We start from the raw sequence: 57671 nt of genomic DNA, 5'->3' as shown, positions 1-57671 counted from the left end.
AAAAACAGTGAATCGTATTATTATTGGGAAAGAGGAAGTGACGAAACTCACGATCACGGCCATGCTTGCTGGCGGACATATCCTTTTTGAAGATATCCCTGGTGTTGGTAAAACTTTGCTCGTAAGAACGATCGCAAAGTGTCTTGGGGCAGATTTTTCACGAATTCAGTTTACTCCTGACTTAGTTCCCAGTGATATCATTGGATTTTCAATGCCGCAACAAAATCAAAGTAACTTTATTTTTAGAAAAGGACCTATTTTTTCATCGATCATTCTAGCGGACGAAATCAACCGTACCTCGCCAAGAACACAAGCTGCCATGCTTGAAGCAATGGCAGAACAGCAAGTAACCAGTGATGGCGTCAGCTATGATCTACCCGAACCATTTTTCGTACTTGCTACCCAGAACCCAATCGAATATGAGGGTACTTATCCTTTACCGGAAGCACAGCTGGACCGTTTTTTAATGCAGCTGTCACTCGGGTATCCCAATGCCGAACAAGAAGTCGAGATGTTGGCTGCCCCTGATCAACGATCAATGGTTGATCAGATTGATGCTGTCCTTTCAGTGGATACTTTTTTAAAATTAAAAGAAACCGTTCCGATGATTCATGTCGAAAAAGCATTACTCGATTACCTTGTCTCGCTAGGCAATGAAACTCGGACAAACGAAAACATTCGGCTTGGAATCAGCCCTCGTGGCAATCAATTCTGCTTAAGCGCTGCTCGTGCATATGCATTACTAGAAGGACGATCTTATGTAATTCCTGATGATATTCAAGCAGTTCTTCCGGCCGTTTATCGTCACCGCCTGCTCTTCTTTGAAAATTTAACTGCTGTACAAAAAGATGAGGCCATTCGACAAATTATTCGACGCGTCAATCCCCCTGTAAGGAGGGCTTGACATGAAGCGGTTAGCGATTCGAAAAATCGCAAGTTATTTTCTTGCTATTATTTTTTGTCTAATGTTGTTCATTTACACAATGGCTTTCCCGGGAAATACTTCCTGGTTTATTTTCCTCTTTTTCTTGATTCTCTTTTTCATTTTGTTTTTTTCAACGCTCTTTTCTTGGGGAAAGGCAGAAGCAACGATCCACACACAGTTGGACCAAAGCAATAATTTCCTGATTCACTTGGTTACAAAAAGCAGATTCCCAGTCTTTATCCCGGAACTGACCATCCAGCTAAAAGTAAAAAATCAAGTTTTTGAAGTGGTTCAACCTATATTTTTTAAGAATAAAATAAATGCTGAATTTACTGATTTGCAAATACCAAGAGGACGTTATCAAGAGCTAGTGGTTCAAACCTACGGAAGAGATTACTTTGGCCTTTTCTTACATCAGAAACGAAAAAAAATCGCCTTGGATTTTGATATTTATCCAAAACTCATTTCCGTTCGCTACCGCCAACAATACTTACAGAAGCTAACTTCCAATGCCCAATTAAAACAATATTTAAAGTCGTCTCCTGCGCAATTCCACCAAATCAGAGAGTATATGCCACAGGATTCTTTAAAACAAATTGATTGGAAATCCAGCTATCGTCAGCAGAAATTGATGACAAAAGAATACGAAAAAGAAATACAACCACGAGTCTCATTAATTTTCTATGGAGTAGAGTCTCTTTATTTTGAAGAACTACTCAGCCTATTTTATACATTGTATGAAGAATTGAAGCTGACCAATACTACTCATATCCATTTAATCGGAAAAATTGAAGAAAAAATCATGAAGCGAACGGATGAATCTGCCCTTCTGTTTATTGAGCCGATAAAGCAATTAGAAGAATTGTTATCACTTTATCAAAATGCAATGGCTTCTCAAGATTACTTTATTGTCTTTGCACCACGAGAAGTCGTCCCTTCTTTGCAAAATATACGAAAAGAACAAGCCATTTATTTTAGCGAAACAGAACTCATCCATACGGAGGTGAGCAAGGACATATGATCAAGAAAAAAGAATTCTGGATTTCATTTCTAAAGAAAGCAGCTTTAACAGTCGCAAATATTTATTTGTTTTACCCCATTATTGAAATATTTGTTCCCTTAAACGAGTTCGAGTCTCCTTTAATGTTTCACTATTTTTTAATTGCCAGTTCTTTGATTGCTTTGCTGCTGCCTTTTTGGTTTATTTGGCTTCCCCTTCAAATTAGTGTCATCTTGTTTACTTTTCAACAATACTTCCCCCTATCTGAGTCAGGTTGGGATTGGGTTCGGACAAACTATACTCTGCTAAGTGAGACATTCAGTAATTTTATGGCAGGCGGATCAAACATTTTCCCTACGAATCTAGCATTATTGTTGATGCTTCTATTTATCTCGTTGGCAACCTATTTATTAATTAATCATCGCAAGCCTTCATGGGCGATTTTGACCAGCTTGGTATATTTAATGATTTTGCATGTCTTCACAGACTATGACTTTTTTGCTTATGTGGTGCAAATTCTTGGAGTCAGTTTAGTATTGTTAGGAGTAACTCAAATTCCGACCGATAAAGGTTGGCGAACAGCTGCAAAAGCTTTTTTTGTAGCAAGTATTTTTGGAGGACTTATTACTTGGTTTTCATTTTGGAGTACGGAAAATCTAACTGAGCAGCAACAATGGGTTGAAAATAATTCTCGCAAACTTCAAAAGAATCTAGATGATAGAGGAGTATTCGACTTTGTCGACTTTTACCGTTCCGGAGAAGGTCTTCAACAATTGGGTTATGGGGAAGATGACCGATCACTCGGTGGACCTGTTCAACAGAATTTTGATCCTGCCTTTGTTGCGTACAGTGATACTTCTCATTATTGGCGAATTTCAACGAAGACAACTTACAATGGGAGTGGATGGAATTTTGCAGATTTTTCATATTTAATATCAATTGATTATTTGACGAAAAGCACTTTGCCAAGTGAGACAAGTTCAGAAATTATAATCGAACGTGATGAGGATTTTCATTATTTTCCTTATACTTACCAACTAATTGATACTCAAATTGACAACGGCTACTTTGCTGTCAAAATACCTTCTTTAGATTTAGAATACCAAAACGATGATGAACAAACGATGATCCCAACGTCTTACACACTTACAATTGCAGACATTGGAATTGGGGAATCTTTATTGAGAAACGCTCCTGAAATAGAGGAAGAACTGCTTGAAGCCGAAGAGTTACAAGTCCCGAATTCCGTTCCTCTGCGCGTATGGGAACTGGCAGCTGAGATTACTGAAGGTTCTAATACGGTTTACGATCGAGTACTCGCTATTGAAAATTATTTGCGCTCTGAAGCGGGACTCCGTTACAGTATGCGGGAAGCTTCCTTTGTTCCGGAAGGCGAAGATTACGTTGATCACTTTTTATTTGAATCAAAGGTCGGCTACTGCGATAACTTCTCTACCGCTATGGTTATTTTGGCTCGTATGAATGGTATTCCTGCTCGTTGGGCGAAAGGTTTCAATGGTGGAACACAACAAACCAATGAAGAAGGAAACACTTTTTATGAAATAACGAATGCAAATGCCCATTCCTGGCCGGAGATTTATTTTCCTGAAGTTGGCTGGGTTCCATTTGAACCGACCCCTGCCTATCAGCAATCACTAGCTAATTTTGTGACACCAGACGATGGAACAGAAGAAGAAACGCCTGTTGCGGATGAAGAGTCTCTTTTGACTGCTGATGAAGAGGATGAAATCGTTCCTGATGCAGAGGCGGAATCCGCCCAAGTGCCAGAGACTCGCCCGGACACAGATGCAAGTCATGTGAATGATACAGCAGATACTGGCTGGCCAAAACGATTTGTCGGGATACTTCTTGGAATGGGAGTCATCATTGGCGTACTCACACACAGAAAATGGTATGCCTCAGTGATTGAGCTTTTTATACAGAATCCTTCTTTTTCCCTTAGGACAAAAACAAAGCTCGTCTTATCTTTGTTTGGAATAGGATATAAGAAACGAAAACAAGAAACACTGCGTCAATACTTTGAAGAAGTCACGAAAGCTATACCAATGCATAAAAATAATATCCTTGCCTTTGTACAAGTAATTGAGAAATTATTATATGCACCAGCTGATGAAAAAATAGTAGAGGATGCAGAAGTCAGGAAAATACTGTTGAATATGGTAACTGCTTTTAAAGATTTACAAGCAATACAAAAGAAAAGCAGCTTCTAATTCTCAAGTATCTAGCAAGAAATACAGCGCCTCTATCCTATTTGCTGTTGGTAGCAAAAAAATTTCGCTTGGAGACTTCAGTAAAAAAATTAGGGGAATTCGAGAGACTTATCAGGGAAAGTAGTGCCTTTAAATGTAGGCTTTCCTTGATATCGATTACTTATCAGGGAAAGATAGCTAGAAAAAGCGGAGCTTTCCTTGATAAGCTGCTTTTATTAAGAAAAGCGGACAAGTCCGCCTTGACCTATGAAAAAATAGGAAATTTGACCCTGAATGAGCAGCGAAGCGCGCAATGGGGCAAATTTATCTTTTTTTCACTAGGTCAGGACTTGGAAGCTAGACATTGATGGCTGAACTTATAATCCCCTAGTCTACAAGGAAAGCATACAAAATATTAGGCACTCTTACCTGATAAAACCGAGAATACTCATTTTAAAATAAGGAAAACAGCAACTGGATCATTTTTTACTAGGACAGAACTTCCCCCCTCTGCTCCACAACAAATAAAAACTTGCCAAATCACTATTCACAAGCGAAGTTGGCAAATTTTTTACTTTTCTTATTTTTTTAATTTGTCATTTTCATATACATGGCTTTTTTCCAGGTTCGGAAATCCCTGTTGTCGCAGTGCTTCATAGACAATCATGCATGCAGTATTTGATAAATTAAGCGAACGCACATGCTCATCATTCATCGGAATTCTCAGACAGTCATCTTCGCGCTCATGCATAAATTCTTCAGGCAAGCCCGTTGTTTCTTTACCAAAGATAAAGAAAACATCTTCTTCCGCGGTATAATCAACGTCTGAATAAACTTTTTCTGCAAACTTTGTAATCAGATATAACTTGCGACCGCCTACAAATTTTAGAAAAGCTTCCATATTTTCATGTTTATAAATCTCTACTTCATTCCAATAATCCAGGCCCGCTCTTTTCAAATGCTTATCATCAGTGGAAAAGCCAAGCGGTTCAATTAAATGCAACGGACTATTTGTTGCAGCACAGGTCCTTGCAATATTTCCTGTATTGGCCGGTATTTGTGGTTCAAATAAAACTACATGATTTGTCATTGCCTAAAAATTCTCCTTCAAAAAGCCTACTTATCAGCTAATTCTTCTAATTTTACCAGAGCCATTTCCATCTCAGCTCTTGCTTCTTCATCTTCTTCTGCTTCCATTCGTTCTTTGAAAAAATCAAGAATATCGGCATTTGCATCCCGTAAAATCTGCCCGATCGCCCAAGCTGCTGTTCCGCGGATAACAGGACGAGGATCTTGCTCCATCAACTGTAATAGCTGAGGCACAGCGCTGCGATCTCGATAATTCGCCAGGGCAATAATCGCATTTCGCTGCAAAGGCTTCTTCCCACGCCAAGAACCCGCTAATACACCAAAACGTGCTTTGAAATCACGATTCGATATGGTTAACATCGGCTGCAAGACCGGCGTTTCTCGATCTGGTTCAGGTTCCATCTCTGGATGAAAATGAGAATCAATTCCTCTGTTATATGGACAAGCTTGTTGACAAATGTCACAGCCATAAATGACATGACCCATTTTTTTACGGAATTCTTCCGGCATGCTGCCCTTTGTTTGTGTTTGGAATGAAAGACAAACTTTGGGATTCAATTGACCATTTCCTAAAAGAGCACCTGTTGGACATGCTGTTACACAACGCATGCAGTCGCCACAGCCAAAAACACCAGGTGCATCCGGTTCAAAAGGGATGTCGGTGATAATTTCGCCAAGGTAGACATATGTGCCGAATTCCTCTGTAATTAAAAGACCGTTCCTGCCGATAAAACCAAGACCAGCACGCTGGGCAACAACTGTATCAATTAATTCACCTGTATCTACCATAGGCTTAAAACGTGCGTCAGGTACCCTTTCTTGAATAAACGTGATCAATTGATCCATTTTATCACGCAAAATAAAATGATAATCGGTTCCCCAAGATGCCCGGGCAAACGAACCACGGCGCTCACCTTTTACCCGTTCTGGTTTTTCTAAAGGCTTGCTTGGATAAGCTAGCCCAATCGCTAAAATTGATTTGGGATTATCAAAAATCAATTCTGGATATAAACGCTCATCTAGTACTTGATGCTCGAAGCCAGAAGTATGTCCTTTTGCATGCTGCTCTAAAAGAGGTTCTTTCATATAATCAAATGGCTCTGCAGTAGTAAAACCAATCTTATCAATTCCAATTTCTTTACATGCTTCCAGTATTTCTCGTTTCAACACAGCATTTGTCATTATATGCCTCCTTTTTTCAAACAGTTGTTGTGAATAAGTATACCATTTTATTCTATAAAGAATAAAAAAATGCCCACAAAAAAACGTATAGATTCGGTGATAGACACGGCAAATCAATACGTTGGATGATTCATTTTGTATGACTGTATAATGGCAATGATACTCGAAACAAAATGATGATATCAGTATAACAAGATAACATTTGTTTGTAAACACCTTTTTGACGAATTCTACGAGACCTTACTGCCGCTTACTTTATACCTACAAGGACAGACATCGCAACTGTAATGGATGGTAGTGGCTCTGCCAAGAGTTCCAGTCGTTTCCCTTCATCTGCTCCCCACGTTAAAGGCGTCATTTCTAATAACCAGCGGTAAACTTCTGCTGTAAGAGACACTTCATATCTAACATGTTCATGTAAGTAATTTGGATATGCTTGTTCAAAACGTTTGATTACCGGTTCGTTCTCATAGCTCTGCTTTTCTTCCTCCAGCATAAACAATTTTTGACGAAGCTCAATTAAATAATCCGCATCGGGAACTACTTTGACAACTACACCACCTTTTTTCAAGAGACGACCAAACTCTTCATAATGAGATGGCGATAAAATATTCAAAATCGCATCAAACTGCTCTCCGGCAAATGGAGAATGAGCCAAATCAGCCACACACCAAAATGCATCGTCAAAATAATGAGAGGCTGCCAACTGAATAGCGTCTTTGGAAATATCAAAACCAATTTTAGTGCCAGATACTCCCTGATTTTGTAAATAATGTAGGTGAGAGCCTTCTCCACATCCCACATCTAGAAGTGCTGTTATATTTCTTCCCTCTAATTGTTTTTTTACGACGTCCAGCATTGGCTGAAAAAAGCCAGTCTCTGCCAGTTTTTTTCGGCTCGACAGCATTTTTTTATCATATTCATTCTGTCCACCTTTTAATAAAAGATGCAGCGTTCCTTTTTTAGACAAATCGAATTGATGATTCTCCACACAAACTACACTTGTCCCCACTACATCCGTAAAATTTTGCTTGCATACGGGGCATTGGAACAAGTGCAGATTTTCTTTCATAAATAAACCACTTCGCTCAATTTTTTTCACATAAAGACTCCTTCTTATTCTATTCATTCTATTTTACTATATTTCATCTTGATAAGGACTTGTTAGTTGAAAATTTTCATCAATCGGTTCCAAAAATGCGCTTTTCCATGTTAAAAGAAAGGCCACAAGAAAAGAAACAAGAATTACGATGCCTGTTTTCAGGAGGTTGTTTCCCTGGTCCTGAAAGGCAAATAGAGAAGCAACACTTGGATTGACGAGCAAATAGGTCTTCAATTTGAAAATCCCTGCAAGAAGACCTCCAACTCCTCCACCCAGCATGGCATATAAGAATGGTTTTTTAAGCATAATTTCAATACCAAAGATCGTTGGTTGCGACACACCAAACAATGTCATCACAAATGATGCGATAGAGTACGTACGGAAATTATGGTTTTTCGTTCTTAATATAACTGCCAAAGCTACTCCTGCATGTGCAAAATTAACTGCTATCATTGCTGGGCCAAGGATACTATCAAATCCGGCCGCTTCAATATTATCTATAACTAATGGAAACAACGAATAGTGTGCGCCGGTCACAACAATCGCTGGTCCGAATAAACCTAATAAAGTAGGCACGCTCCATGGCGCAACCGTATGCAACAGTTCGATTAGTGCAACAATCGCGTTCCCAAGTAATGTCATCAATGGGCGAAATAAAAATATTCCTAACGAAAGACCTGCTAATAGTAATAGAAATGGTTTCAAAATTAGCTTTAATGAGGAAGGGAGTTTAACTTTAAAATGATTCTCAATATATCCAAGAATCGGCACAATCATTAAAATAGGCAATATGCTGTTTGAATAAGTTTCGGATAAAAGTCGGAATCCTAAGAATTTTTCTAATATGATGTCTGAAATAAATGAAGTGATGAGAGGATGCATCAAGATGCTGGCTGTCGTAACAGCGATGTAAGGATTGGCTTTATGATATTTAGCGCTTGAAAAAGCGATCATAACAGGCAGATAGTTATAAACCATGCCAGATAGTGTTGATAGTGAGGTTTGCTCCATTGTAAAAGCTGAAAAAAAATCTAGGTTATAAACCAGGATGATAATCGCCTGCAGAATTCCTCCACCAATCAAAACCGGCAATAGGGGTATAAATATAGTTTGCACGTAATAGAATGTTTTCTCTAAATTGCTCTCAGGTATTTCATCGGGTTCCTCATTTACGATTACATTTTCGCCGTCGTAAAGTCTAATGGCTATTTCTACTTCACGAGCAGGAATATCTTCGATGTGAATGACAATTTCCTGATTAGTAAAAATAACTTCATCTATGAAAGTCATCTTTATGAAAGAGGGTTTATCGACATAACTCATATGTTTTACTGAAATAGACAAAAGTGAATGCCTGCCTGCTGAAATACCAATAATGTTCCCTGCGCCGCCAGCATATAAAACAATTCGTTCTGCGTTTCTTTCCAATTCACCAACGTCCTGTTTCATAGCATGTCCTCCTTCCTTTCCAGGATGAACAATGAACAACTTACTCAATATTATTATCTAAAATATATCAGAAAATAGGATTTTTTACCATTTTTAAGGAAAATGAAAGAACAGTTTTCGAATCTGATAAGAAAAGCGGACAAGTCCGCCTTGACCTATGAAAAAATAGGAAATTTGACCCTGAATGAGCAGCGAAGCGCGCAATGGGGCAAATTTATCTTTTTTTCACTAGGTCAGGACTTGGGAGCTAGACATTGATGGCTGAACTTATAATCCCCTAGTCTATAATAAAATGTGTAAGCTTCAGATGTATTTTATCACTTGAAGCTTACGTTTTTTTCAAAAGAGACACCTTCACGATGTTTTTTAAGCCTGAAGCTTGCACTTTCGTCCTAAGTGACACTTTCAGCTGCTCATACAGAGTTGAAGCTTGCACTTTTAAGATCCTGCTCTACAAAAAAAGACCAGGAATCAATCTCCCAGCCTTCTTTGCGTTTAGTGGGTTTCGCCACCGATTACTTTTAAATCATCTTTATCACGATACTCAACCATTGCTTCGAGAGCACCCGTTAATCCTTTTGCGATATCTTCAAGGCTCATAGCAGGTTGATTTGGCTTATCGACAACTTGTTCCGGAATATAAGGAACATGGATAAAGCCAGCACGAACTCCTGGTAATTCTTTTTCCGTTAAATATAAAGCTTGATACATAATGTGGTTGCAGACGAATGTACCTGCAGTGTTGGAAACGGCCGATGGAACTCCTGTTTCTTTTATTTTTTCAACCATCGCTTTAATTGGCAAGGTTGAAAAATATGCTGGTGGTCCGTCCTCTTGAATGGGCACATCAATTGGCTGGTTTCCTTCATTGTCTTCAATACGCGCGTCGTCTTGATTGATCGCAACACGTTCCGGGGTTAAGGCGAAGCGTCCGCCCGCCTGTCCCACACACAAAATCATGTCAGGTTTTACTTCCAAAGCCTTTTCACGCATAGTATCCGCTGATTTATGAAAGACTGTCGGAATCTCTAACTTAATAATCTCCGCTCCAGCGATTTCATTATCCAGTAATTTTACCGCTTCTAAGGCCGGATTGATTTTTTCTCCGCCAAACGGATCAAAAGCTGCTACTAAAATTTTCATAATAAAATTTCCTCCTTCTAAAATGCCCAGAAATACATCAAAGCAATATGCACAACGATCAGTACAAGAGCTAATGGTGTTTGAGCTTTAATAACGCCATTTGGGTTCTTCATTTCCAATAAAGCAGCTGGTAAAGCATTAAAGTTTGCTGCCATTGGTGTCATCAAAGTTCCACAGAATCCAGCTGTCATTGCTAACGCTCCAGCAATAACTGGGTCAGCTCCCTGCGAAATAACAAATGGAATACCAATTCCCGCCGTAATAACCGTAAACGCCGCAAAACCATTTCCCATGATCATTGTGAAAATGACCATTCCAAGGACATAGGCAATCACACCTAACAAACGGTTGCCTGCAGGAACAAACCCAGAAATGATATCAGCAATCACATCTCCTACGCCAGCCGCTGTAAAAAGAACACCCAAAGCTGCCAATAGCTGTGGTAAAATCCCAACGGCTCCGACTTGTTGAACCATTCGATCGGATTGCGACAAAGTAATTTTGGGTGAAGCTCTAAAAAGAATCATCGCTACAGCTAATGAAAGAATTGCCGCAGCGCCAATTCCTACTTGCCCGCCGAACGGTGTAAACTGAGCAATCAACACGGCTGTTAAAGCAAGTAGTACAGCTGGCAAGAAAATCCAGTTCGAAAAACGAGCAGCATGATATACTTGCTCTTCTTCTGAATTTGTCTCTACTTTACCAACTTTTACTTGTTTCAACAATGTTAACGCACCAATTCCTAGCAACAAGACGCCATCCACTGCTGGAGGAATTATATTTCCTGCCGCGAATAAAATACCCAATAAGATCCAAAATCCTGCTGTTCCCCAACGAGCTGGATGATCTGCTTGACGCAGAACGCGGTAAGCAGTATAGAATAATTGTAAGCCAATCAGGATAAAGAATAATTCTAAAAGGATTGGCACAACGGTTCCCGTAATATAGCTTGCATCCATAATTATTCCTCTCCTTTCATTACATTTTTACGCTTCTTATATTTACGATCTAATTTCTTATCAATACGAAAATTATTTAAAGCAGACAATACCAATGCTATCAAAGCAATCGGAATGGACGCTTGCGCTACAGAAACCGGTGAGATGTCATATCCGAGAGATTCCATTGTACCAGCAATCAACAAGACGCCAGAACTCGCGATAAATGTATTTTGTGCGAAGAAATTACCAAAGTTTTCAGATGCTGCAGATTGGGCCTTTAGCAATTCAACATCATCTTCTTCAATTTCACCGTATTTCAATTTAGATGCTGCTTGAACCATTGGATCTACGATCGGACGAACAAATTGCGTTTGTCCTTGCACACGAATTGAAAAGAATGCTGCAATTTCACGGATAAATTGATATAAGGTCAACATTCTACCCGACGTCAAACCCTTCATTTTTTGGATTAAATTTGTAGCTTGCGTTTTTAATCCAAAATGTTCGGACAAGCCAATCATTGGCAATGTTAAGAAAAATAAGGTAACCAAACGATTATCAACAAATGCTTTTCCTAAAATCTCTAATATTTCTACAAATGAAATTCCTGAAACCAATCCCGTCACTACTGCAGCAATTAATACAACGGCGATGGTATCTAATTTCAATAAAAATCCAACAACAATAATCACAATACCAATTAACTTAATCCATTCCACAATAACCCACTCCTAGCTTATTTTTCCTTCTTTCTAAAAACCACACTCAATAATAAACCAAGCGAAACCCCTAAGCCAACGCCCATTCCAATATTGTCCATTGCAGAACCTAATGCAGTACCAATGGCAATGCCGATTGGCAACCAATAAATCGCTAAACCGCCATCTTTTTTCCCTTTATTTATCGATGTCGGGTCCTCGATTGACTTATCTGTTATCAGTTCATCTTTTTTCGTTTCTGGAATACTTGAGTCAGGAACATGTGAGCCTTCTTCATATGAGTTTTTGTCGTTCTTCTCCATGTGTACTCTCCTTTCTTCCTCATCCTATTTTCTTAAAGTATAGCAAATATCAGAGGATTTGAGAAAATAATTGACGGAAATCGTAATGATGTAACAAAAGTAAATCGAATTCAACAATATATTGATAAGAAAAGCAGATAAGGTCGTCTTGGCTATGAAAAAATAGGAAATATAACTTGATAGTTGGAGATAGAAAGCAGAACTCATATACTACCCTACTCCATAAGAAAAGCGGACAAGTCCGCCTTGGCCTATGAAAAAATAGGAAATTTGACCCTGAATTGTCAGGAGACTTCACGCTTCAGCGGGTTAGTCGAATGATATGCGTTAGCGAGCAGCGAAGCGCGCAATGGGGCAAATTTATCTTTTTTTCACTAGGTCAGGACTTGGGAGCTAGACATTGATGGCTGAACTTATAATCCCCTAGTCCACAAAAAAAAGCCACACAAGCAATAAACGGCATTGTGTGGCTTTTATGTTTGACGGCTAAATAAGTTTTTATTCCTCTACTACTCCGCCTTCAACTACTATATTATCTGCAACTGCCGCATCTCCATAAGCAGGCGCTAAAGTTTCCTCAAAGTTCTTATGGAAGAACTGTTCTTCCCCTAACGTTTTTATTTCAGCATTTAACCAATCCAATAGTTCAGTGTTTCCTTTTTGGACCGCTGGCGCTATTGTATCTAAATCTCCTAAAGTATCAATTCCAACGGTATATCCTCCATTTTCAATAGCCCAAGCAAGAACTTCGGTATTATCAGTAGAGAAAGAATCCCCTCTTCCATCTAATAATGCACCATAAGCATCGCTATATTGATCGAATTTTAATAATTCAATTTCTGGGTGATTTTCTGTGAAATAAATGTCAGCTGTAGTACCCTTTGCCACGATCAAAGTTTTTCCATTTAGTTCTTCAACATCAGTAATGATTGCATGATCGGGAGATACAACTCCTAATGAAACTTTCATATAAGGCAGTGCAAAATCAACTTTTTCAGCGCGTTCTTCCGTTACAGTAAAATTAGCAAGAATGATATCCACCTTTGCTGTTTCCAAATATTCTACCCGACTAGCTGCATCAACGGTTACATATTCAACTTCAACACCTAAATCTTCAGCAATTCGATTTCCAAAATAAATATCATAACCTTGATAATCTCCATTTTCGTCAACGTATCCAAATGGTTTTTTATCGCTGAAAACACCAATGGTTATGTTTCCACTTTCCTTAATTTCCTCTAAAGTTCTAGCAGTTCCATTAGCACTTACTTCTGACCCACCTGATTCCGTGCTATCTGCAGAACTGCTCGAGCATCCTGCTAATCCTGTCGCGGCAACAATGAAAGCTAATAATAAAAATAATAAGTTCTTCGTTTTTCTCATAATCTTTACTCTCCCTTTATTTCTATTTTTTTATCTTCAACGCTTTTTATAGCATTAAATTCAAACATATTTAAAAACTGTTTTGCCCTGTCCGTCTGGGGGTTGGCGAAAAACTCAGCAGGGGCATTTTCTTCAACGATTGCACCTTTATCCATAAATAGGATTCTATCGGCAACCGCTCGCGCAAATTGCATTTCGTGAGTAACAATGATCATCGTACTTCCCTCTCTCGCAAGTTCTAACATCACATCCAGAACTTCTCTTACCATTTCAGGATCTAATGCAGCAGTGACCTCATCAAAGAGCATTAGTTCAGGATGCATACATAGTGAGCGAACAATCGCAACTCTCTGCTTTTGACCACCTGAAAGTTGTCTTGGATAGGCATCTTTTTTATCTAGGAGTCCTACACGACTTAACGCTGCCTCTGCCTCTCTCGTCACTTCTTCTTTATTTCTATTCTGAGCTTTCATTGGTCCCAGCAGGACATTATCAAGAATTGTCATATGAGGAAATAAATCATAGCTTTGGAAAACCATGCCTACTTTTTGGCGAACCAAATGCATATTTTTTCTTTGGTTACTAATCAATTCACCATTCAATTGTATTTCTCCATTTTGAATGTCTTCCAAGCCATTTATACATCTTAACAGAGTACTTTTCCCACAGCCTGAAGGCCCAATAATAACAACAACTTCTCCCTTATGAATATCTAAAGATAAATCTTTCAGGACGATGCTGTCATCATAGCTCTTCCTCAAATCCCTAATTTTAAGTAATGTTTTTTCATAATTCACCTTTATCACCTCAATTTTTCCATTTTCTTTCTAATCTTGTTGCAAGCAAGGAAAGCGGGTAACAAATAAGGAAATATAGGAAGAAAATCGTTCCATATATCCATAACGAAGCATTCGGATCAGTGAGACGTGATGATTCGATAATTTGCTGACCTACTTTAACAACTTCTACAACGCCAATCAGTACGATTAGCGAAGTGGTTTTTATCATTCTGGTCACTAGATTGAGTGCCAGAGGCAATAACCGCCTTACCGTTTGAGGGATAATCACATATTGATAAACTTGCAGCTTTGTAAGGCCGAGTGACATACCACTTTCATACTGATGTTTGGGAATAGAGATCAACGCCCCACGTACTAAATCACCCATTTCCGCAGTACCCCATAAAGAGAATACAATGATAGAAGAAAGTTCTCCTGACAAATTAATATTAAAAGCCCTAGTCAAACCAAAATATACTAAAAACAGCAAGACCAGTTGCGGCATGACACGTACAAATTCAAGATAAAACTTTGTAAAAATTGTAATGACTGGATTTTTTATCGTCATTACCATACCTAAAATTATGCCCAACAAGATGGAGATACTAACGGAGATGAGTGAAATATTGATAGTCACCCATAGTCCTTCTAGTAATCTCACAAAATTTCTGCCTTGAAATAAAATACTAATCCCCAAATCCTGCATATCTCAACTTCCTTTCTACAAAATGAAACAAAGCTACAATCGGTAATAAGATTACCGCGTATGAGACCACCAACATCAGCAAAGCTTCGTCCGTGTTATAATATAAACCTATTAAATCTTTGGCAATATACATTAAATCAGGCAATGCTACTACACTAAATACCGATGTTTCCTTTATAAGAAAGACTATATTTGCCAAAAAGGCAGGTAATGATATGGTAATCGCTTGGGGCATCAAAATATACCTAAAAACTTGTAAGTTCGTTAATCCGATGCTCAAAGCTGATTCAATTTGTCTGTTTTCAACAGCTTCTAAGCCACTCCGAAATGCCTCTGACATATAACTGCCACCTAAAAAAATTAATCCGATAATCCCACAACTTTCTGAACTCAGTAAAATCCCTAGCTTCGGTAATCCGAAGTACAGGAAAAATAGCTGAACAAGCAGTGGTGTGTTCCTTGATAATTCGATATACAAGCCAGCTATCTTACTCAATAGGGGCACTTTGAAGTACCGAGTTAAACAAGTGAGTAATCCAACAATCGTTGCACCCATTATTCCAATTAGTGCAATTCGAAAAGTTAGTATTCCAGCCTCTACATAAATAGGAGCAAAATCTTTCATAAATTGTAAGTCCATTTTTTCCCCTTTCTGATTAAGCAATCATTCTTAGTCAATTAATTTAAAATTCCATACAAAAAAACTCCGACTCTTAAAATTACAGAGACGAAGTTTATCCGCGTTACCACTCAAATTGGCATTCAAAAATGCCCACCTTATATAGCACCATCATGCTATTCTTACAATAACGGTTAAGATCCGCAGCAGCCTACTAGGATTCGGTGCTGTACTAAAAAGGCCATTTTCATATATATCTCCAATAAGTATCTTTCACCACTACAATACTCTCTCTAAAATTTCCATATATATTACTTTCCTTCTTCAAAGCATTTACAATTAATTAAGTTTTTTTAAACTAGATTAGTTTTTTCTCATTTATTTTTAACTTCATTCATTGTATTATATTGATTTAAAAAATGCAACCTTATTTTCCGCTATAAAAAAGGAAAGGCGAAGCGACTTGCGCTCCAGCCTTTTTAATAGACTAGGGGATTATAAGTTCAGCCATCAATGTCTAGCTCCCAAGTCCTGACCTAATGAAAAAAAAGATAAATTTGCCCCATTGCGCACTTCGCTGCTCGCTAACGCATATCATTCGACTAACCCGCTGAAGCGTGAAGTCTCCTGACAATTCAGGGTCAAATTTCCTATTTTTTCATAGGCCAAGGCGGACTTGTCCGCTTTTCTTATTTTATTTGCATGCTTATTTTATCCGGTCTGCCATCATGTTTTCCATAAATTCCCAGACTCCGTTTGTTAATCCTAACTTCTCTCTGTCAAAATGAGAAACTTGCTTACGTACCAATTCTTCTTGATTATTCATTATTTTACTTGTCCAGTTTGGATCAATTAACAAAGCTCTGCCGACAGCCACTATATTAGCCATTTTCAAAACTTTCTCTGCGTCTTCCCTGCTTCGAACATCGCCAACGCCGATTAGCGGTACGCGGCCAGCAATTTTTTCAAATATATAAGCAAGCATAGGCTTTCCTTGATGGTCGTCACTCTGTGAAACTCGTGAGTAATCATTTAACGAAATATGCAAATAGTCCAGCGGTTTATTTGCTAATTGCTCTACTAAATAAAGAGTATCCGCAAAACGAATTCCTGGCTCCTCATATTCTTCCGGCGAAAAACGATAGCCCACAATGAAGTTCTCTCTATCAGATTGATCAACCAATTCCGTAACACCATCAACAAGCTCGTCTATGAACTTAAATCTTTTCTCTAAGCTTCCTCCCCACTCATCCTCCCGGCGATTAGAATGAGGTGAAAAGAACTGTTGGATCAGATAGGTATTTGCTCCATGAAGCTCTACTCCATCGAAGCCTGCTTCCATCGCTCTTCGAGTTGCTTCTTTGTACGCTTCGATTAATTCAAGTATTTCTTCCTGTCTCAATTCTTTAGGAGTCTCAGCTCCAGGTCTTTCAGCAGGAATCGCACTAGCTGAAACAACTTCTTTTCCTCGCGTAACTTTTGAGTTCGTCATACGTCCGCCATGGAAAATTTGTAAAATCGCTTTTGTGCCACTTTGTTTAATAACAGAAGCTAATTTACTCAAACCAGGAATGAATTTATCATCATAAGCCCCCAATTCTCCTTCCCAGCCTTTTCCAACTTCTTGAACATTTGCTGCAGCTGTAATAACAGCACCAAGTTCACCAGAACGAAGAGAATAATAATCTAATTCATCTTTAGTAACAACTCCATCGTAAAAGCTCATTTTCGTTGTCATAGGAGCCATTACTATGCGATTCTTTAATTCTAAACCACGTGAAAATTTGATACTCTCATTCACTTTTGTCATTCTGCTATCTCCTTTTTCCTATTTACTTACTTATTATCATTCTATCGTTTTACAGAATTGAAAGCTAATTCGCTGTTTGGGAAGGAAAATATGGGGAATATGGGGAATTAAAAATCCTCACAGCAACACTTCAAATTTTATATGGTATTCTCATCCAGTGGCAATAAGAACAGGCTTCAGTAGACAAAATTAGTTATTAATTCCGTCCAGTGAGGATAAAATCAAACTTCAGTGGAAGAAAATACCATAAACATTGAGAAGCGAGATGGCCTTGAACGACTAAGATCTGCACCAAAAATAGAAATAATAGGAATATTCAGACTCAAAAGTTCGCTTGAAAGTCTCTCCCTTGGCAGATTTATTCCATAAAAAAAATCCTGAAACAATATTACATTGTCTCAGGATTTTTATTGATTTTTTTATAATTACTGGGGTAGCTGGATTCGAACCAACGAGTGACGGAGTCAAAGTCCGTTGCCTTACCGCTTGGCTATACCCCAAAAAGTAAAAGGGCGACTGATGGGAATCGAACCCACGAGTGCCGGCGCCACAAGCCGGTGCGTTAACCACTTCGCCACAATCGCCAAAATTCAAAATAGGGAGCAGATTATTCTAGCTTTAAGCTATACCCTATTAAGATAATTTTTCAAATTAATATGGAGGGGGGCAGATTCGAACTGCCGAACCCGAAGGAGCGGATTTACAGTCCGCCGCGTTTAGCCACTTCGCTACCCCTCCAGAATGGCTTGGGACGGAATCGAACCGCCGACACCTTGAGCTTCAATCAAGTGCTCTACCAACTGAGCTACCAAGCCAAAAGAAATTAATAGATTATATGTTCGTAAATCCATTGAATTACAACGAACAGAATAATGACCCGTACGGGATTCGAACCCGTGTTACCGCCGTGAAAGGGCGGTGTCTTAACCGCTTGACCAACGGGCCAGATAAAAATGCTTACGGAGAGTAAGGGATTCGAACCCTTGAGACAGTTTCCCGCCTACACGATTTCCAATCGTGCTCCTTCGGCCTCTCGGACAACTCTCCAAATAAAAATTGTCAGATACTTAAAAATCCTCAAAAAAAAAGAGAAACTCCGCAAGTAGGACTCGAACCTACGACATCTTGATTAACAGTCAAGCGCTACTACCAACTGAGCTATTGCGGAATAAATATATTCAAAAAAAATATATGCGCGGCAGCGTCCTACTCTCACAAAGGGAAACCCTTCACTACAATCGGCGCTAAGAAGCTTAACTTCTGTGTTCGGGATGGGAACAGGTGTGACCTTCTTGCCATCGCCACCGCACATTGTCATGGCTGTTGCTGCTTCAGCTGCTTACAGACATGAGACACTCGGGCTTCGCCCACAGTGATCCCTCTTTATTTCAGGAACTTCGTTCCCTCAAAACTGAATAGCCAACATGATCTACCGGAAAGAAACCATTCTTCCGCCTTACCGTCTGTTTCTTGGTTAAGTCCTCGACCGATTAGTACTGGTCCGCTCCACACATCGCTGCGCGTCCACTTCCAGCCTATCTACCTGATCGTCTCTCAGGGGTCTTACTCATTTAAAATGATGGGAAATCTCATCTTGAGGGGGGCTTCACGCTTAGATGCTTTCAGCGTTTATCCCTTCCACACATAGCTACCCAGCGATGCTCTTGGCAGAACAACTGGTACACCAGCGGTGTGTCCATCCCGGTCCTCTCGTACTAAGGACAGCTCCTCTCAAATTTCCAACGCCCGCGACGGATAGGGACCGAACTGTCTCACGACGTTCTGAACCCAGCTCGCGTGCCGCTTTAATGGGCGAACAGCCCAACCCTTGGGACCGACTACAGCCCCAGGATGCGACGAGCCGACATCGAGGTGCCAAACCTCCCCGTCGATGTGAACTCTTGGGGGAGATAAGCCTGTTATCCCCAGGGTAGCTTTTATCCGTTGAGCGATGGCCCTTCCATGCGGTACCACCGGATCACTAAGCCCGACTTTCGTCCCTGCTCGACTTGTCTGTCTCGCAGTCAAGCTCCCTTCTGCCTTTGCACTCTGCGAATGATTTCCAACCATTCTGAGGGAACCTTTGGGCGCCTCCGTTACATTTTAGGAGGCGACCGCCCCAGTCAAACTGCCCGACTGACACTGTCTCCCTGCCCGATAAGGGCAGCGGGTTAGAGTGTTCCTGCCACAAGGGTAGTATCCCAATGGCGCCTCCATCGAGACTAGCGTCCCGACTTCTACGGCTCCTACCTATCCTGTACATGTGGCAGAAACAATCAATATCAACCTGCAGTAAAGCTCCATGGGGTCTTTCCGTCCTGTCGCGGGTAACCAGCATCTTCACTGGTACTATAATTTCACCGAGTCTCTCGTTGAGACAGTGCCCAAATCGTTACGCCTTTCGTGCGGGTCGGAACTTACCCGACAAGGAATTTCGCTACCTTAGGACCGTTATAGTTACGGCCGCCGTTTACTGGGGCTTCAATTCGAAGCTTCGCCTTGCGGCTAACCTCTCCTCTTAACCTTCCAGCACCGGGCAGGCGTCAGCCCCTATACGTCATCTTTCGATTTTGCAGAGACCTGTGTTTTTGATAAACAGTCGCTTGGGCCTATTCACTGCGGCTGACCTTGCGGTCAGCACCCCTTCTCCCGAAGTTACGGGGTCATTTTGCCGAGTTCCTTAACGAGAGTTCGCTCGCTCACCTTAGGATACTCTCCTCGACTACCTGTGTCGGTTTGCGGTACGGGCAGTTGGTTTCTAACTAGAAGCTTTTCTTGGCAGTGTGGCATCGGGAACTTCGGTACTCAATTTCCCTCCCCGTCACAGCTCATCCGTGCGGGGGAAAGCATTTGACTCTCCCCCGGACTCACTGCTTGGGCGTGCTCTTCCAATCGCACGCTTTCCTTAGCCTCCTGCGTCCCTCCATCGTTCAAACAAAAACAACTGGTACAGGAATATCAACCTGTTGTCCATCGCCTACGCCTGTCGGCCTCGGCTTAGGTCCCGACTAACCCTGGGAGGACGAGCCTTCCCCAGGAAACCTTAGTCATTCGGTGGACGGGATTCTCACCCGTCTTTCGCTACTCATACCGGCATTCTCACTTCTAAGCGCTCCACCGGTCCTCACGGTCCGGCTTCTCTGCCCTTAGAACGCTCTCCTACCACGGAACCCCAATGGGTTCCATCCACAGCTTCGGTGATCTGTTTAGCCCCGGTAAATTTTCGGCGCAGGGTCACTCGACTAGTGAGCTATTACGCACTCTTTAAATGATGGCTGCTTCTGAGCCAACATCCTAGTTGTCTGTGCAACCCCACATCCTTTTCCACTTAACAGATACTTTGGGACCTTAGCTGGTGGGCTGGGTTGTTTCCCTTTCGACTACGGATCTTATCACTCGCAGTCTGACTCCCGGACTTGAATCCATGGCATTCGGAGTTTATCTGAATTCGGTAACCCGAGAAGGGCCCCTAGTCCAAACAGTGCTCTACCTCCACGATTCGTTGATCCGAGGCTAGCCCTAAAGCTATTTCGGAGAGAACCAGCTATCTCCAGGTTCGATTGGAATTTCTCCGCTACCCACACCTCATCCCCGCACTTTTCAACGTACGTGGGTTCGGTCCTCCAGTGCGTATTACCGCACCTTCAACCTGGACATGGGTAGGTCACCTGGTTTCGGGTCTACGACCACATACTCATTCGCCCTGTTCAGACTCGCTTTCGCTGCGGCTCCGCCTTTTCGGCTTAACCTCGCATGGGATCGTAACTCGCCGGTCCATTCTACAAAAGGTACGCCATCACCCCTTAACGGGCTCTGACTACTTGTAAGCACACGGTTTCAGGTACTATTTCACTCCCCTTCCGGGGTGCTTTTCACCTTTCCCTCACGGTACTGGTTCACTATCGGTCACTAGGGAGTATTTAGCCTTGGGAGATGGTCCTCCCGGATTCCGACGGAATTTCTCGTGTTCCGCCGTACTCAGGATCCTGGTAGAGCTGCGCTGGATTTCGCATACGGGGCTGTTACCCTGTCTTGCGCGGCTTTCCAGCCGGCTTCTGCTATCCATTGCAGTCTCACGTCCCAGTCCTACAACCCCAGAGAGCAAGCTCTCTGGTTTGGGCTTTTCCCGTTTCGCTCGCCGCTACTCAGGGAATCGATTTTTCTTTCTCTTCCTGCAGGTAATGAGATGTTTCAGTTCCCTGCGTCTACCTCAAACACGCTATGTATTCACGTGTTTGTAATATCCTATCAAAGATATTGGGTTGCCCCATTCGGAAATCTCCGGATCAATGCTTACTTACAGCTCCCCGGAGCATATCGGCGTTCGTCCCGTCCTTCATCGGCTCCTAGTGCCAAGGCATCCACCGTGCGCCCTTATTCACTTAACCTGTGGTCAAGCTTCGGCCATTGCTGGCCTTTACTATCGAACGTTTTCTAAAAAATCGTCCAACGTGTAACGCGGTAAAATGTTTTGGTTTCTTACTTTGTATTTCATGTTATGCTATTCAGTTTTCAAGGAACAAAGATTCATTGAGAGTTGACCTCTCAAAACTGAACAAGAATGATGAACTTCGGCAGGTTCCGTTAAATTCCTTAGAAAGGAGGTGATCCAGCCGCACCTTCCGATACGGCTACCTTGTTACGACTTCACCCCAATCATCTATCCCACCTTAGGCGGCTGGCTCCCCTAAGGGTTACCCCACCGACTTCGGGTGTTACAAACTCTCGTGGTGTGACGGGCGGTGTGTACAAGACCCGGGAACGTATTCACCGCGGCGTGCTGATCCGCGATTACTAGCGATTCCGGCTTCATGCAGGCGAGTTGCAGCCTGCAATCCGAACTGAGAATGGCTTTCAGAGATTCGCTTGCCCTCGCGGGTTCGCTGCTCGTTGTACCATCCATTGTAGCACGTGTGTAGCCCAGGTCATAAGGGGCATGATGATTTGACGTCATCCCCACCTTCCTCCGGTTTGTCACCGGCAGTCTCACTAGAGTGCCCAACTGAATGCTGGCAACTAGCAATAAGGGTTGCGCTCGTTGCGGGACTTAACCCAACATCTCACGACACGAGCTGACGACAACCATGCACCACCTGTCACCTTGTCCCCGAAGGGAACCTCCCATCTCTGGGAATGGCAAGGGATGTCAAGACCTGGTAAGGTTCTTCGCGTTGCTTCGAATTAAACCACATGCTCCACCGCTTGTGCGGGTCCCCGTCAATTCCTTTGAGTTTCAGCCTTGCGGCCGTACTCCCCAGGCGGAGTGCTTAATGCGTTAACTGCAGCACTGAAGGGTGGAACCCCTCCAACACTTAGCACTCATCGTTTACGGCGTGGACTACCAGGGTATCTAATCCTGTTTGCTCCCCACGCTTTCGAGCCTCAGCGTCAATTACAGACCAGAGAGTCGCCTTCGCCACTGGTGTTCCTCCATATATCTACGCATTTCACCGCTACACATGGAATTCCACTCTCCTCTTCTGCATTCAAGTTCCCCAGTTTCCAATGACCTTCCACGGTTGAGCCGTGGGCTTTCACATCAGACTTAAGGAACCGCCTGCGCTCGCTTTACGCCCAATAAATCCGGACAACGCTTGCCACCTACGTATTACCGCGGCTGCTGGCACGTAGTTAGCCGTGGCTTTCTGGTCGGGTACCGTCAAGGCAGGAACAGTTCCTTTCCTGCTTGTTCTTCTCCGACAACAGAGTTTTACGATCCGAAAACCTTCTTCACTCACGCGGCGTTGCTCCGTCAGACTTTCGTCCATTGCGGAAGATTCCCTACTGCTGCCTCCCGTAGGAGTTTGGGCCGTGTCTCAGTCCCAATGTGGCCGATCACCCTCTCAGGTCGGCTACGTATCATCGCCTTGGTAGGCCGTTACCCTACCAACTAACTAATACGCCGCGGGTCCATCCCTAAGCGACAGCACAAAGGCCGTCTTTCCTTCCCCCTCCATGTGGAGAGGGAAACTATGCGGTATTAGCACCCGTTTCCGGATGTTATCCCCCGCTTAAGGGCAGGTTACCCACGTGTTACTCACCCGTTCGCCACTAACGTCCAGGGAGCAAGCTCCCCTTCGGTTCGTACGACTTGCATGTATTAGGCACGCCGCCAGCGTTCGTCCTGAGCCAGGATCAAACTCTCATGTTAAATGTGGACTCTTGTACAGAAATCCGACATGATAAGCTGAATAGCTCTTTTTTTGCTGACTTAATGTTTGCGGTACAAAGTACCGGCTTTATTGTGTGCATCTTCGAAAAGATGCCCTGCACGTTTGGTTCGTTCATTCTTTGTTCAGTTTTCAAAGATCAAATCCGTTATCACGCATTACGTTAAGTTCGTGTCGTGACAACTTCTATATATTAACACGGTGTTAATTATGTGTCAACAGTTTTTAAAAACTTTTTTTAAAAGTTTTTAAAGCTGCTTTTTGAGAAGCAACTTTTATATCCTATCATTTTGAGAAACCTTTGTCAAAACATTTTTAAAAGTAGACAGGTCTTTCAGACAACTTCTAAATGATAGCATCTACCTATACAAGTGTCAACAGATTTTTTTAAAAGGTCTTAAAAGATGACATAAATAATCATAGCACAGAGCTGGTAACGCTGTCAAACAATACAGTTCAAGAAAAAGGAAGAGCTACAATTGTAGCCCTTCCCCCTTCATCTTAGTAAACAAAGTTCCTTAAACTAAGTACCAACACTACATCCGTTGGTAAATTTTCATTTAACTTCGGTTTGATGTTCCACTTTTAGGGGATCCGATTTTTAATTATCCTTTTTCGGCTTTCCCGTTTATAAAGGAACAATGCCACTAGATGAAGTTGTATAATGCGAAAGTCTTTTACCATCAAACGGGCATCTCGCCTCTCATTTGATTAGACTTTCTTTGATATAGAACTGACAGCGTTCTATACCATACATGAATCGTAAGGTTCCAAGAAACATCTTCAGTAAAAACGAACCTCTAATCTCTTTTTCTGAAATTGTTCTTTCATTTAAACGTTCTTCTTGTCCTGCTACTGACTTTTTCTAGATTTTCATCTCTATACTTAAATCTCTTACATTATATAGAAAGAAGACGTTTCTATTAATGGAAGCTTTACGACTCTACGTAAAGAAAGATTTGCATACACTTCTCTCATCTTTACTGTTTTTGTTTCTTACGAAATGTAATTTGTATCCCTCTCTACACTTGTATATTAACATGAAAACGTTTTCTTGTAAAGCGAAATGTCTATTTTTTATGGATTTATATAAAAAATCGAAGACTTGCTAGTCTCCGATCTTTCTCTATTTATTATTAACTGCTTGTAAAATAGCTTCTAAGTTTAAATCCGCAGTATGTTCCACAAATAGATCTGCTGCCTTCATTGATTCAGCGTTACCTACTCCTACAGAGAACATGCCGGCTGCATTAACTGCAGCAATTCCTGCTTCAGCATCTTCTACACCAATGCATTCCTCAGCTTTCAAACCTAATAGTTCAGCACCTTTGATAAAGATTTCTGGATCTGGTTTCCCTTTTGCCAACGATGCAGGATCAACAATCGTACCAAATTCTTCTTTTAGACCCAGACTCTCCAAAATGGCAGGTCCATTTTTACTTGCGCTTGCTAGAGCTAGCTTCAACTGTTTACTTTTACAGTCCTCTATGAATGTCGAAATTCCCGGCAAAATATCTGAAGGTGTAATTTGCTTAATCAACTCTTTATATTGCTCATTTTTTTCGTGGGCAAGAGCTTCTTTTTCTTCCTGTGAATAGTGATTTTGCTTGTTACCTAATTCTAGAATGCGTTCTAAAGAATCCATTCGACTAATTCCTTTTAAATTTTCATTGAATGCTCTATCAAAAGGAATTCCAATTTTTTCACCAAGTTCTTTCCAAGCTAAATAGTGAAATTCTGCGGTATCTGTAATAACACCGTCTAAATCAAAAACAACACCCTTAATCATCTGATATGCCTCCTACTTATCTTTTTAAAAATCAGCTTGGGACTTCTCCCAAGCTGATTTTTATTTTAATGGTTGTTTAATTGAATCACTTAAAGTAACCACATCGTCCCATAAGAGAACATCTATTGACTCGCCCTCTTCTAAAGATAGACTTAAGCCATCTTTTGCGACATGAACATCCAACAAGCGATCACGGAAGTTAATCTTAAAGTCATAGCTATCCCATTGTTTTGGTAAGAATGGTTTGAATGATAGACGACCATCTACAATACGCATGCCAGCAAAGCCTTGAACAATTGCTAACCATGCACCACTCATTGATGTAATATGTAGACCGTCTTCTGTATCATTGTTATAGTTATCTAAATCTAAACGCGCTGTACGAGAATATAACTCAACTGCTTTATCTTCCATACCTAATTCAGCAGCTAATACTGCGTGAATACTTGGAGACAATGACGATTCGTGAACAGTTAGCGGTTCATAGAAATCAAAGTTAGCTTGTTTTTCTTCTTGTGTGTAGCGATCATTTAAGAAATAAATACTTTGAAGCACATCGGCTTGTTTAATGTATGGCGAACGTAAAATTTTATCCCATGACCAGTTTTGATTTAACGGGCGATTCTCTGGATCTAATTCTGCTACCGGTGTCAAATCTTTATCTAAGAAAGTATCATGTTGAACAAAAATACCTAGCTCATCATCATATGGGTAGTACATTTTTTCAATAATATCTTGCCACTGTTGACGTTCTTCATCAGAAACGGCCAATTCTGCCGCTTTTTCATGAGATAGTTTTGCTAAAGTATCTAGTGTATATTCTAGCGTCCAAGTAGCCATGCGGTTTGTGTGATAGTTATTATTAATATTATTCTCGTATTCGTTAGGGCCGGTTACGCCATGAATCATATAGCGGTCATTGCGTTTAGAGTAATGCACACGGTCTGCCCAGAAACGCGAAATCGCAACAAGGACATCCACACCTTCGTTTAAAACATATGACTCATCGCCGGTATAATTCGTATAATTGTAAATCGCATGGACCATTGCCCCATTACGGTGAATTTCTTCAAAAGTAATTTCCCACTCGTTGTGACATTCCACACCCGTAAAGGTAACCATTGGATAAAGCGCGCCTTTCAACCCTTGCATTTGAGCATTGTGAACAGCGCCGTCTAGTTGGTTATGACGATAAACGAGCAAATTACGAGAAATTTCTGGGTCTGCAACGGATAGATACATCGGTAAAATAAATGCCTCTGTATCCCAATAGGTTGCACCACCATATTTTTCACCAGTAAATCCTTTTGGTCCAACGTTTAGTCGGCTATCTTCACCATAATAAGTAGAGAATAAGCCATATAGGTTAAAACGCAACCCTTGTTGTGCTTCATCATCACCTTGAATTTTCACGTCTGCCTTATTCCAACGTGTTGCCCAAGCTTCTGTATTTTCAACTAAGAGTTGGTCAAACCCCTTATGAGCTGCAGCTTCTACTAATTGGCGAGCCTGTACACGCTGCTCTGAGTCCCCAACATCTCGACTCGTTACAATCGCTACATATTTATTTAATGTTACCGTGTCACCAACTGCAACTTTCCCACTAAATTCTTCTGCGACCAGCAACGACTCCGAAGAACTAACGGTATAATTAACAGCCGTTACTTGGTTAACCATTGCGCCAGTCACAGTAAAACGATCGATACCAAAATTATTTGGAACTGTTCTAGCTGTTAAGTAAGCTGGTTTTTCAACACTCGTTTCTACAGCTTCCCAAAACATTTCTTCATAGTTGGCATCTTCATTTTGTACATTATTATCTAAAGCAGATGTTAGTTTGATTGCTGGATTTCCTTTTAAAACTTCAGCAGAAATTTGAATAGCAGCAATCTCTTTGTCCACAATACTCAAGAAACGTTTGAAGTTAAAACGGATTTCAATCTCCTCAGATGCACTTTTCCATGTGTAATGGCGATTTAAAACACCTGTTTTCATATCAGATTCGAGATAGAAGTCACTAAAGTTATCTGTCGCTAAATCTACGGGATGTCCATCGACTTCAATACCTACCTTAATAAAGTTCATAGCATTAATCACTTTACCAAAGTATTCTGGATAACCAATTTTCCACCAGCCGACACGCGTTTTATCTGGGTACCAGATACCTGCTAAATAGGTGCCTTCATGTGTATCTGCAGAATAGCCTTCCTCAAAGTTTCCTCTCTGCCCCATGTATCCATTTCCGATTGCTGTTAAACTCTCTTGCAATCGTTTGTCCTCTTTATGTAAGGTTGTTGTTTTTAACTTCCAAGGATCAATATCAAATAATCGTTTCATCGAAATTTCTACTCCTTCCAAGCTATGTTGACTTCGAAGCGATGACAAGGTTCATCCTATTAGGCGCCACCCCTATGACTACTTGCTTCTCGTTTTCGTTTTGCGACATAGTCCTCTGAAAACTGTGTGCGGAAGTAGATCAGCACTAGCATAACCACTAGACCAAATGTTTGCACACTCATAATCATCGAAATATCTGGCATCACTAACCCTAATAGGAAAGCAAGTAAAACGGGAATCCCCATCGCATTCAAAATTAAATTAACACTTTCTTTGTATGTATTTATTTCTATCATCGCGCTGCGTCCAGCTAAGCGGATAAAGAAGGCTGCTCCAAATACTAATAAGAGATTCATCATTAGTAGCATTCCCGTTATCATGAACGAATAGGTCGCTACAATAAACACTCGGTTGTATTGGAACCACTGGCGGTTTATCTCCGCCTGCAAGTCATCAACTGTCTGCCAGCCATTTAGCTGGACATCAGCTGTATAAGTAATTTCGCTAACTGGCAAGTCCCCTTCTTTTAGATAGAATCGGTCTTCTGCAAACACGAGAGCGTTTGTCATCTCTAAAGCCTCTTCAATTTCCTGTTCGTCTACGCCACCTAATACGATTCCCGCTTCTTTTTCAAGGATAAAAGGCTCTGTAAAAGTGACCTGCCCTTTTTCGGAAGTGGTTTGATTCAGACTATCAACGACGTCTTCATCAATTAAGTCGTAAATAGCTGGAAAAGTGGATTTTAATTGAATGGCTTCAGTTTGAGTAAAGTTTATAACAATAGGAATCATCATAATCCCATTTAAAAACAAAATAACAAATAGTAGCTTTGGCCAACTGAGTTGTTTTCTTCCTATAAAATTCTTCACAGGCGTTAAAACACTATTAAAGTAGTTTATTGGAAATGATTTGTTTTGCATGTTCATCCATCCTTTTTTAAATTGATTCATTTTATTCTAGTTGAAGCATGCAATTCAAGCAAGACGGCAGCCAGTGATTAACCTTTTGTTCCCCCTGCTGTTAAACCAGAAACAAAGTTCTTTTGTAAGAAGAAGAACAGTGTTGCGATTGGAACAGCAATTAAGATTGCCCCCGCAGCGAACAAAGCTACACGTTGGTCTCTTTGGTTATTAATAAATGTTTGCAAGCCATTAGCAACGGTATAGTTTTCAGGTGATCGAAGCAAGAAGCGAGCAAGTAGGTACTCTCCAAACGGTGACATAAATGCCCACAGTGCTTGAACAGCAATCATCGGTCTAACTAAAGGTAAAATAATCTGCCAGAATGTACGGAAATGTCCCGCGCCGTCTAAGCGAGCTGATTCATCCAATTCAAGGGGAACCGTATCAAAATATCCTTTCATCAACCAGGTATTCATTGGAATACCACCACCGATATAAACGAAAATCAAGAACCAGTGTTGGTCTAGACCACCAATTAATAGGGCCATAACGTAGAAGGCTGTTAAAGCAGCAGTTGTCGGTACCATTTGAACAATTAAGAAAAATTTCAAGGATTGTTTTCGTCCAATAAAACGATAGCGACTGTAAGCAAAACCAGCTAATGTAATGGCTGTTACTTGAATAACCATTGTAGTAATAGCAACTTTTAAGGTATTCATATACCACTGTGGATATAACGTTTCTTGAAATAACCGTCTAAAGTTATTCAATGTCCATGGACCTGTTAATTTCAAGTCGAACGCTAGAATGTTACCTGCACGGAATGCTGAAGTTGCTGTGATCAAAAGTGGATAAATAATAATGATGCTTAAACTAATAAGATAAGCATAGGTAAATACTTTATTGAGGCGACGACTAGTCTTTTGTGTTCTAATTTTCTTTGGTTTAAATTGTGCCATTTCCATCAATCCTCCATTTCAAATGCGCGGGTGCGGCTGAAGATAAGCATTGAAATCGTAATTACAACAGCTGAAATGATCAATGTTACCGCAGATGCAATATTAAACTGTGGTGACTGGCCAGTTGTTAACTTGTAAATCCAAGAAATCAAAATATCAGTTGACCCTGCACCTGACCCTACACTACCCGGTCCCCCCTCGTTAAAGAGGTAGATCATGGAGAAGTTATTAAAATTACCCGTATACTGTGTTACAAAAATAGGTGCTGCCACAGCAAAAATTTGCGGTAGCGTGATATAACGGAATTTTTGAACGGACGTAGCACCATCAATAACAGATGCCTCATACCAGTCAGCTGGTATGGATTGTAAAATACCCGATACTAATACATAAATATAGGGGAATCCCAACCAACCTTGAATTGCAATGATGGCAATTTTTGTCCAAAATGGATTTGTTTTCCAAGCAATAGATGGAATATCGACAAATGGTAGATTGTTAATAAACGGGATAACTTGAGAGTTAATTGCCCCCACACTATCATTAAACATATTAGAAAAGGACATAATAGTAATAAAGGCTGGAACTGCCCAGGGCAATAGTAAGATAACCCCGAAAATCCGCTTCCCTTTAATAAAAGGTTGGTTTAATACAACCGCTGTTAAAATACCAATGACTAACTGTAAGGTTGTAGCCGATACAGTCCAAATAACCGTCCAAGAAAAGACATCAAAGAAGGTATCGCGGTAGGTACTCAACGAGAAAATACTTGCAAATGTTTCAAAACCTACCCAATCCACGAGATTAGCTGGTGGAATATGATAGAAATCATAATTAGTAAATGAAATGAAGATGGTTACTAATACTGGGAATAGGATGGCAAACAACATGACGAAATAAGCTGGTACTGTAAGCATGTACGCGAATCCATTGTTATAGGCATTTAACAAAATACTTTTCATTGTGTAATTAACCGATTTAGACTCTAGCGCCCGCATCTTCGCAACGCGACGTGCATCATAAATATTAATGGCGTAAATTAAAATAAACACTAGCAGTATGAGTATTTGCATGGAACCTTCAATTAGCATAAACAGGGAGTGATCTTCCCTTGGGACTGTTCCAAGAGTAACTAACCCTTCAAGAGCCCCTGCTCCAAATACAACCATTTCAATAATAAAAATAATTAAAATAGCAAAAAAGACTATTGCTTTAAATACTTGCTTATTGTAAAGCTGTCCGAGACCTGGAACAAGTGAAAGAAACGTCGCTTTTTTTATATTTTTTTCTTGCTCCTCAGTATAAACAACCGTTTTTTTCTTGCTTTCTTTATCAGCCACTTTAATTCCCCCTCCTCTAAAAATAAAAGTTGTTTTTCAATAAAATTGGCAGAGACAGAATGTCCGTCTCTGCCGATAATGTTGCGTTACTTAGTTTAGCCGCAGATTATCTTAATATTTTTGTTCAATATTTTGTTTAATAATCTCTACAGAATCATTTGCTGATTCTTCAGCTGTCTTATTATTTGATCCCGCGTCAAACATCATTGTTTCTGCACCAGTCCAAACTTCTGCCATTTCTGGAATATTTGGCATTGGAACAGCAGTATTGTATTGTTCGATAACGGCTACAGCTAGTTCATTATCACCTGCATCAGTAATTTGTTTGCGTGCTGCTTGGTTAGCAGGAATTTCATTTGTGTAATCTGTGAACAATGCCATCATATTTTCTTCATTTGTTACATAGTTCAACCACTCTTGTGCTAATTCGCCTACTTCTGAGTAAGAAGAGATAACCCAAGCCTTACCACCCGCGAATGGTGCGTATGCTTCACCATTTGGTAATGTCGGAACAGGTGCAACACCATAGTTCACGCCACCATCACGGTAGCTAGCAGCTCCCCATGGCCCGTTAGTAATCGCAGCAGTTTTCCCACTAATAAATTGATCATCAATGAAGTTACCTGACGTTGTTTTATCTAACATCCCTTGTGGCCAAATTTCTTGGAACCATTTTTGAGCGTATTCAATCGCTTCAATGGCTTCTGGTGTATTCAAGCCGACATCAGTAATGTTTGTTCCTTCTTCACCAAACACATAACCACCAAACCCTGCTAGTAAACCATATGAGTTATAGAAGTCTACCCAGTTTGCTAAAAAGGCCGTTGATTTACCTGCTTCAGATGCAAATGCAAAGCGCTCATCTTCTGTTAGTGCTTCCAATTCTGCAAACGTCGTAGGAGCAGTGTCAATTAAATCCTTGTTGTAGTACATTACTAATGCTTCAATAACGAATGGTGAACCAAAGTAAGTAGCATCAGCAGTAACTTGAAGTTCATCCATTGAATCATAACGACCATCGTCTGGCAATTCAACTTCTAATAAGTGACCTTGTAATCCCAAACCACCTACACGGTCGTAAGGTGCAATCATAACGTCTGGACCTAATCCTGCAGGGCCATCCAATGGCAATGCTTCTAAGTTATCAAACATATCGATCTCTGCTAACTCAATTGTGACACCATACTCTTCTTCAAAAGATGGAATAATTGATTCAACAAATGATGTATAGTCATCCCCCACTGTTACTTTCAATGTTTGTCCAGAAAAATCTCCTGCTGCGTCACTTGTCTGTGTTGTGTCAGCTGTATCACCTCCAGCTGCTGCTTCGCTTTCAGTAGAATCTCCGCTTCCACCACAAGCAGCTAATAAAAATGCTGCTGAAGCTGTAATCAACCCTAATTTTGTTTTTTTCCAATCCGAAACCATTGGACATCCTCCTTTAAATATATGTACTTGTTTTTTATTACAACTCCATTATGTAATTGTTACACCTTTATTGCAAGCGTTTACTTGTTGTTATCGGTAACAGAATCATAACAATGAGTTTTTTTCTTTAAACTTGGCTCAGCTGAGCCTCGTGAAAATAAGCAAAGATAATTGGCTTTCCACTCGTCAACAAAACGCCATCACGAACAACATACTCTTCATCATGAAGTAGATTTTTATAACTACCATCTGGTACATCCACTTTAATAACATGAGTCCCACCGTCAAGGTTAAAAATACCTACTATAGTTTTTTCGTTATGGATATAGGAGCCAATCACAACGTCGATTCCCTCAGGCGCTTGTAAGGCATAAGCACCTTCACGAACTGCATCATCCTGTTTGAAACGATAAAGTTTTTGGATCAATTGTGTTAAATCAACATTAGCTTCATTCCATTTCACCACGTCTTTATTAAATAAGTCGGGCAAATGGTCAAACCCTTTTTCTTGTCCTGCAAACAATAAGGCAGTTCCTTTTTGGAAGTAGGAGAAAGCCGTCCAGTTTGCAAGGGCATCAGTATCTTTAATATAACTCCTAATACGAGGTTGGTCATGATTTTCCAAGAACCTCAACTTCACATAATTTTCAGGATAGATACCATCTTGGAACATCAAAATATCCAAGTAATGCTTCAGCGTAATCTCCTTCCACATATATTGTTCAAAGAAATGATGAACATCATAGTCGTAAGTAATATCAAATGCACGGTAAACTTCGCTATCAGAAAGTCCAACGTTTTTACGATCACGATGTTGTCTTAAAAATGACGTATGCACAGATTCGGCTAGCCAAATGGTATCAGGATTAACTGTAGAGACGGCTTCTCTGGCTTCTTCCCAAAATGCAATTGGAACAAGACTAGCCACATCACATCGGAATCCGTCTACTTTGGATGCCCACATTCTCAACGTTTCAATTAAATAATCCCATAGTCCCCGATTATTGAAATCCAAATCCACAATGTCATACCATTCGCCGACTTTGTTTCCCATTTCTCCATTGGGACGGCGGTAAAACCATTCTGGATGTTCATGCACCAAGACAGAATCAGGCGAAGTATGATTGTAAACAACATCTATTATCACTTTCATTCCGAGCTTCCTTGCTTCTTCCACAAGTTTTTCGAACGTTTCCATCGTGCCATATTCGGGATTGATTCCGCGGTAATCTTGAATCGCATAGGGACTTCCCGCTTTTCCTTTCCGCATTTCTTGGCCGATTGGATGAATCGGCATGAGCCAAATAATATCGACCCCAAGACCTTTTATTCGAGCTAAATCAGGAATAAGACCTTCAAAAGTACCTTCTTTTGTATGATTTCGTACGTAAATACTATAGATTACTTGATTGCGTAAGTGTATATCGGTTTGGACAGCCATCTGATCTTCCTTTCTTCGTGGGTATTCTTAGTCAAAGTCCTCAAAGTCAGTTAAAAGCACAACTGCTCCATAAGGGCTTAATTTTACGTGGTTTTTAATAATTCTGATTCCTTCATTTTCCAAGATCACTCGACGGTAAGCATTTTCCGGTTCCGGTTCTAATGGATAAATTTGTGGTTCATCTGTAACATTACAAATCACTTTTGCCTTCTTATTATGGTACTCACGTTCGTAAACAAACAGAGAATCCTCCGTTTCCAACAAACGATAGTCGCCGTAAATAAATAAGTCGGTCCGTTTTAAATCCAAGACTTTTTTATAATGAATCAAGACACTATTGGGATTCGATACTTGTGAAGTTACCGTATAGGATGGTTCAATATTCACCCCGCTCCATGGCTTTACTTTTGAAAAACCCGCATACTCGCTGTCATCCCACTGCATGGCTCCTCGAGCAGCATCCTTTGATGTTTCTCGCAAATTATGCAAAGCCCACTCTCTTGTATAGCCAAAATCGATTGCCTTTTTATAAAAATCATTTGCTTCAGGCGAATTAAAGTCTTCCAAATGATCAATGTATAGATTCTTCATTCCAATTTCTTCACCGTTATAAATGACGGGTATGCCTTTTTGTAAGTACATCAGAGTTGCCAGCATCTTTGCACTGTTATCTCGGTAAATGTAATCATCACCTACCCGAGATACAACACGAGCCATATCATGATTATTCCAGTAAAGGGTTGGGCCTCCAATATCTGCCATTTCATCTTGCCATGTGTGCATGGTTTGCTTGAACCTGTCAAACAGCAACGGCGCACTCTGCATGTTTCCATTTAAGCGCCAGTCTTTACTGTTTTCATCCACCGGGAAATAACGGAAAGTAATTACCGCATTACAACCACCTTCATTTGGGTCACTGTATTTTCTAGCCAAATGAACATCCGCCGATGCTGCTTCTCCCACAATGAAAATATTTGGATAACGCTCCCGCAAACGTGATGTAAAGATTTTCATATACATATTTACTTTCGGCAAGTTCGCATAATACTCTTCCGCAAGTCCAATTTCTCCTTCAGGTAAATCCAAGTCTGGGAAACCGTCCTCTTTTTGAATATGAATAAAGGCATCTACCCTGAATCCATCAATCCCTTTTCCTAACCAGAAATAGCAGATTTCCTCTAAGGCTCTGTGCACTTCTGGATTCTCCCAATTCAAATCAGGCATTTCCTTTGCGAATAAATGAAAGAAATATTGATCGCCATTTGGTTCTTTATCCCATACCGATGTGCGAAAAAATCCTTCCCAGTTATTTGGGGGCTTTTGACCATTCTCTTTGCCGTCTTTCCAAATATAATAATCTCGATACGGATTGTTTTTGCCTTTAATCGCTTCTTGGAACCAAGGATGTTGATCAGATGTATGATTTAAAATAAGATCAAAAATAACTTTCATGCCGCGAATATGTGCTTCATGAATCAGCTGCTCCACATCTTTCATCGTTCCAAATTGAGGATCAATCTCTAAATAATTTGCCACATCGTAGCCATTGTCTACTTTGGGCGAAGCAAAAATAGGATTCAACCAAATCATGTTCACACCTAGACTTTGAATATAATCCAATCGTTTAATTATTCCTGGAATATCCCCGACACCATCCGCATTCGTATCTTGATAACTCATTGGATAAACTTGATACAAAATTGTTTTATGCCACCATGGATGTTGTTCCATTTTCTCCCTCCTCATTATTATTATCGTTATACCTAGCTTACCGTGAAAACGATTAAAGTACAAAACACTTTCGCTTGTTACCGTTATCATTTTTAGTGATAAACATTTCTATTTTCGAGTTTGGTCTAGGAAATGGGAAAATGGGATTTATCAAGTAAAAGGAGCTCTTTTTAATCATGCTTTCCTTGATAAAATTAATTTATCAGGCAAAGAGGGAGATTTTTAAGGCAACTTTGCCCGATAAAGAACTTTTATCAGCTAAAGGATGTATTTTCCCGAGCAGCTTTCCTTGATAAATAATCTGCCCCACCTTTTGAAATGTTGCGCTATAATAAATCTAAGAATTTTTAAACGAGGAGAGAAAACATGGATAAAGTAATCGGCTTTATAGGAACAGGAAATATGGGAGCAGCCATTATTAAAGGTTTGCTGGATACAGGATTTGCTTCTCCAGGAAATATTGTTGCATCCAGACGTAATCAGCTAGCTTTGGATAAATTAAAATCAGAATCAGGCATTCAAACAACATCCAACAACACCCTAGTCGCAAGCAAGGCGGATATTCTTTTCATAGCTGTAAAGCCAAATGTTTATGAATCAATCATCGAAGAAGTGCGTACATTTATAAAAGCTGATGCAGTCATTGTGAATATCGCCGCTGGGAAAAGTATTCATTTTATAGAAGATACTTTTCAAAAGCCAGTAAAAGTTGCTCGTGCAATGCCAAATACACCTGCGCTAGTTGGCGAAGGAATGATCGGAATTTGTTTCAATGAAGAAATGGAAAAAACTGAAAGAGAGTATATAGTAGAATTATTTTCTAGCATTGGTAAAGTAGAAGTTGTTGCCGAATCATTATTGGATGCAGTGGTAGGAGTAAGTGGATCTTCTCCCGCTATTTTATATATGATTATTGAAGCAATGGCAGATGGTGCAGTGAAATCTGGCATGCCTCGCCAACAAGCTTACACTTTCGCTGCCCAAGCGATGTTGGGGTCCGCGAAGATGGTTCTGGAGACAGGTATTCATCCAGGAGAATTAAAAGACCAAGTTTGCTCGCCAGGCGGAACAACGATTGAAGCAGTAACGAAAGCAGAAGAAACGGGTTTGCGCAGCTCAATTTTAGCAGCAGTCGAAGCTGCCGTAGCGAAATCAGTAGAAATGACAAAGGAATCATGAAGAAAAGCGGACTTGTCTGCTTTTCTTATAAGAAAAGCGGACAAGTCCGCCTTGGCCTATGAAAAAATAGGAAATTTGACCCTGAATTGTCAGGAGACTTCACGCTTCAGCGGGTTAGTCGAATGATATGCGTTAGCGAGCAGCGAAGCGCGCAATGGGGCAAATTTATCTTTTTTTCACTAGGTCAGGACTTGGAAGCTAGACATTGATGGCTGAACTTATAATCCCCTAGTCTACAAAAAAACACCAAGACTGGACGAAAACCAGACTTGATGCTTCAAAAAACGATTAATCCTTCACAGGAATTTTTTCTTCTTCCAAGACTTTTGTACTTTCCCGTATTATCAACTGTGGGGAAAATTCAATACTCTTGACAGGTTTCTTTGGATGCTGAATTTTCTGTAACAATACAGAAGCACAAATTTCCCCCATCTTATAGACGTCTTGTTTCACGGTTGTTAACTTTGGTTCGGATATCTGATCTAAAAACACACCGTCAAAGCCGATTACTCCATAGTCTTCCGGTACTCTCTTCCCCGCTTGCCGAATACCGGTTGTGATACCAATAGCCAAACGGTCCGAACCACAAATAAAGCAAGTATCTTTGGGATAACGAGAAAGATTCTCACGTATGAAATTTCTCGATAATGTAGAATGGTTCTCGAATCGAATAATTTCCGTCTCCAAACCGGAATCCTCCATAGCTTCCAAGTAACCTTTCTCTCTCGATTCTTCGAAACGAGCGTCCACATCAATTCCCATAAAGACAATGTTCGAGTATCCATTCGCAATTGCATAGCTTGTTGCTTTTCGCGTGCCTTCTCGATTATTCGAATCCACATAAGTGAAACCATAATTATTTTCACCAAACAACACAACTGGTTTTTTTATTTCTTCTATCCAAGGATAATCTTCCTCACGCATCCCCATAATAATAAAACCGTCACATTCTGTTCGATCATTACTATTGGGTGTAACCAATTGCAAGGCATAGTGATTTTCATTCAATTCACTTGCAATTCCAATCAATAAATTCATGTAATAGGGTTCCGTTGTATCTAATTCTTCCAGAATCATGACTTTGACAGTCAAGGTACGATTCTGCGCCAAAGCTTTGGCAACATTATTTGGACGATAATCGAGTTCCTTCATTGCTGCATAGACTAATTCCCGTAATTCTTCAGTCACTTGTTCGGGGTGATTAATCACGCGCGAAACCGTCATTTTAGAAACGTTTGCCACTTTGGCCACATCTGATAATGTTGGCATACGACTCCTCTTTCCCGTAGTTCGTTAGTGAACTACTTATAATTTGAAGTAATTATCTTTATTATAGCCTAAAAAAAGGCCATTTCCTATAGGGAAAAAGCCTTATGAATATGCTTCGATTTCTTTTTCTAAACAATCCGGACAAGTTCCATAAACTTCCATCTTGTGATGGGAAACTTCAAAACCAATTAAACTTTTGGCAACCATTTCAATATCATCCAAAACAGGATAATAAAGATCTACAACAGCTCCGCATTTTTCGCAGATTGCGTGGTAATGTTGTGTATTTGTAAAATCAAAACGACTTGATGTGTCGCGGTACGACAATTCTTTGACGAAACCAATTTTCACAAAAAGATGCAAATTATTGTAGACAGTTGCCTGACTCATATTGGGAAATTGATCATAGAGTGCACGATAAATTTCTTCAGCAGTTGGATGCTTATCCGATTCGGCCATATATTCCAAAATTGCTTCTCTCTGCGGCGTAATACGAATCTTTTCATTCCGCAATTTATTAAGGGATTCAGTTACGATTGAATGAACCATTTTCTCCCTTCTTTCTATATGAATATTTTATATTTAGAACCAATTCTCCTTTTTTGTAGAACAAAATTTCTTTACAAATTTATTATAGCAAAAATACTTTCAATTGAAAATATGTATGTTATTTGAATTTGCCCTTTTTACGTCAGGTCAGCCTCTAAATCGAGCATGCAGGAGGAAGGCAATGGAACACTGGTATGAATTTCTTTGAAACACTGTAAGAAGACACACAAATAGAACGCCCTTTTCAGCGCGTTAAAAAAATAGTTAAGTTCGCCATTCACCACAAAGACAGTTGACTTGATCGCTGTTCAATCCGATGGAAGTATTTGATACCTGCGGTATCATAGGAAAGAATCTTGCTGACCCCTCGGATGAATCGATAAAGATAGAACTTTATTTTTGCCAACGCATTGGAGGGGCGGGCACGTGCAAGGACGACCTGTGTGTGGCAGGTGTTTTTTTCGATGGAAAGGGAATAATGACCAATGATGCAGTTCATGATGGTATACAAGATTCGCATCGAGCTTAACGTCATCGTTCGGGTTTTCTCCAAATGAAATTCTTCTTTTTGGACGCGGAACAGCTCTTCAATTCGCCAACGGGTGATGTAGCCTTTCAGAATGCGAAGGACATCCTCCTTGCTTTTGACGGCATGGTTGGTTAACAGCTTCATCGGTTTTTCACCGTAGCCATAAACAACAATCATATTGAGGGGCGTGCCTTTTAAGACCGGCAGTTCGACCTTTATATGGCTAACCTTCAGGTTATACTCTTTTCCCTGGATTTCGGTTCTGAAATTGATTTTTCCTTTGCGGCGTTTCGCTAGGTCAGGCACCTTTATCCGTCGATTTCGGTGAAGCAGGTACCGCGTGTCCATCAATCGGGTCACGAAGAAATGACCGATGTTGTGCACATACTGGAACATCGCGTTACTGTCATACCCTCGGTCCATGACAAAAGTGGCTTTCTTTCCTCCCAGAAAAGAATGGACGGTATTAAAGCCTTTAGCTATTTCGAAATTCTGGCTCTGGAAGAGTTCTTCCCGAGAAGAATAGAGATGATTATAGAGTGGGATGGGGTGTTTCGTTTTCGGGGTAGCCATCGAGAAATTGATGGTGGTATACCCTTTTTCAATGACATTTTTGGAGCCGTCCCGCACGAGGGACAAATGTTCCATTTTCTCGGCATACGGCTTAATGATATCGGATTCGTCCACAATGATTAAAGGATCATCCGGGATCGCTGTTTTGACGGTATGTAAATAGTTTTGATGGACCTGGTTCAAATCGTCGCTCTCAAACCCATTGCGGGATAACCGTTTGATGGTGTAGATCAAATCAATGTCCTCCTCCAATGAACGAGCGATGTTTGATAACAACGTACTTTGAGATTTAGACATCCCAAATAAAATATCGCTGTAGAATTTCTTTCTTGGTTTTGGGAGACCTTTGGTCAACTTATCCGCATAAGTAAATATATTTCGTTTTGTTTGGTAGATTTCTGTAGAATTCATGGTAAAATAACCTCAGTTCCTGTTCTGTTTTTTTGTTTTGTGGTGAATCAATTATAACACGCAACAGGGTGCATTTTGTCCACAGATTTTTGCTGTGGACAGTCAAAAAGCTCGAGGCTTCCATGTTTTCCACATGTGAATTCCTCGAGCTTTTGGTATATAAAGTGTTGTTATAAATTTTGGGCAAATTCAAAGTATGTTAATTGTCATTCCATTAAAAGTAGCTTAAAATGAAGGTAAGATATGTGATAGTTCTTTCTATTCTACCCTTTTCGATATATAATATCATCCATATTGATTAGAAAAGCGAACAAGTCCGCTTTGGCCTATGAAAAAATAGGAAATTTGACCCTGAATTGTCAGGAGACTTCACGCTTCAGCGGGTTAGTCGAATGATATGCGTTAGCGAGCAGCGAAGCGCGCAATGGGGCAAATTTATCTTTTTTCACTAGGTCAGGACTTGGGAGCTAGACATTGATGGCAGAACTTCTAATATCCTAATCTATTAGAAAAGCGGACAAGTCGCTAGACAAAATCGTTTCTAACACCTTATTAAATTAAAAAATCCGGAGCTGAATAAAATGAAACTTGGAGCCCGATCGTTTAAAACAGGACTCGCTGTGGCCTTATCCATTTTACTTGCGCAGTTTTTATCTGCAGAGAGTGGCGTAATTGCAGGTATCTCTGCTGTTTCCTCTACTCAACCTTCTGTCGCAAGATCCTACACTTTCATGAGAGAAAGGTTGCTCGCCAATACAATTGGCGGTATTCTGGCGGGAGTTATTGCATGGTCAATCGGCTCAAATATCCTGATCATCGGACTTTCTGTTGTATTACTGATTGCCTTATTGAATTATTTGAAATTAGAAAAAGTGATCAGCTTATCGGTTGTTACAATGATTATCATTATGATGTCCACCAGCGACAATTTATTCCTTACTGCAGCGACTCGTGTTGCAGAAACATTTATCGGTGTGGTCGTTGCCTTCTTGGTAAACTCTTTTATTCACCCGCCAAAATACGATGAACGACTTTTTCATACCGTTGATTATGCGACAAGTGAATTCCTTATCTGGTTGCGAGCTGGTTTACGCAAAAATACAGAGTTCTCTATCATGAACAACGATTTAAAATGGGCTCGTCAACAACTCGGTAATATGGAGAAATATTTTCAGTTGATGCAAGAGAGTTTTATTCCTTTTAGAAAAAAACGAATCGATGACTTGAAACAATTGGTTATTTACCGGCGTATGGTTGCCAGCTCTCGTGCAGCCTATAATGTACTTCGCGTTCTGCATGACAATGAAAATGTCTTTTTTGGCTTTCCACCTGAAATGCGAATCACTATCCGCGAACGTTTGGAGACATTGATGAGCGGACATGAACAGATCATGTTGAAATTCAGCGGACGCGTTCCGGCAAAACAAGTAAACTTCTTTGAAGCAAATAAAGCTGAACGCCAATTATTAGTCAAAAAGTTCTTCGACCATACTCGTAAAGAAAGCGAACTAAACGACTTTACAAATCAAAAAGGATACGGAGCAATCCATTTGATGAGTGCAATTCTGGCCTATGAAGATGAACTGATCCACTTTAATAAACTAGTGACAAATTACCGCTCCAAACATAATACCAATCACATTTCAAACTTAGATAATATTTCAAGATAGGAAAAGCGGGACAAGCCAGCTTAGTCGAACAGTATGCGTTAGCTCACAGCGAGGAGCGCAATGGGACATATTTATCTTTTTTTCACGAGACCAGGACTTGAGAGCTAGACAACAAGAAAAGCTCTCAAGTCCGTTTTGGCCTATGAAAAATAAGAAATTTGGCTTGCGTAGCTGGACATAGGAAGCAGAATTTAAAATAACGACATTCAAGCTCGATTTCCAACCTGAATGTCGTTATTTTTGGAAGATAAAGATGTTCAGCAGTGAAATTTCTCTCGAACGTCTTTATTTTTAAAAAATAAAGATGTTCAGTTTCCTAATTCTGTTTGAACATCTTAAAAAATAGAACTCTCTACGAAAAAAGAGAAAGTTGGGAAATGCTAACCCAACTTTCTCTTTTTCGTACTTTTATAGAGTTCAGACACTTGTTAACTGCTGTACTCTGTTCTTTGACTTATTTTAACACCCATTTTTCGAAAGCATGGGCTACGCCGTCTTTTTCATTTGATAACGTTATTTCATTTGCGATTCCTTTCAGACGATGTGTGCCATTGTCCATTACAACCCCGAGACCTGCTGCTTCAATCATTTCGTAATCATTTTCCCCATCTCCGATAGCCATCACTTCGTCCATTGTGAAACCTAAGTGATCCGCTAACTTTTCCAACGCGGTTCCTTTATTCGTATTCTGGACCATGACTTCTATCAAATATTCTTGACTGCGAACCACATAAAAACGGTCGCGATATTCTTCTGGAAGAGCTTGCTCAATAACATTCACTTCTTCTTTTTCTCCAAAATATAACAATTTCAGCAAATGGGATTCTTCAGTTAATTCCTCGATCGAAATCGTTTCTAGATCCATATTGATTGTATTACTTTCATCAATGAGGCTTTCATCAATATCAGGATCCGTTCCCTTCGGAAAAATCATATAGAAATGCTCTTCATTCAGTACGCAAATATCTGGCGGATAATTTTTCCCAAACTCATATAATTCTTTGATATCTTCCAATTTCATCGGTACATCTACCACAACTTCATTGGTATCCGTTCGTGTAATGCAGGCTCCGTTATGGGAGATAACATAATCTTCCTCATTTTGAAGACCGAGTTCTTCTAAATACGGACGAATCCCTTCAATAGGACGTCCAGTGCAAAGAACGATTTTCACTCCTTGATCGATAGCGCGTTGAATTGCCTCATGCACATTCTTTGTGACAACTTTTTCTTCATTAACCAGCGTTCCATCAATATCGATTGCTACTAACTTAATCATGCCACCACCCTCTCATCTCTTCTTTCTATTATTGTACCAGATTATTGAGATATAAAAATACCAGACTACTATGAAAATAGTCTGGCATGCTTAATTTTATTTATTCATTCTAATAACAGTTGTAGAAAAACCTTCGACAACAATTTTTGCAGTTTTTTTCCATATTTCAGGATTTTCAAGTGTTACACAGTCATCATGGACAAGTACTTCATAATCAGCTTCTTCCACTTCAAACTCGATTGGATTTCCATTTGCATTAAAGAATACATAATAAGATTTTGTCTCGTCTTCCAATTGCCAAATCACTTGGTAATAGTCTGCTTTCAGGACAGACATGCGGCGAAGAATATCATCTGAGCTTTGCATTCGGAAAAGTGGTTCTGATTTGCGGAGTGCAATTAGCCCTTTTACGTACTCAACCGCAAATTCCTTTTCGTCTCTACGCATCCAATCCATTAAATTAATTTCATCAGAAGAACGATAACTATTTTCTACGCCTTCTTTTGTTCGCAAGAATTCTTGCCCCGCATGAATAAACGTGATCCCTTGTGACAGCATCGCAATACTGGTCGCTAATAAATGCCTTCTTGCGCGCGTTTTTTCATCATCACTCGGCATATTTAAAACCAATTTATCATATAAAGTAAAGTTATCATGCGCTTCAACATATTGAACGATTTGATTTGGCTCCGTGAAAGTGGCCACGTCTTGTGGATAATAAGCGCCGCCTTGCTGGTTAATGGCAATCCACTGCTCCATAAAACTTTTCCCTGTTATAAAACCAGTATCGTGCCCGCCATCAAGATCTCTGCCCTTAATCGCCGTTCTCAATGCATCATTAAAATGACCGATTCGTTCAAGCTTATTTGCATTCTTGCTTGTTGCTTTTTGCTCAGCGGGAAGATTGGTATTTAACTCCCAGCCTTCGCCAATCACAATCATCGACGGATCAATTTCATCCAATACTTTCCGAACTTCTACCATTGTTTCTACATCATGAATTCCCATTAAATCAAAACGGAATCCATCCAAATGATATTCTTCTGCCCAATATTTCACACTGTCCACAATATACTTGCGAACCATTTTTCGTTCGGATGCCGTATCATTGCCGACACCCGTCCCATTTGACATAGAGCCATCTGGATTTTTTCGGAAGAAATATCCTGGAGCAGTGTTTTCAAACGGATGATCAATTGGTTCATAAACATGATTATAAACCACATCCATAATCACGCGAATCCCTGCATCGTGAAGGCCTTGAATCATCTGCTTCATTTCCCTAATACGAGTTTTCGGTTCAAATGGATTCGTAGCATACGAACCTTCTGGAACATTATAATTTTGCGGATCGTACCCCCAATTATAGCTGGCGAACTGATTCTCTTCGTCAACCGTTTGAAAATCATACATCGGTAAAATCTGTAAATGTGTGATTCCAAGTTCTTTCAAATAATCGATACCGGTTGCTTTTCCATTGGGTGATTTCGTACCTTCTTCAATCATTCCCAAGAATTTTGCTTTTTCTTTTACCCCGCTGTCTTTCGATATTGTATAATCACGAATATGTGCTTCATATATAATGGCATCTGTGGGTGCAGAAAAAGGTTCCATTCTTCCCATCCAATTATCAGGATTAGTACTTTCTAAATCAACAACAACTGACCGTTCACCATTAACCGTAACTGCTGTGCTGTAAGGGTCAACTGTTTCTATTAAGGAACCATCCGGAAAATTAATGGCATATTTATAAGCAAATCCATCCAAATCTTTTTCAACTTCTATTTCAAATGTGCCCTTTGCGATTTCTTGCATCGGAATGCGTCTCTTTCTTTTTCCATAACAACTGTCGTAAAGAACCAACTCGACATTCACTGCCACAGGTGCCCAGACGCGGAACAACGTCGCTTCTGGCGAATAGTGAACGCCTAATTTGCCATTATAGGCAAAAAGTTCATCAAAATTTGCTGTGATCTTCATAGTTTCTGTCTTTTCATCATAAATTTCTTTCATTGAAATATCGTAAGCAGCCCCTGCTTGCCCCGTATAATGCCTGACTTTTTTATCCATGTGCTTGTCCTTCCTAAAAATAATATGTCCAAAAACTGATTGAATTTATAATGTTTATTTGTGAAAAAAGAACCGCTATTTAATAATAAAAATAAAAAGTTCTATTTCTATAACTCTATTATACCGTAACAGACAAGCATTTTTAAAAGATATCAACCAGTTTTAAAGAATCCTTATTTTTTAAAGTCATTAAGACTTTGTGAAATATTAGGTAAATTCCATTTCAAAATAATAGATTTTCTTTAAAATAAGAAAACCTCGAGCTAACGCTCGAGGCCTTTTTATTTTAGTGGAGACTTTCAACTCGGAGATATCGATTGTCGTAGAGGACGCCGGTGGCACCTCGGAAATATTCTGGAATCATTTCTCCCTGGCAGACTTGGCAGCTGAACCGCGGTGGGTCATGAGGATCTCCCCCATCCAGCCAATCGAATTGCTCCACGACCTCAAGTGGAATCTCTTCCACTGCCCTGCATTGACGACAGATATAGCTCACGCTCTTGTCCTTGGGCTCTCTGTCGTAATCCTTCCCAGTCGAACCGAAGGTTTTCAAGAGCTTGCGCTTCTGCTTTTCCCTGCTGGTGTTTTTCTTTTTCTGACTCAATCCGTTCAATCTCCTCCCGTAAATACCTTCTCGCATCCCAATCGTTCGCATATTGGATGGTAAGCTGTCCTTTTTTGGACACAACAATCCCCTTGAACTCGTAGTAGTTGCCGCATTTCGAACATTTGAGTGGATCGATTCCGAATGTTTCGGTTATCCTTTCGCGCCATTTTTTCGGTTGGGTCATCTTTCGCGCACGGATGAGCAACTTCGTCATCTTCTCCTGTAGATGACGGACCACCTTTTGGACGGTCTTCTTGATACGTCTGCTGTACAACCCGTAATGGCGGATTGTTTTGAAGCCTTTGTCCGGGATGTGCCGGATCAGCGAAAGGATAAACTCTTTGGCCCCCATTATCTTGATTGCTTCTTTGTTTGTGCGTTTGTCATGATACCGGAAGAGGACCGTGTCACCATCGTAATAGATGATCCGTTCGAGCGCGATGGGTCCTCGTTTCATGTATCGGCTGATATATTGCAGCAGTGCCTTCACATTGGTCCTGCTCCGTTTCGGGGCGTTCACGTAAAAGCCTTCCGCATTCTTCGAATACGCGTTTTGCAGCAGGGGCTGGGCTTTCTTCTTCTCCTTCGGAGTAAGGGTACGCCGCAGGAGCTTAAGAACCGCGTTCTGCCAATGTATTCGCAAGAGTTTATAGGGAATGTAGTCGTAATCCACCCATTTCCCGCTGTCTGTCAACCCGCCCATGGTCACAATCATGTGCACATGGGGATTGAACTCCAACTGGGAGCCGAAGGTATGTAGGCCTGCGATGATGCCCGGGGTGATGCGTTTCTTGCGGAAATACGCCTTCACCACGTTTGCTGCCTCATCCATTAATCCCTTCAACAGTTCCTCCCGGTGAAGGAGAAACAAATCCCGCAATCCTTCATCAATCGTGAACACGATATGCCGGTGAATGGTGTGGTACATGTCATCCGCAATCATGTCGCTCCAGCGCTGACTCTCCCCAACCGCACAGGTTGGGCAAAACTTTCCCTTGCAGCGAATCGGAACATGCTTGACATCATGACAGCCTTCGCAAACGAACAATCGAAATCCTTTCCTCACATCGCCGCAATAGCGGAACTTATCTACTTCCGACAACACCACAGAGCGAATTCTTTTCTTGTGTATTCTCACAAGCGAGTCCCAATGGTGTTCTTTATCAAAGAAGATGGCGTGAAGAATATTCTTATTCATACCTTTATTTTACCCTCCGTGGAACAAAAAGCAAATTTGTGGAACATGCATCCGGATAAGCTTCTTTTCAAGAATAATTTTATAAAACCCTATACTATTATAAAACCCTATACTATAAGAAAAGCGGACAAGTCCGCCTTGACCTATGAAAAAATAGGAAATTTGACCCTGAATTGTCAGGAGACTTCACGCTTCAGCGGGTTAGTCGAATGATATGCGTTAGCGAGCAGCGAAGCGCGCAATGGGGCAAATTTATCTTTTTTTCACTAGGTCAGGACTTGGAAGCTAGACATTGATGGCTGAACTTATAATCCCCTAGTCTATAAAAAAGCAGAGAATCCTTTAATAAAAGGTCTCTGCTTCATCCAAAATACGGATAGTTAACTTATTGTCGATTATAATAGTTTTTAATAATTATTATTGATCCGAACCTTCAACGGGTTCTGGTGGCAATTCTGATTCTGATGATGATTCCGATTCAGACTCCTCAGGTTCTGGATCTGGAGTTGGTTCTGGTGTTGAAGGAACTTCAGGATCTGGTTGAGGGTTTGGTTCGGGTTCTGGAGTCGGAGGAGTTGGATTCGTTGGAGGTGTCGGATTAACAACAGGTGGCGTCCAAGTAGGTTCTTCTTCTACCGGTGGCTCCCATCCCCAATCAACTTCTTCCTCTTCTTCTACATATTCTTCCTCGGACCACTCTTCTTCGATAACTTCCTCTTCCGACCATTCTTCACTGGACTCTTCTTCAATAATTTCTTCTACCGATTCTTCTTCCTCAAGAACTTCGTCAAACACAATATCCACTTCGGCAGGTTCGCCTTCTAGATAATAAGCAGTCGTAGTATTTACTTTTAGTTCTTTCAGATTGTTAAAAAAGAAATCAGTTACCAGTTGACGACTTTCTTCTGTCAGTTCGCCATTTTCTCCATATAGACTTTCAATACTCAATTGATTTTCTGTTAAATGAGTCATCACTTGATTATGCAAATTATAAACAGGCAAACCATGTTCTTCGCTAATCGCAATCATTTCATCAATCTCAGTTTGGTGATAAGAAACAGTGCCCTCTTCACTTTCATAAGATTCTGCCGGAGGTGGCGTTACAAGAACAACCAATGTTTCTGGCAAACTTTGTTTCATCAAATCATATGCTGTAAATATTTCATTGACGTTATTTTCCTCAATAGGTTCGCCTTCCCATGTCCAGTCAACAATTTCATTAATTGGAAGCGGAGCAAAATAGAAAACAACATCCGGCTCAGTAGCAACTAATTCTTCCGTTTTTATCTCTAAATCTTCTTCCGAGTCCAACGTACTCACGAAGTTCATGCTCATTTCACTGAATAGACGCTCGTTCGAAAGAGCATTCATATTATCAACAATCCACGCTGCATCTTGCTCTACCTCACCAAAAAAAGTAATGGCCGTATCACCTTTACCATATTTTACATATTGTAAAAAGTCAGCAACGGTACTTTCTTCACGCTTCTCGTCAAATGCAGCCAAAAATGCCGCACGTCTTTCTTCTTCTTTTTTCTTCTTTCTTTCATCAAAAGAATCTGCTTGACTTATTTCTTCATAATCATGACTATTCGTCAGCTCTTCCCTCTGGTTTCTGCTATATATAAAACCAAAAACAATTACTCCCACAGTTAGAATTCCCATCATGATTACAAGAACAATTTCTTTTTTCTTCAATTACACTCGCCCCTGTAATAGTATTTAATTAATTTTCGTTTAAATTATACACCTCTACTATAATAATATAAACGCATGTCAATTGCACGATATTTCTTAAAAAAATCCGTTTTAAAAGTGAATGAGACTATTTAAACATTCCTAAAATCTCCTGCGTGAATAAATGAAAGCTTTCATGCTTCGCTTTTTTGACAATTTCATCTAGTGAGAGGAAAATCAATCACCAAGTAGATGAAAAAGCCCCCAATCACTTAAACGCCAAAAAACAGCCTCCCACTAGGGCGGCTGTTTTTAGTATATAACTTCTTCATCACTTGTTATTTTTCTGGTGCGACAGCTGACAATATCTTTCATACCAAAGATCAACGTATTCTTTAGAAAATGGACCTTTTTCTTCATTAATCCAGCTCACTAATATTTTTACGTTTTCTTTAAGGATATGATCAATTTCATTTGGATAACTCATTCGTTTACGGTGTAATTCGTATTCGTCTACATCCAACAATCGTTTTTCACCATCCGGGAATACCTTGATATCTAAATCGTAATCAATGTACTTTAATGCTTCATCGTCAAGCACATAAGGAGAGGCCAAATTGCAGTAATAGGAAACTCCTTTTTGACGAATCATCGTCACAATGTTGAACCAATAATGCTTGTGATAATACAACAAAGCTGGTTCTCTCGTCACCCAGCGACGACCATCCGATTCCGTCACAAGGGTGTGATCATTGCACCCAATAATTGATTGATCACTTGTTTTTAAAACCATGGTATCTCGCCAGGTACGATGCAGGCTGCCGTCATGCTTATAACTTTTTATAGTGATGAATTCTCCTTCTTTTGGATGATGCATCACGGTGCCCAACTTTCTATATCTTTTACGGATTAAAAGGCTGGTGCTTTTAATCTTACAGTTTTACACTCACAAAATAGTATAACATAAGAAATTAGGACTGTGACAGTTTTATCAAAATGATTGCAAGAAATTTCGATTTTGCTTACGAATGATTTCCCACATTTTTTGTTGCGGAACAGCAAAAGCATATTCCGGAAAATCAAAACGACTGACCCATTTCATATTTTCCGGGAGTTCTTTTGTCAGCTTGGCAGCTTGTACATGATGTACGGTAATGTTCCATTTACGATGGCTGAAAACATGGCTGAACGATCCTACTGCCGGTTGAAAATCATCGGCATCCACTCTTAAATTTTCCCGCACCGTTTTCTGTAATTGTTCAATACCCTTTCTATTCGTTGGAGAAGATTCTGCTACTAGAAAATTAAGTTGAATCGGTTCTTTTTTCGCCTTGTCCCATTTTCCCCAATCTTCTTCAATAATTGGAAAAGTCCAAAAATTCGCCAACAATCCATCTTGCGGTCTTTGTTCCAATAAGAACTGGTCTCCTTTTTGGATTACGATTCCTTGCATCGTCTTTGGAACCGGACGTTTCGCCTTACTCTTGAAAGGGTATAAATGCATCGTACCGTTTTGATAAGCTGCGTTGAATTCCTTGATTGGACTTTCTTCCGGCCGCGGATTCGACGGCGCACAAATATCCGTTCCCAAATCCATAATCGCTTGGTTAAAATCTCCTGGTCTTTCTGGATCAACAAGGATACGAACCAGCAATTCAAATATTTTTCGGGTAGCCGGTTTGGCAATGTCTTCTCCGATTTCAAAAACTCGGCTGAAGACTCTCATCACATTTCCGTCAACTGCTGGCTCAGGTAAATTAAATGCCATGCTGGAGATTGCTCCTGCAGTGTAAGGTCCAATTCCTTTGAGTTTGATGATTTCGGCTGGATCATTGGGGAATACGCCATCGTATTCTTTCATAATTTGCTGGGCAGCTTTTTGTAAATTACGGACTCGGGAATAATAGCCCAATCCTTCCCACGCTTTTAACAATATTTCTTCATCTGCTTCTGCCAAAGCTTTTATCGACGGAAACAACATCATAAAATGATTGAAATAGGGAATTACTGTTATCACGCGAGTCTGTTGGAGCATAATTTCCGATACCCAAATTCGGTAAGGGTCGTTGTTTTCGCGCCAAGGCAAATGACTGCGTCCTTCAGCATCATACCAATCCAGTAACGCTTTACGAAAAGCCGTTATTTTTTCTTCCGGCCACATATCGATGTCGTATTTTTCTTTCAATTCTTTTTTCATTTCTTCACGTGTGTGTGCTTGTTTTTTAATTGTCATTCTACATCCATTTCCTGTTTCTTTTCTTCAATATATTCATTAATTAATTCGCCGGGAAAGCCTTTTTGATAGAGGTTGGATTTCACTTTTTGTTCCAATTCTCTTCCTTCGGCCTTACGGGCATAGCGTCGCCAAACTTTCTCCCCCTGAACGCGCAAAGCAAATAGCTCGTCTTCCTCACTCTTCTCGCTGTCCAAATTTTCAAATACTTTGGTGATGACATCCTTATCATAACCTTTTTGTTGCAGATGCATGCGAACTTTCATTTTGGCATCTTTCGAGGAGGTTCGTGTTTGTTTATTTAAAGATTTCTCAGCCAAAGCAGCCGCATTTTCAAGTTGTTGTTCCTCTGGATATTGTTCCAGCGATAATTGAATGATCTCCTCATCCAATCCTTTTCTTTTCAGCTCTTGCTCAATTTGTCTGGGCCCTTTGCGGTTAATATTGGCAGCAGTCCGCGTATAACTTTCACCATAAATCTGATCGTCGATATATTTCTGATCACGCAGCCGTTCCAATGTCGCATGGATGTGAGGCATCTCAATTTCATTTTCCAACAATTTTTGTCGCACTTCTTTTTCACTGCGCAAACCATAAGAAAGATAGTCCACTGCAATCGTATAGGCCAAATAGGCGTTATTCTCGTGTTCAATCGCTTCTTGGCGCTCTTTTGTCAGCGTCATCCCTTTATGTAAACCGGTTTTAATCAACACTGCTTCCGAGACTGGAAAAGCATATTCCCCATCTACATAAATATTGAAGCGGTCTTTCCGCCGCTTTTGAACTTGAATCATGGTAATTTCAGGCAATTTATCGTTGTCTTTCTTCACTCCAGCGCCCTCCTTTCGGTCCTTTTTTATTATAACAAAAAATGAAACATTTATTCTATTTCTCCGTCAGAGTATTCATAGGAACAGCCAAATCTTGATCCTATGATTTTTTGAGCACCTCTTTTTACAAACGCTTACAAAAGTGCTACCATTGAAGTTCGGGTATGGAGAAAAACTTTTTCTGCCCGATTCCCAAAATATACCATCCTCATCAAAAGAAACTTTTTTCTAAGATTGGAGGAGATAGATATGAAAAAAGAGAGCCGTATATTATGGAAATTATTTACTTCCACTTTATATTTAAGTACCTTCACCTTTGGCGGAGGTTATGTGATTTTACCGATGATGGAAAAGAAGTTCGTTGAAGATTTTGAATGGATTGACGAAGAAGAAATGTTGGATCTGATTTCTATCTCACAATCCGCACCAGGTTCCATGTCGGTTCATGCTTCCGTATTAATTGGATATCGGATGGCGGGATTGATTGGAGCACTCGTAACATTCACCGGAACGATCATTCCACCTTTTATTATCATGAATCTTCTTTCCTACATTTATGGTGCGGTTCGAGGAAACCTGCTCATCGGTCATCTTTTAAGAGGCATGCAAGCCGGGATAGTCGCAATTATCGTTAATCTTATTTATAAAATGGTTGCGCGAATTTTGAAAAAGAAAAAGATAATTCCCATTGCTACTCTCTTCCTGTCATTAGCTGGAATTTTTATTTTCAATCTGAATATCATCTACCTTCTTCTTTTTGCTGGAACAGTCGGAGCGATTGAAACTTCATTGGCAGTGAAAAAAGAGGATCAAAAGGTACGAAATAGTCAGGAGGCGAAAAGATGATTTATTGGCAACTTTTCATGAGTTTTCTTCGAATCGGGCTTTTGAGCTTTGGCGGAGGATATGCTGCCCTGCCACTCATCGAAGAGGAAATTATTAACAGCAGGGGGTGGATGTCTACAACCGACTTTGTGGATGTACTGACTATGTCTGAAATGGCGCCCGGTTCCCTCTCCATTAATTCTGCAACATTTGTAGGAAATCATATTGCAGGTATTCCAGGTAGTTTTGTAGCAGCTTTAGGAGTGACCCTTCCTTCTGCTCTTCTTGTTCTCCTTCTTGCTTTCGTCTACTATCGATTCCGTAATTTTTCTTTGCTCCAAGGAATCATTCGTGGGTTGCGCCCTACTGTAACAGCACTCATTATCAGCGCTGGAATCAGCATCATACCAGCTTCTTTATTCAAAGATAATGAGATGGCAGCAAGTGTTAAAAACTTGGATTTTATATCTGTTCTGCTAATTATGATCGCATTCTGGATTTTACGGAAAAGCAAACTAGGCCCTATTCAAGTAATGGTAATTACGGGAGTCATTGGCATCGTTTCCTTTGGCATATTCCCTAGTTGAAAGTGATTGAACTTCCCGCTTTTGGGAAATCTGTAACCTTCAAGACTATTTACCGGACTCAAGCTCTCACTTTTGCGAAATCTGTAACCTTCAAGACTATTTATCGGACTCAAACTCTCACTTTCAGGAAATCTGTAACCTTCAAGACTATTTACCGGACTCAAGCTCTCACTTTCAGGAAATCCGTAACCTTCAAGACTATTTACCGGACTCAAGCTCCCACTTTTGCGAAATCCGTAACCTTCAAGACTATTTACCGGACTCAAACTCTCACTTTCAGGAAATCTGTAACCTTCAAGACTATTTACCGGACTCAAGCTCTCACTTTCAGGAAATCTGTAACCTTCAAGACTATTTTCTTGGCTCAAAGTTACACTTTCAGGAAATCTGTAACCTTCAAGACTATTTACCGGACTCAAACTCTCACTTTCAGGAAATCTGTAACCTTCAAGACTATTTATCGGACTCAAACTCTCACTTTCAGGAAATCTGTAACCTTCAAGACTATTTACCGGACTCAAGCTCTCACTTTTGCGAAATCTGTAACCTTCAAGACTATTTACCGGACTCAAGCTCCCACTTTTGCGAAATCCGTAACCTTCAAGACTATTTACCGGACTCAAGCTCCCATTTACAAAAAAGATAGAAACCACTATGCTGGTTTCTATCTTTTTTGTAATTATTCAGTTTCTTCATATTCGGGGTCGATTTTTTCGCCGCCGTCTTTTTTATCCACAGGCTCAGTATTGCCTCCAAATGGGTCTTTTGAAACTTGAAAGCCATCTTCATCTTCTGCGGGATGAGATTCTGGCGCATCCACCTGCATTTCATCAAGTTTTTGGTTATCATCAGCCATTGTTGGATCGCCTTCTGGATCTGGAGCAACAATCGGTTGACCCGTCGTATCTTCTTTCAAATCAGGATTCTCTTCTGCCTCGGTCGGGGCGTCATCATCTTCATCAGATGAACCACTCTCTTCATCATCTCCATCAACTGGCGGATCTGGATGCTGTGATTGCGGAATAGGTTCCTTCACATTGTCATCAGCTTTCTCGCCTGGTTGAGGATCTGGATGAGGATGCTCTGCTTTCTTTCCAGCTTCCACAGAATGCTTCTCTACATCCCCTTTAACGGATTCGTCTGACTCTACCCAATCTGGATTTACTTTATTATTTTTAGTCATATCTGGTTCCTCCTCAGGAATTATGCCATCGCGTACTAAATATTGAGAATGTTCTTGTTGTGCAGGTGGCGCGTCATCAATAAGCAGCAAATACTCACCGTTTTCCAACGCTTCTTCGAAACGCTCATAAGTGTTTTCATCGATTCCATAATCTTCAAAAACATCTTCTTCGTCTATCTCGTCATCGTTATCATCGTCGTCGAGATCAATCGTAAAAAAATCCACAATGCGATCCCAAAGTGACTCGCCATTGTCGTTCGTAAGCACAACTTCTACTGTCGTTTCATCTTGCAGTTGTTTGCCATACTTATTGCGAGTAACCACCAATAACTGTTTGGACGCATACCCTTGTCCCAACATCTGATTAATTGCATCTTTTATATCCGTAAAATCCGCAAAAGTTCCTTCGACTCTCTTATTCAAAAACTGACACTCCTTCCTAGTTACCAATCTTACTTATATTTTAAGGGAGTAACAGATAAATAACAAATAATATCCATTTACCCGCTAAACATACGCTGGATATTGACGCGCTAGAAATTCATTAATTTCTTCAACTAACGGGTTTTCTTTAAATGGGTCTTCTTTTGAGATTTCACGCCACAAAGATAACATCATCAGGATCAAAACTTCTTCAAACGAATGTAATTTTTTATGATGATTTATTTGATGATTTTTAGAAAGTAAAGATTGAAATCCCGAACTACCCTGATAAAGAATATTCATGTCAAAAAAATGGCTGGCTTTACTCAGGAAATTATATTGGCAAGAATAAATGAAGTCGGCAGTATCGATATGCCTTTGAAAGGCTTCCATACTTATTTCCGCATCAAAGGTATGGCGGTTTTTGAAATCTAAACGAATGTGAGTATTAGAACCTGTAATTTTATTGAAATCCGTTAGGTGTCCTAAACTTACCCATGTCACATCTTTTTTTATAGGCCCCTTTAAAGGCAGAAAACTCGCATTCCCCAATACATAAGGACTACTGTGATGCGGCTTTCCTTCAATTGATTTTATAATAAACCGAATTTGCTCGTATCGGATTCCATTCCGTTGAAAGATACGTTCCATAATATGATTGCTTGATTCCATTGTTTTTACGATCAATCCGTCTTCATAGAAAACCAAGGTTCGGAAAGTTTGTTTAGCCTCATCATTCAGATGATCCGAAACATTCAGTACACAAAAAATACTCGGATCAATAAAAGCTTCCTCGTATGCGACTCCTTGCGCCAAATAGAGAGTAATTTGTTCGCCATCGGCTATTTGGTAAGGCGGTAAGCCAGAAATCTTTTCACGAGAACCGTAATTTTTATAAAAATTCTCCTGTAAATTCTGAAATTGCATCCGTCTCGCGCCTAAAAAGTAAGCGTATTCATTTTCAGGGTTAAAAAAATGAAGCTGCTCTGGAAAAGTATGATATAACGGATGGTGCAAAAATTTACTTACCTCTGATATTTTTTCGCCGTCATAGTCAGAATTATTGTAATATTTCATAAATTTCCTCCTTTTGTTTAATACTATTACTATACCTTACTTCAATAAATTAAACTACACTGTGTCGTTTATTTTACTTAATATCTCTATTGTTCCATTAAAAACAAAACAGCCTTTTTTAATATTTTTGTCCCAAAATTGCGCAGTTTTGGTTGTTTGTTTCCTTCCACTATCCCAGCTTATAGTTAAGCGGAACCGATTCTGAGGCCTCAGTAAGTTCATCTATTTCAAAAAAAGGAAGGTTTTTAAGATGAGGCAGCTTACTGAACAGAATATGCAACAACTATTAGACCAATACGAAGGAGTCGTTTACTCGGCGATGAAAAAAGTCGGTATATATAAGAGACACCCCTCCTTTGATGATTTTTATCAAATCGGCTGCATAAAACTATTCGAAGCATACGAAACTTGCGAAAAGGATCCTCTCTTAGAAGAGCATCGCCATCAATTTGTTTACTATGCCAGTCAAAGATTACAGTGGGCGTTTCTAGATGAGATGCGCCGGGATAAGAAACGTTTTGAAAAAGAAGAATGGCAGTCTGACGAACAAATCATGTCCTTCAGCTTGCCGAATGAATTTGAAGAAAATATGTTTTTAAAAGAACAACTTTATTATTTACTAGCCCTTCTCTCTCCAAATGAATATGCTTTCTTGTACGACCGCTTTTGCTTAAATCTATCCGTCACAAAGATTGCTACAAAGCACGGTGTATCAAGAAAAACCGTTTATCAATGGCGAAAGAAACTGCAAGAAAAAGCACGTTTTTTAATGGAAGGGTAACACTTCCGACTGCCCATTCGTTGTTATAAGTGTAGGCGGTCATGACACTACAAAATACAAAAGCAGGAGGAAATACAATGATTAAACAATGGGAAGAAGCAAATTTAGAGCTGTACTTTAATGATTTTGAGAACGAAAAAGAAATTAAGCAAAACTTCAATAACTTGAAAGAAGATGTTACACCGGAACAAGTTGGCGCATTTCAAGATGCTATTTCAGGATTGGTTGATTTACCTGAAATGCATGCAATTGTTGTAGAAAAACATCGCTACCTAAAAGCGTAAGCCATAAAACCAAGGAGGAAATACAATGAATACGAACGTAACGTTAGAATTGAAATTTAAAACAGCCGAAGGAAAAACAAGAAATCTTTCTCTGAAAAATCCAGTCACAGACTTAACATCCGAGCAAGTGCAGCCAGCTATGGAAGCAATCATTGAGTTGGATGCTTTTGAAGTAAAAGGTGTAAACCCATACGCAGGACTGGACAGCGCACGCTATGTCGAACGCGTCGTAACAGACATCTTCAACACAGAAGAATAAAGAGTGTGAGGAAGTGCGTTAAGCCACCCGTAGACTGGAAAAAATACCGAAGAGATGATCACATCTCACAGGGATTTCTGAAGTCATAGGGTTGCTGCACTTCAGAACACAACTACCGACACAACTGCATACAAGCAATAAAAGAGCCTGAAACCTTACTATTTTTCTCAACATCCCCTCTTGATTGCTAACTATCAAAGTTGTACTTTTTCTCGAAAAGGCTGGGATTCTATTCCTGGCCTTTTTATTTATCCATTTTTAGAAAGGAGAATTTCTATGTCTTACACAATTGAAAAACAATTACTGCCTATTTCTCAACAAGCCCTCAGAAGAACCCAATTTATTATTGCCCATGAATCAGGTAATCCCAATAACATCGGGAAAAACAGCCTGGAAAATGAAGTGGCCTATATGAAACGAAACTGGCAAAATGCTTTTGTATCCCACTGGGTTGGATCAGCCGGGAAAATCATCCAAATCGCACGTGTCGGCCAAGTTCAATGGGGAGCCGGCCCAAATGCCAATCCTTATGCTTATGCACAAGTTGAACTGGCTCGTACCAATAATAAGACAATCTTTGAGAAAGATTATGCTGCTTACATCTGGTTGTTGCGCCAGCTGGCCATTGAAGCGGGCATTCCTTTGACGCTAAATGCCGGGAGTAGCACTGAAACTCCAGGAATCAAAACACATTCTTGGGTTTCCAGAAACCTGGGCGGAAC

Annotated in this window: 44 protein-coding genes, 7 tRNA genes, 3 rRNA genes and 1 other annotated feature (2 of these 55 cut by a window edge); of the genes, 11 read left to right on the top strand and 43 right to left on the bottom strand. The window is 40.2% G+C overall.

Annotation, left to right across the window (positions count from 1 at the left end; genetic code table 11):
- The 3 genes in view from EJN90_RS10355 to EJN90_RS10345 are tightly spaced (at most 1 nt apart) and all read left to right on the top strand, a layout consistent with a single transcriptional unit that may run on beyond the window.
- On the top strand, positions 1-904 hold the 3' portion of the coding sequence (locus EJN90_RS10355; RefSeq protein WP_126110958.1) for an AAA family ATPase. Its footprint begins 53 nt before the window's first position; 904 of the gene's 957 nt are visible here — the last part of the coding sequence; its start codon lies off the left edge, out of view; the stop codon is at positions 902-904.
- Position 905: 1 nt separating this feature from the next.
- Complete coding sequence (locus EJN90_RS10350) at positions 906-1946, top strand: DUF58 domain-containing protein (RefSeq protein ID WP_126110956.1); 1041 nt, start codon at positions 906-908, stop codon at positions 1944-1946.
- The gene (locus tag EJN90_RS10345; protein WP_126110954.1) at positions 1943-4156 is read left to right on the top strand and encodes a transglutaminase-like domain-containing protein; all 2214 of its coding nucleotides are present in this window, start codon (positions 1943-1945) and stop codon (positions 4154-4156) included. The genes EJN90_RS10350 and EJN90_RS10345 overlap by 4 nt, the downstream gene beginning before the upstream one ends.
- A gap of 559 nt (positions 4157-4715) precedes the next feature.
- Here EJN90_RS10345 and trmL read toward each other — a convergent pair.
- The 31 genes from trmL to EJN90_RS10190 all read right to left on the bottom strand — a co-directional run bounded on the left by trmL (position 4716) and on the right by EJN90_RS10190 (position 35456).
- Positions 4716-5225, bottom strand: coding sequence for a tRNA (uridine(34)/cytosine(34)/5-carboxymethylaminomethyluridine(34)-2'-O)-methyltransferase TrmL (gene trmL, locus EJN90_RS10340; RefSeq protein ID WP_126110952.1), 510 nt, complete (start codon positions 5223-5225; stop codon positions 4716-4718).
- A gap of 26 nt (positions 5226-5251) precedes the next feature.
- Positions 5252-6406: a tRNA epoxyqueuosine(34) reductase QueG gene (queG, locus tag EJN90_RS10335; protein ID WP_126110950.1), complete on the bottom strand. Its 1155-nt coding sequence runs from the start codon at positions 6404-6406 to the stop codon at positions 5252-5254.
- A gap of 250 nt (positions 6407-6656) precedes the next feature.
- The gene (locus EJN90_RS10330; RefSeq protein ID WP_126110948.1) at positions 6657-7508 is read right to left on the bottom strand and encodes a methyltransferase domain-containing protein; all 852 of its coding nucleotides are present in this window, start codon (positions 7506-7508) and stop codon (positions 6657-6659) included.
- 36 nt (positions 7509-7544) lie between these two features.
- Positions 7545-8957 carry a PTS transporter subunit EIIC gene (locus EJN90_RS10325; RefSeq protein ID WP_126110946.1) on the bottom strand — a complete coding sequence of 471 codons (1413 nt, stop codon included), beginning with the start codon at positions 8955-8957 and terminating at the stop codon, positions 7545-7547.
- Positions 8958-9452: 495 nt separating this feature from the next.
- Positions 9453-10100, bottom strand: coding sequence for a pyroglutamyl-peptidase I (gene pcp, locus EJN90_RS10320; RefSeq protein WP_126110944.1), 648 nt, complete (start codon positions 10098-10100; stop codon positions 9453-9455).
- A 17-nt stretch (positions 10101-10117) separates the two neighbouring features.
- Positions 10118-11059, bottom strand: coding sequence for a DUF979 domain-containing protein (locus tag EJN90_RS10315; RefSeq protein ID WP_126110942.1), 942 nt, complete (start codon positions 11057-11059; stop codon positions 10118-10120).
- A 2-nt stretch (positions 11060-11061) separates the two neighbouring features.
- The gene (locus tag EJN90_RS10310) at positions 11062-11760 is read right to left on the bottom strand and encodes a DUF969 domain-containing protein (protein WP_126110940.1); all 699 of its coding nucleotides are present in this window, start codon (positions 11758-11760) and stop codon (positions 11062-11064) included.
- A gap of 17 nt (positions 11761-11777) precedes the next feature.
- Positions 11778-12062, bottom strand: coding sequence for a hypothetical protein (locus tag EJN90_RS10305; protein ID WP_126110938.1), 285 nt, complete (start codon positions 12060-12062; stop codon positions 11778-11780).
- Between the two features lie 498 nt (positions 12063-12560).
- The gene (locus EJN90_RS10300; RefSeq protein ID WP_126110936.1) at positions 12561-13445 is read right to left on the bottom strand and encodes a cysteine ABC transporter substrate-binding protein; all 885 of its coding nucleotides are present in this window, start codon (positions 13443-13445) and stop codon (positions 12561-12563) included.
- A 5-nt stretch (positions 13446-13450) separates the two neighbouring features.
- Positions 13451-14242 carry an amino acid ABC transporter ATP-binding protein gene (locus EJN90_RS10295; protein WP_126110934.1) on the bottom strand — a complete coding sequence of 264 codons (792 nt, stop codon included), beginning with the start codon at positions 14240-14242 and terminating at the stop codon, positions 13451-13453.
- 10 nt (positions 14243-14252) lie between these two features.
- Positions 14253-14930 (bottom strand): amino acid ABC transporter permease, encoded by a 678-nt coding sequence (locus tag EJN90_RS10290; protein WP_126110932.1) that lies wholly within the window; start codon positions 14928-14930, stop codon positions 14253-14255.
- Positions 14911-15570 (bottom strand): amino acid ABC transporter permease, encoded by a 660-nt coding sequence (locus tag EJN90_RS10285; protein ID WP_126110930.1) that lies wholly within the window; start codon positions 15568-15570, stop codon positions 14911-14913. The genes EJN90_RS10290 and EJN90_RS10285 overlap by 20 nt, the downstream gene beginning before the upstream one ends.
- A gap of 80 nt (positions 15571-15650) precedes the next feature.
- Positions 15651-15886 (bottom strand) — a binding site (T-box leader).
- Positions 15887-16255: 369 nt separating this feature from the next.
- Positions 16256-17359 (bottom strand): NADH-dependent flavin oxidoreductase, encoded by a 1104-nt coding sequence (locus tag EJN90_RS10280; RefSeq protein ID WP_126110928.1) that lies wholly within the window; start codon positions 17357-17359, stop codon positions 16256-16258.
- A 428-nt stretch (positions 17360-17787) separates the two neighbouring features.
- Positions 17788-17859: transfer RNA gene (locus tag EJN90_RS10275), tRNA-Gln, on the bottom strand.
- An 11-nt stretch (positions 17860-17870) separates the two neighbouring features.
- Positions 17871-17943, bottom strand: a tRNA-His gene (locus EJN90_RS10270).
- A gap of 73 nt (positions 17944-18016) precedes the next feature.
- Positions 18017-18097, bottom strand: a tRNA-Tyr gene (locus EJN90_RS10265).
- 4 nt (positions 18098-18101) lie between these two features.
- A tRNA-Phe gene (locus EJN90_RS10260) sits at positions 18102-18174 on the bottom strand.
- A gap of 58 nt (positions 18175-18232) precedes the next feature.
- A tRNA-Glu gene (locus EJN90_RS10255) sits at positions 18233-18304 on the bottom strand.
- A gap of 15 nt (positions 18305-18319) precedes the next feature.
- Positions 18320-18406: transfer RNA gene (locus EJN90_RS10250), tRNA-Ser, on the bottom strand.
- 47 nt (positions 18407-18453) lie between these two features.
- Positions 18454-18527 (bottom strand) — tRNA-Asn (locus EJN90_RS10245).
- A 25-nt stretch (positions 18528-18552) separates the two neighbouring features.
- Positions 18553-18668 (bottom strand): 5S ribosomal RNA (rrf, locus tag EJN90_RS10240).
- Positions 18669-18829: 161 nt separating this feature from the next.
- A 23S ribosomal RNA gene (locus EJN90_RS10235) occupies positions 18830-21747 on the bottom strand.
- A gap of 209 nt (positions 21748-21956) precedes the next feature.
- Positions 21957-23510, bottom strand: a 16S ribosomal RNA gene (locus EJN90_RS10230).
- Together the 16S, 23S and 5S rRNA genes with 7 tRNA genes alongside form the textbook arrangement of a ribosomal RNA operon.
- Before the next feature lie 1145 nt (positions 23511-24655).
- A complete protein-coding gene (gene pgmB / locus EJN90_RS10225; protein ID WP_076766910.1) occupies positions 24656-25318 on the bottom strand; it encodes a beta-phosphoglucomutase in 663 nt (220 codons plus the stop codon).
- Positions 25319-25378: 60 nt separating this feature from the next.
- On the bottom strand, positions 25379-27655 hold the full coding sequence (locus EJN90_RS10220) for a glycoside hydrolase family 65 protein (protein WP_126110926.1): 2277 nt from the start codon (positions 27653-27655) through the stop codon (positions 25379-25381).
- A gap of 59 nt (positions 27656-27714) precedes the next feature.
- Entirely contained in the window at positions 27715-28575 is an 861-nt protein-coding gene (locus EJN90_RS10215; RefSeq protein ID WP_164544066.1) for a DUF1189 family protein, read from the bottom strand.
- A gap of 77 nt (positions 28576-28652) precedes the next feature.
- Positions 28653-29516, bottom strand: coding sequence for a sugar ABC transporter permease (locus EJN90_RS10210; RefSeq protein WP_126110922.1), 864 nt, complete (start codon positions 29514-29516; stop codon positions 28653-28655).
- A 5-nt stretch (positions 29517-29521) separates the two neighbouring features.
- Complete coding sequence (locus EJN90_RS10205) at positions 29522-30856, bottom strand: carbohydrate ABC transporter permease (RefSeq protein ID WP_126110920.1); 1335 nt, start codon at positions 30854-30856, stop codon at positions 29522-29524.
- Between the two features lie 111 nt (positions 30857-30967).
- The gene (locus tag EJN90_RS10200; protein ID WP_126110918.1) at positions 30968-32284 is read right to left on the bottom strand and encodes an extracellular solute-binding protein; all 1317 of its coding nucleotides are present in this window, start codon (positions 32282-32284) and stop codon (positions 30968-30970) included.
- Between the two features lie 127 nt (positions 32285-32411).
- Positions 32412-33725 (bottom strand): alpha-amylase family glycosyl hydrolase, encoded by a 1314-nt coding sequence (locus tag EJN90_RS10195; RefSeq protein ID WP_126110916.1) that lies wholly within the window; start codon positions 33723-33725, stop codon positions 32412-32414.
- A gap of 27 nt (positions 33726-33752) precedes the next feature.
- On the bottom strand, positions 33753-35456 hold the full coding sequence (locus tag EJN90_RS10190) for a glycoside hydrolase family 13 protein (RefSeq protein WP_126110914.1): 1704 nt from the start codon (positions 35454-35456) through the stop codon (positions 33753-33755).
- Positions 35457-35822: 366 nt separating this feature from the next.
- On the opposite strand from EJN90_RS10190, the gene proC reads away from it, so the two are divergent.
- Positions 35823-36635 carry a pyrroline-5-carboxylate reductase gene (proC, locus tag EJN90_RS10185; RefSeq protein ID WP_126110912.1) on the top strand — a complete coding sequence of 271 codons (813 nt, stop codon included), beginning with the start codon at positions 35823-35825 and terminating at the stop codon, positions 36633-36635.
- Between the two features lie 288 nt (positions 36636-36923).
- Here the strand turns inward: proC and EJN90_RS10180 are convergent, their stop codons facing one another.
- The 3 genes from EJN90_RS10180 to EJN90_RS10170 form a co-directional block, all read right to left on the bottom strand.
- Positions 36924-37904, bottom strand: a complete 981-nt coding sequence (locus EJN90_RS10180; protein WP_126110910.1) for a LacI family DNA-binding transcriptional regulator — start codon at positions 37902-37904, stop codon at positions 36924-36926.
- A gap of 102 nt (positions 37905-38006) precedes the next feature.
- Complete coding sequence (locus tag EJN90_RS10175) at positions 38007-38453, bottom strand: Fur family transcriptional regulator (RefSeq protein ID WP_126110908.1); 447 nt, start codon at positions 38451-38453, stop codon at positions 38007-38009.
- Between the two features lie 277 nt (positions 38454-38730).
- Entirely contained in the window at positions 38731-39966 is a 1236-nt protein-coding gene (locus tag EJN90_RS10170) for a transposase (RefSeq protein ID WP_126110906.1), read from the bottom strand.
- Between the two features lie 581 nt (positions 39967-40547).
- On the opposite strand from EJN90_RS10170, the gene EJN90_RS10165 reads away from it, so the two are divergent.
- A complete protein-coding gene (locus EJN90_RS10165) occupies positions 40548-41636 on the top strand; it encodes an FUSC family protein (RefSeq protein ID WP_126110904.1) in 1089 nt (362 codons plus the stop codon).
- A gap of 454 nt (positions 41637-42090) precedes the next feature.
- On the opposite strand, the gene EJN90_RS10160 is transcribed toward EJN90_RS10165, so the two are convergent.
- The 7 genes from EJN90_RS10160 to recX all read right to left on the bottom strand — a co-directional run bounded on the left by EJN90_RS10160 (position 42091) and on the right by recX (position 51530).
- Positions 42091-42915: a Cof-type HAD-IIB family hydrolase gene (locus EJN90_RS10160; RefSeq protein WP_126110902.1), complete on the bottom strand. Its 825-nt coding sequence runs from the start codon at positions 42913-42915 to the stop codon at positions 42091-42093.
- A gap of 96 nt (positions 42916-43011) precedes the next feature.
- Positions 43012-44985 carry a type I pullulanase gene (pulA, locus tag EJN90_RS10155; RefSeq protein WP_126110900.1) on the bottom strand — a complete coding sequence of 658 codons (1974 nt, stop codon included), beginning with the start codon at positions 44983-44985 and terminating at the stop codon, positions 43012-43014.
- 446 nt (positions 44986-45431) lie between these two features.
- The gene (locus tag EJN90_RS10150) at positions 45432-46790 is read right to left on the bottom strand and encodes an IS91 family transposase (RefSeq protein WP_126110898.1); all 1359 of its coding nucleotides are present in this window, start codon (positions 46788-46790) and stop codon (positions 45432-45434) included.
- 417 nt (positions 46791-47207) lie between these two features.
- Positions 47208-48488: a hypothetical protein gene (locus tag EJN90_RS10145; protein WP_126110896.1), complete on the bottom strand. Its 1281-nt coding sequence runs from the start codon at positions 48486-48488 to the stop codon at positions 47208-47210.
- A 310-nt stretch (positions 48489-48798) separates the two neighbouring features.
- Positions 48799-49344: a nucleoside tri-diphosphate phosphatase gene (ntdP, locus tag EJN90_RS10140; RefSeq protein ID WP_126110894.1), complete on the bottom strand. Its 546-nt coding sequence runs from the start codon at positions 49342-49344 to the stop codon at positions 48799-48801.
- A gap of 114 nt (positions 49345-49458) precedes the next feature.
- Positions 49459-50700 carry an A/G-specific adenine glycosylase gene (gene mutY, locus EJN90_RS10135; protein WP_227872500.1) on the bottom strand — a complete coding sequence of 414 codons (1242 nt, stop codon included), beginning with the start codon at positions 50698-50700 and terminating at the stop codon, positions 49459-49461.
- Positions 50697-51530 (bottom strand): recombination regulator RecX, encoded by an 834-nt coding sequence (gene recX, locus EJN90_RS10130; protein ID WP_126110892.1) that lies wholly within the window; start codon positions 51528-51530, stop codon positions 50697-50699. The genes mutY and recX overlap by 4 nt, the downstream gene beginning before the upstream one ends.
- Positions 51531-51779: 249 nt before the next feature.
- On the opposite strand from recX, the gene EJN90_RS10125 reads away from it, so the two are divergent.
- The gene (locus tag EJN90_RS10125) at positions 51780-52376 is read left to right on the top strand and encodes a chromate transporter (protein WP_126110890.1); all 597 of its coding nucleotides are present in this window, start codon (positions 51780-51782) and stop codon (positions 52374-52376) included.
- Positions 52373-52942 carry a chromate transporter gene (locus EJN90_RS10120; RefSeq protein WP_126110888.1) on the top strand — a complete coding sequence of 190 codons (570 nt, stop codon included), beginning with the start codon at positions 52373-52375 and terminating at the stop codon, positions 52940-52942. The genes EJN90_RS10125 and EJN90_RS10120 overlap by 4 nt, the downstream gene beginning before the upstream one ends.
- A gap of 679 nt (positions 52943-53621) precedes the next feature.
- On the opposite strand, the gene EJN90_RS10115 is transcribed toward EJN90_RS10120, so the two are convergent.
- Positions 53622-54548 (bottom strand): general stress protein, encoded by a 927-nt coding sequence (locus EJN90_RS10115; RefSeq protein WP_126110886.1) that lies wholly within the window; start codon positions 54546-54548, stop codon positions 53622-53624.
- A gap of 84 nt (positions 54549-54632) precedes the next feature.
- Entirely contained in the window at positions 54633-55625 is a 993-nt protein-coding gene (locus tag EJN90_RS10110; RefSeq protein ID WP_126110884.1) for a competence protein ComK, read from the bottom strand.
- A 250-nt stretch (positions 55626-55875) separates the two neighbouring features.
- Here EJN90_RS10110 and EJN90_RS10105 point away from each other — a divergent pair, with 250 nt between their 5' ends.
- The 4 genes from EJN90_RS10105 to EJN90_RS10090 form a co-directional block, all read left to right on the top strand.
- Complete coding sequence (locus EJN90_RS10105) at positions 55876-56406, top strand: sigma-70 family RNA polymerase sigma factor (protein ID WP_126110883.1); 531 nt, start codon at positions 55876-55878, stop codon at positions 56404-56406.
- 77 nt (positions 56407-56483) lie between these two features.
- Positions 56484-56690: a DUF1659 domain-containing protein gene (locus EJN90_RS10100; protein WP_126110881.1), complete on the top strand. Its 207-nt coding sequence runs from the start codon at positions 56484-56486 to the stop codon at positions 56688-56690.
- Between the two features lie 25 nt (positions 56691-56715).
- A complete protein-coding gene (locus tag EJN90_RS10095) occupies positions 56716-56949 on the top strand; it encodes a DUF2922 domain-containing protein (protein ID WP_126110879.1) in 234 nt (77 codons plus the stop codon).
- Positions 56950-57225: 276 nt separating this feature from the next.
- A protein-coding gene (locus tag EJN90_RS10090; protein ID WP_126110876.1) for a LysM peptidoglycan-binding domain-containing protein crosses the window boundary here: on the top strand, positions 57226-57671 show its 5' portion. 271 nt of this gene lie beyond the right edge of the window; only the first 446 of its 717 coding nucleotides appear in the window; the start codon lies at positions 57226-57228; its stop codon lies beyond the right edge, outside the window.

Origin of the sequence: Jeotgalibaca ciconiae (assembly GCF_003955755.1) — a bacterium.
GTDB lineage: Bacteria > Bacillota > Bacilli > Lactobacillales > Aerococcaceae > Jeotgalibaca > Jeotgalibaca ciconiae.
This window is presented reverse-complemented; position numbering and strand designations above follow the sequence as displayed.

What these genes read in the sequence shown, in the direction of transcription:
- EJN90_RS10350 (WP_126110956.1), top strand. Translation starts at nt 906, where the DNA reads ATGAAGCGGTTAGCGATTCGAAAAATCGCAAGTTATTTTCTTGCTATT.
- EJN90_RS10345 (WP_126110954.1), top strand. Translation starts at nt 1,943, where the DNA reads ATGATCAAGAAAAAAGAATTCTGGATTTCATTTCTAAAGAAAGCAGCT.
- trmL (WP_126110952.1), bottom strand. Translation starts at nt 5,225, where the DNA reads ATGACAAATCATGTAGTTTTATTTGAACCACAAATACCGGCCAATACA.
- queG (WP_126110950.1), bottom strand. Translation starts at nt 6,406, where the DNA reads ATGACAAATGCTGTGTTGAAACGAGAAATACTGGAAGCATGTAAAGAA.
- EJN90_RS10325 (WP_126110946.1), bottom strand. Translation starts at nt 8,957, where the DNA reads ATGAAACAGGACGTTGGTGAATTGGAAAGAAACGCAGAACGAATTGTT.
- pcp (WP_126110944.1), bottom strand. Translation starts at nt 10,100, where the DNA reads ATGAAAATTTTAGTAGCAGCTTTTGATCCGTTTGGCGGAGAAAAAATC.
- EJN90_RS10315 (WP_126110942.1), bottom strand. Translation starts at nt 11,059, where the DNA reads ATGGATGCAAGCTATATTACGGGAACCGTTGTGCCAATCCTTTTAGAA.
- EJN90_RS10305 (WP_126110938.1), bottom strand. Translation starts at nt 12,062, where the DNA reads ATGGAGAAGAACGACAAAAACTCATATGAAGAAGGCTCACATGTTCCT.
- EJN90_RS10300 (WP_126110936.1), bottom strand. Translation starts at nt 13,445, where the DNA reads ATGAGAAAAACGAAGAACTTATTATTTTTATTATTAGCTTTCATTGTT.
- EJN90_RS10290 (WP_126110932.1), bottom strand. Translation starts at nt 14,930, where the DNA reads ATGCAGGATTTGGGGATTAGTATTTTATTTCAAGGCAGAAATTTTGTG.
- EJN90_RS10285 (WP_126110930.1), bottom strand. Translation starts at nt 15,570, where the DNA reads ATGGACTTACAATTTATGAAAGATTTTGCTCCTATTTATGTAGAGGCT.
- EJN90_RS10280 (WP_126110928.1), bottom strand. Translation starts at nt 17,359, where the DNA reads ATGACAAAAGTGAATGAGAGTATCAAATTTTCACGTGGTTTAGAATTA.
- pgmB (WP_076766910.1), bottom strand. Translation starts at nt 25,318, where the DNA reads ATGATTAAGGGTGTTGTTTTTGATTTAGACGGTGTTATTACAGATACC.
- EJN90_RS10220 (WP_126110926.1), bottom strand. Translation starts at nt 27,655, where the DNA reads ATGAAACGATTATTTGATATTGATCCTTGGAAGTTAAAAACAACAACC.
- EJN90_RS10215 (WP_164544066.1), bottom strand. Translation starts at nt 28,575, where the DNA reads ATGCAAAACAAATCATTTCCAATAAACTACTTTAATAGTGTTTTAACG.
- EJN90_RS10210 (WP_126110922.1), bottom strand. Translation starts at nt 29,516, where the DNA reads ATGGCACAATTTAAACCAAAGAAAATTAGAACACAAAAGACTAGTCGT.
- EJN90_RS10200 (WP_126110918.1), bottom strand. Translation starts at nt 32,284, where the DNA reads ATGGTTTCGGATTGGAAAAAAACAAAATTAGGGTTGATTACAGCTTCA.
- EJN90_RS10195 (WP_126110916.1), bottom strand. Translation starts at nt 33,725, where the DNA reads ATGGCTGTCCAAACCGATATACACTTACGCAATCAAGTAATCTATAGT.
- EJN90_RS10190 (WP_126110914.1), bottom strand. Translation starts at nt 35,456, where the DNA reads ATGGAACAACATCCATGGTGGCATAAAACAATTTTGTATCAAGTTTAT.
- proC (WP_126110912.1), top strand. Translation starts at nt 35,823, where the DNA reads ATGGATAAAGTAATCGGCTTTATAGGAACAGGAAATATGGGAGCAGCC.
- EJN90_RS10180 (WP_126110910.1), bottom strand. Translation starts at nt 37,904, where the DNA reads ATGCCAACATTATCAGATGTGGCCAAAGTGGCAAACGTTTCTAAAATG.
- EJN90_RS10175 (WP_126110908.1), bottom strand. Translation starts at nt 38,453, where the DNA reads ATGGTTCATTCAATCGTAACTGAATCCCTTAATAAATTGCGGAATGAA.
- EJN90_RS10170 (WP_126110906.1), bottom strand. Translation starts at nt 39,966, where the DNA reads ATGAATTCTACAGAAATCTACCAAACAAAACGAAATATATTTACTTAT.
- EJN90_RS10165 (WP_126110904.1), top strand. Translation starts at nt 40,548, where the DNA reads ATGAAACTTGGAGCCCGATCGTTTAAAACAGGACTCGCTGTGGCCTTA.
- EJN90_RS10160 (WP_126110902.1), bottom strand. Translation starts at nt 42,915, where the DNA reads ATGATTAAGTTAGTAGCAATCGATATTGATGGAACGCTGGTTAATGAA.
- pulA (WP_126110900.1), bottom strand. Translation starts at nt 44,985, where the DNA reads ATGGATAAAAAAGTCAGGCATTATACGGGGCAAGCAGGGGCTGCTTAC.
- EJN90_RS10150 (WP_126110898.1), bottom strand. Translation starts at nt 46,790, where the DNA reads ATGAATAAGAATATTCTTCACGCCATCTTCTTTGATAAAGAACACCAT.
- ntdP (WP_126110894.1), bottom strand. Translation starts at nt 49,344, where the DNA reads ATGCATCATCCAAAAGAAGGAGAATTCATCACTATAAAAAGTTATAAG.
- mutY (WP_227872500.1), bottom strand. Translation starts at nt 50,700, where the DNA reads ATGACAATTAAAAAACAAGCACACACACGTGAAGAAATGAAAAAAGAA.
- EJN90_RS10125 (WP_126110890.1), top strand. Translation starts at nt 51,780, where the DNA reads ATGAAAAAAGAGAGCCGTATATTATGGAAATTATTTACTTCCACTTTA.
- EJN90_RS10120 (WP_126110888.1), top strand. Translation starts at nt 52,373, where the DNA reads ATGATTTATTGGCAACTTTTCATGAGTTTTCTTCGAATCGGGCTTTTG.
- EJN90_RS10110 (WP_126110884.1), bottom strand. Translation starts at nt 55,625, where the DNA reads ATGAAATATTACAATAATTCTGACTATGACGGCGAAAAAATATCAGAG.
- EJN90_RS10105 (WP_126110883.1), top strand. Translation starts at nt 55,876, where the DNA reads ATGAGGCAGCTTACTGAACAGAATATGCAACAACTATTAGACCAATAC.
- EJN90_RS10100 (WP_126110881.1), top strand. Translation starts at nt 56,484, where the DNA reads ATGATTAAACAATGGGAAGAAGCAAATTTAGAGCTGTACTTTAATGAT.
- EJN90_RS10095 (WP_126110879.1), top strand. Translation starts at nt 56,716, where the DNA reads ATGAATACGAACGTAACGTTAGAATTGAAATTTAAAACAGCCGAAGGA.